Raw genomic sequence first — 57,671 nt, forward strand, 5'->3', positions numbered from 1 at the left:
GATCAGGATCTCTACAAGATCCTCCTCAGATCGTGCAGAATGAACCCACTCAGACGCTGAGCTGGAATAGACCCTTCGGAGAAGTGGAAGCCGGGGCTAGAACGGCGCCGGGGCGGTGAAGCTGACCGGGCGGTTGGTTTCCGGATGGCGCAGGGTCAGCGTTTCGGCGTGCAGCTGCAGCCGGTCGGCGGCGGCCAGCGCCGGGCCGCTGGCATAGAAGCGGTCGCCGGCGATCGGCAGGCCGAGGCTGAGCAGGTGCACCCGGATCTGGTGCGAGCGCCCGGTCTGCGGCGTGACCCGGAGCCGGGTCAGCGGCCCCTCGCGGGCGATCACCTGCCAGTCGGTGACCGAGGGCTTGCCGGTCTGCCGGCAGACCATCTGCAGCGGGCGGCGCGGCCAGTCGCAGGTCAGCGGCAGGTCGATGCGGCCGGCATCTTCCGACGGCGCGCCCCAGACACGGGCGATGTAGGTCTTGCCGACGCGGCGCTGCTCGAACTGGCGGGCAATCAGGCGCTGCGCCGGGCGGTTGCGGGCGAAGATCATCAGCCCCGAGGTGTCCATGTCGAGCCGGTGCAGCAGCAGCGCGTCGCGGAACCGGGCGCGGACCCGCGTCTCCAGGCAGTCGGCCAGGCCCGGGTCCTTGCCCGGCACCGACAGCAGCCCGGACGGCTTGGCGACCACGACCAGGTGCGAATCGGCGAACACCACGCGCAGCGGCGCGCGCGGCGGCGCATAGGGCGGGCCCGAGGGCAGCAGGCCGGGCGCCGCCGTCATCCCTCGGCCAGGAACACCTGGTAGGGCGGCAGCGTCACCGTCCGGCCCTGGCGCTGCGGGAAGAATCCCAGCCCCTCGAGCCAGGCCCATTCGCCGCGGGGCAGCGTCACCTGGTGGCTGCCGCCGGTGAAGTTGAAGGCGCAGAACATCGGCGCGTGGCCGTCGAGGCGGCGCACGAAGCTGATCACCGCGTCGGTGGCCTCGATCACCTCGATCGTGCCCTTCTGCAGCACTGGGCGCATCCGGCGCAGGGCGATGATGTCGCGGTACCAGTTCAGCAGGCTTTCGCTGTCCTCGTCCTGCCGCGCCACCGCCTTGGGCAGATGCTCCATCGCCATCGGCAGCCAGGGCTTGTGGTCCGAAAAGCCGCCCTGCGGCCCGTCGGCGACCCAGGGCATCGGCGTGCGGGAACCGTCGCGGCCCTTGAACTTGGGCCAGAACGCCTTGCCGTAGGGATCCTGCAGATCCTCGTAGGGCACATAGGCCTCGGTCAGGCCCAGCTCCTCGCCCTGGTAGAGGCAGACCGAGCCCTTCAGGCAGAACAGGAACGCGACATGCGCGCGGATGCCCTTGTCCTCGAGGTTCCAGCGGCTGGGCATGCGCACGGTGTCGTGGTTCGACAGCGCGTAGCACTGCCAGCCGTCGGGGGCGACGGCGTCGAAATCGCGCAGCACCCGCGCCGCGCGGGTGCCGTTCACCCGGTCGGGGCCGAGGAAGTCGAAGGCGTAGCACATGTGCACGCGGTCGTCGCCGCGGGTGTAGTCGGCGACGATCTGCAGCCCGATCTGCGCCTCGCCGACCTCGCCCACCACGGCGATGTCGGTGAAGCTGTCCATCAGCGCGCGGAAGCGTTCCAGGAACACCAGGTTCTCGGGCTGGTTCTTGTCGTAGAGATGGTTCTGGTAGTTGTAGGGGTTCACGTCCGGCGCGATCGAGGCGTTGCGGCTGCCTTCCTCGAGCGCGGGGTTGTCGCGCAGCTCGTCGTCGTGGACGTAGAAGTTGATCGTGTCCAGGCGGAAGCCGTCGACGCCGCGGTCCAGCCAGAAGCGGGCCACGTCCAGCACCTCGTCCTGCACCTGCGGCTCGTGGAAGTTCAGGTCCGGCTGCTGCACCAGGAAGTTGTGCAGGTAGTACTGCCGCCGCTCGCCGTCCCACTGCCAGGCCGAGCCGCCGAAGATCGACAGCCAGTTGTTCGGCGGCGTGCCGTCGGGCCTGGGATCGGCCCAGACGTACCAGTTGGCCTTGGGGTTGTCCCGCGACGAGCGGCTTTCCTGGAACCAGACGTGGTCCATCGAGGTGTGGCTGAGCACCAGGTCGATCATCACCCGCAGGCCGAGCTCGTGCGCGCGCTCGACCAGCGCGTCGAAGTCGCCCAGCGTGCCGAACATCGGGTCGACATTGCGGTAATCGGACACGTCATAGCCGAAATCCAGCATCGGCGAGGTGAAGAACGGCGAGATCCAGATCGCGTCCACCCCGAGGCTGGCGACATAGGGCAGCCGGTGGATGATGCCCGACAGGTCGCCGATGCCGTCGCCGTTCGAATCCTGGAACGAGCGCGGATAGATCTGGTAGATGACCGCGCCGCGCCACCAGTCGGCGTCGGGCTTCAGTCTGGCATGTTCTTCGACAGGCATCGAGATGTTCATCGGCTGCGTCCCTGCATCGACGGCGGCTTCGGCCTTGCTGCTTTGCGGCCGCTAGGTGACTCCTGCTTCGGGCCGGGTCAAGCGGCGACCGCTTGACCGGGCAATTTACAGCCGCCCGGCGCGCCATACGACCGCCTAGCAGGCAAACATGCCGATTGTGTGCGCGATTTGCGTCACTTTTGGCGTCGACTTGTTACGCGCGGCATGCATTCTTCGGGCTTCGAGCGCAACCGGGCCGGAAGGGAATCGCCGCATGCACCCGAATTCCGCGTTCCGCCGACAGGACGCCGCGCACAACCTGGCCTTCGCCCGGGCGCGGGGGTTCGGCGTGTTGACGGTGGCGGGGCCGGACGGCCCGCTGGCGGCGCATGTGCCCTTCGTGCTGAGCGCGGACGGCCAGCGCTGGGAGGCGCACCTGGTGCGCTCGAACCCGGTGCTGCGGGCGCTGCCGGCGCAGGCGCTGGTGGTGGTCTCGGGGCCGGACGGCTATGTCTCGCCCGACTGGTACGGGCTGCCGGACCAGGTGCCGACCTGGAACTACGTCGCGGTGCACCTGCGCGGCCGGCTGGCGGCGCTGCCGCCCGCGGACCTGCCGCCGCACGCCGCGCGGCTGGCAGCCGAGTTCGAGGCCCGGCTGGCGCCGAAGCCGCCGTGGACCGAGGCCAAGATGGACCCCGAGGCGCTGACCCGGCTGCGGCGGATGATCGTGCCGGTGGCGATGCGGGTCACCGCCGTCGAGGGCACCTGGAAGCTGAACCAGAACAAGCCAGATAACGCCCGGCAGGGCGCGGCCGCGCGGATCTGCGACGGCACCGGCGCCGAACTGGCGGCGCTGGCCGCGCTGATGCGGCGGCCGCCACCGACCGCTTGATTTGCCCGCGCGCGCCAAGGGCAGTACAGTCCGGCGCGACATCAGGACAGGGATCTTGTCATGGCCGTTCCGCTTGCTCCGATCGCCTTCACCGCGCTGCGCTTCGGCGCGGTGGCCGCGGCAGCCTGGTACATCAACCGCCGCGCCCGCCCCGCGCCCAAGCATGTCTGGCGCGAGCGGGCGCTGGACGACCTGCCCGAGGGGGTCGACGTGACCATGGACCGCTCGGACAGCGAATCGAACGCCCACGCCGGCGCGCGGCTGTCGCGCACCGTGCGGCTGGGGCAGGGGGCTGCCTTTGAAATCGACATCGCCGGTATGGGCCGACTGCGTGTCCGCCGCGCCGACTGAAGGGACCGAGATGCTGACGCTCTACTACAACCCCGCCTCTCCGTACGCGCGCAAGGCGCGCGTGGTCGCGATGGAATGCGGCCTCGGAGAGGAGGTCGCGCTGGAACAGGTCGCCGGCCACCCGACCGAGCCCGGCACGATGCCGGTGCAGCGCAACCCGCTGGGCAAGATCCCGGTGCTGGAGCGTCCCGACGGCCCGGCGCTGCACGACAGCCGGGTGATCTGCCGCTATCTCGACCATCTGGGCGGCGGCCGGCTGTACCCCGACCCGCCCCGGCTGTGGGAGACGCTGACCCTGGAATCGCTGGCCGACGGCATCAACGACGCCGCCGTGCTGATGGTCTACGAGACCCGTTCGCGCGCGTTCGAGAAACAGGACCCGGACTGGGTCGAGGCGCAGTGGGCGAAGATCGCGCGCGCGCTGGACGCGCTCGAGACGCTGTGGATGCCGTCGCTGCGCGGCCCGCTGGACGCCGGCGCGCTGGCGCTCGGCTGCGCGCTGGGCTACCTGGACCTGCGCCACGAGGGGCGCGGCTGGCGCGACGGCCACCCGGCGCTGGCCGAATGGTACGCCGAGTTCGCGCGCCGCGACAGCATGGTCTACACCGAGCCCAGCGCCTACTGACCCGCGCGCCAGGCTGACAGCCGTCACAGTCCCGTGCCCCGCCCCGCGTTATGATGCGGCGGCGGGAACCGGAGGGAGGCGGCCATGCCTGTCAGCAACATGCGCGATCTGAGCTTCGCGAGCGTCAACCTGCTGAACCTGCAGGTGCCGGGCGGGCTGACCTATTCCACCACGCCGCCGTTTCCCGATACCGCCGAGGGCCGCGCCGCATACCAGCGCAAGATCGCCTGGACCGCCGGGCAGCTGCGCCGGCTGGACGCCGAGGCGATCGGCTTTCAGGAACTGTGGTCGGCGCGCGCGCTGGGCGACGTGTTCCGGGCCGCGGGGCTGGACGGCGACTACGACCTGGTGGCCCGCGACGCGCCGGGCAGGGGCCGCCCGCAGGTGGCGCTGGCGGTGCGCCGCGACCGCCACGGCGCGCCGCAACTGCTGCCCGGCGCCGACTGGATCGCGGACTTCCCCGCCGACTTCCGCTTCGACCGGCTGCGCGAGACCGACGGCGCCGAGGAAGTGATCACCATCACGATCAACGAATTCTCGCGGCCGATCCTGCATGCCCGGATCCAGTCCGAGGGCACCTCGCCGAAGCCGCCGGCGGTCTCGGTCTACGTCGCGCACCTGAAATCCAAGGGGCCGGCGCGGCTGTCGTTCGCGCACCCGCGCCCGCTGGCGCTGCAGACCTACCCCGAGATCACCAAGTCCGCCGTCGCCCACATCCGCCGGGTGATGGAGGCCGGGGCGCTGCGCGCGCTGCTGGACGCGGTGATGCGGTCCGAGGACGAGAACGCGATCTCGCCCACGGTGATCCTGGGCGATCTGAACGACGACACGCTGTCGGTGACGAACGAGCTGATCTCGGACCAGCCCAGCTACCGTGTGATCCAGAAAAGCCGCGCCGGGCTGAGTTCGGACAAGGGGCTCTACTCGGTCGAGCGGCTGCAGCAGTACCGCTCGATGCGGCACGTCTATTACACCCACATCTACAAGCACAAGCGCGAGAGCCTGGACCACATCCTGGTGTCCGAGGAGTTCTACGACCATTCGCGCAAGCGGCACTGGTCGTTCCGCGAGATGGAGGTGGTGAACGACCACCTGAACCGCGCCGCGTTCGAGGCCGAGGGCGCCTCGGACCACGGGCTGGTGCGGGCGTATTTCGACTGGAACCCGATGCCGGCGGAAATCGACGTGACCTGAACGGGCGCGCGTTTCCGATCCGCGACGCAAACCTGCCTGCGTCGGTCGGTTCCCGCATTTAACTCTGGCCGCCGACATGGTGTATTCTGCGCCATGACAGCCCGGAGCGCGCCATGACCGAGATCACCTTCACCCTGGACGGCCGCGACGTGACCGCCGCGCCGGGCGAGACGATCTGGCAGGTGGCCAGGCGCGCGGGCACCACGATCCCGCATCTGTGCCACAAGGACGCGCCCGGCTATCGACCCGACGGCAACTGCCGCGCCTGCATGGTCGAGATCGACGGCGAACGGGTGCTGGCGGCAAGCTGCATCCGGCAGCCGACCGAGGGAATGGAGGTGCGCAGCGCAAGCGCCCGCGCCCGCAAGGCCCGGGCGCTGGTGGTCGAGATGCTGATGGCCGACCAGCCGGCGCGGGACCAGGCGCGCGACGCCAGTTCGCATTTCTGGGACATGGCCGACGCGACACAGGTGACCGCCAGCCGCTTCCCGGCGGTCGAGCCCGAGCGGGTGCCGCTGCTGGACGACAGCCACGTCGCGATGCGGGTGAACCTGGATGCCTGCATCCACTGCAACCTCTGCGTCCGCGCCTGCCGCGAGGTGCAGGTCAACGACGTGATCGGCATGGCCGGGCGCGGGCGCGACGCGCGGATCGTGTTCGACATGGCCGACCCGATGGGCAGCAGCAGTTGCGTCGCCTGCGGCGAATGCGTGCAGGCCTGCCCCACCGGCGCGCTGATGCCCGCAACGCAGATCGACGCGGCGCGGCACGGCGACAGCGGCGATTTCGACCGCGAGGTGGCGTCGGTCTGCCCCTATTGCGGCGTCGGCTGCCAGGTCTCGTTCAAGATCAAGGACGAGCGCATCGTGCGGGTGGACGGCGCGAACGGTCCCGCGAATGAAAACCGGCTGTGCGTGAAGGGCCGCTTCGGCTTCGACTACGTCGCGCACCCGCACCGGCTGACCGTGCCGCTGATCCGTCGCGACGATGCACCCGCCAAGGGGCTGAACGTCGATCCGGCGAACCCCTGGACACATTTCCGCCAGGCCACCTGGGACGAGGCGCTGGATGCCGCCGCCGGCGGTCTGGCCGGGCTGCGGCAGGCGCACGGCGGCGCCTCGGTCGCGGGTTTCGGCAGCGCCAAGTGCTCGAACGAGGAAGCCTACCTGTTCCAGAAATTGATCCGCCAGGGCTTCGGGCACAACAACGTCGATCACTGCACCCGGCTGTGCCACGCGAGCTCCGTCGCCGCGCTGATGGAGAACGTCGGCTCGGGTGCCGTCACCGCCACCTTCAACGAGATCGAGAACGCCGACATCGCCATCGTCATCGGCGCCAACCCGGTCGAGAACCACCCGGTCGCCGCGACCTATTTCAAGCAGTTCGCCAAGCGCGGCGGCGAACTGGTCGTCATGGACCCGCGCGGCCAGGGGCTGAAGCGGCACGCGACGCACATGCTGCAATTCCGGCCCGGCACCGACGTGGCGCTGCTGAACGCGATCATGCATGTGATCGTCGAGGAAGGGCTGCACGACCGGCAATACGTCGACGGCTTCACCGAGGGGTTCGACGCCTTCGCCGCCCATATCCGCGACTTCGCGCCCGAGAAGATGGCCGAGCTGTGCGGCATCGACGCCGACACCATCCGCACCGTCGCCCGCAAGTTCGCGGGCGCGCGGGCGGGGATGATCTTCTGGGGCATGGGCATCAGCCAGCACATCCACGGCACCGACAACTCGCGCTGCCTGATCAGCCTTGCGCTGCTCTGCGGGCATGTCGGGCGGCCGGGCACGGGGCTGCACCCGCTGCGGGGGCAGAACAACGTGCAGGGCGCCTCTGACGCCGGGCTGATCCCGATGTTCCTGCCGGACTACCAGTCGGTCTCGAACGTGCAGGTCCGCGACATGTTCGCCGGGATCTGGGGCGGCCCGCAGGTCGATCCCCGGCCGGGCCTGACCGTGGTCGAGATCATCGACGCGATCGACCGCGGCGAGATCCGCGGCATGTACATCCTGGGCGAGAACCCGGCGATGTCCGACCCGGACGTGGATCACGCCCGCGCCGCGCTGGCCAGGCTGGACCACATGGTGGTGCAGGACATCTTCCTGACCGAGACCGCGAACTACGCCGACGTGATCCTGCCCGCCTCGGCCTGGCCGGAAAAGACCGGCACCGTCACCAACACCAACCGGCAGGTGCAGATGGGCCGACCCGCGCTGACCGCGCCCGGACAGGCGCGCGAGGACTGGGCGATCACCGTGGCGCTGGCGCGGCGGCTGGGGCTGGACTGGACCTACGACCACCCGCGCGAGGTCTTCGCCGAGATGAAGGCTTCGATGAAGTCGCTCGACAACATCACCTGGGAGCGGCTGGAGGCCGAGGATGCCGTGACCTATCCCTGCCCAGCCCCCGACCGGCCCGGCGCGGCGGTGGTCTTCGGCGACGGCTTCCCGCGCGAGGGCGGCCGCGCGAAGCTGACGCCGGCGCAGGTCACGCCCCCGGCCGAGGTGCCGGACGCGGACTACCCGATGATCCTGATCACCGGCCGGGTGCTGGAGCACTGGCACACCGGCTCGATGACCCGCCGCTCGGGCGTGCTGGACGCGGTGGAGCCGCAGGCGTTCTGCACGCTGCACCCGCGCACGCTGCGCGCCAAGGGTCTGCAGCCGGGCGACCTGGTGCGCCTGACCACCCGCCGCGGCAGCGTCGAGGTCGCGGTGCGCGCCGACCGCGCGGTCAGCGAGGACACCGTGTTCCTGCCCTTCGCCTTCGTCGAAAGTGCCGCCAACGTGCTGACCAACCCGCAGCTGGACCCGTTCGGCAAGATCCCCGAGTTCAAGTTCGCGGCGGCGAGGGTGGAGCCGGTGGCAGGAAGCCTGGCGGCGGAATAGGCCCGCTCAGAACGCCGCCCGCACCAGCGGCAGCGCGGTCGCCGCCACCAGGCCGACGATGGCGCCGATGCCCAGCCGCACCACCAGGCCGCCCATCCGGGGGGCGTAAGCGCCGAGCGCGCCGCACACCGCGGCATAGTAGACAAGCGTCAGCGGATCCATCGCGGCAGGCTAGCACAGGGCCCGGCGGCGCGACACTGTGGCCGCCAGAACAGCAACCTACCGATCGGTAACCAACGCGCGATGGACTTTCCGCCGCGTAAACGGGATATTTCGCGCCGAATCCCCCACCCGCTTCCGGGCAAGGGGCAATCATGGTCACACCGGAAGGAGCTCGCGCCGCATGAAGATCGGAGCCCCGAGAGAACGCTTGGAGGGAGAGGCCCGTGTCGCGCTGACACCGCAAAGCGCGGCGCAGCTGAAGAAGCTGGGCTATGACGTCGTCATGGAGGCCGGTGCCGGCGAAAGGGCGCGCTTCGGCGACGACACCTACCGCGAGGCCGGGGTCGAGGTGCTGGACGGCGCCGAGGCGCTGTACGCCGCCGCCGACATCGTGCTGAAGGTCCGCGCCCCCGAGGGCGACGAGCTGGAGCTGCTGCGCGAGGGCCAGACTCTGATCAGCTTCATCTGGCCGGCGCAGAACGAGGCGCTGCTGGAGACGCTGAAGGGCAAGGGCGTCAACGCCATCGCCATGGACATGGTGCCGCGCATCTCTCGTGCGCAGAAGATGGACGCGCTGTCCTCGATGGCGAACATCGCCGGCTATCGCGCGGTGATCGAGGCGGGCAACAACTTCGGGCGGTTCTTCACCGGCCAGATCACCGCCGCGGGCAAGGTGCCCCCGGCCAAGGTGCTGGTCGTCGGCGCGGGCGTCGCCGGCCTTGCGGCCACCGGCACCTCGGTGTCGCTGGGCGCGATCACCTACGCCTTCGACGTGCGCCCCGAAGTGGCCGAGCAGATCGAATCGATGGGCGCCGAGTTCGTCTATCTCGATTTCGAGGAAAGCAGCCAGGACAGCGCCGCGACGGGCGGCTATGCCGCTCCCTCGTCCCCCGAGTTCCGCGAGAAGCAGCTTGAGAAGTTCCGCGAATTGGCCCCGGACATCGACATCGTCATCACCACCGCGCTGATCCCCGGCCGGCCCGCGCCGAAGCTGTGGACCGAGGACATGGTGAAGATGATGAAGCCGGGCTCGGTCGTGGTCGACCTGGCCGCCGAGCGCGGCGGCAACTGCGACCTGACCGTTCCGGACGAGAAGATCGTCACCGACAACGACGTGACGATCATCGGCTACACCGACTTCCCCAGCCGGATGGCGACGCAGAGCTCGACCCTGTATTCGACCAACCTGCGGCACATGCTCGATGACCTGACGCCGGAAAAAGACGGCACCCCGGTCATGAACATGGAAGACGACGTGATCCGCGGCGCCACGGTGGTGAACGCCGGCGAGATCACCTTCCCGCCGCCGCCGCCGAAGACGCAGGCGATCGCCAAGGCGCCGCCGAAGAAGAAGGAACTGACGGTCGAGGAGAAGGCCGCCGCCGAAGTCGCCGCATTCAAGCGGCAGACCCGCAACCAGGTGACGCTGATCGCGGTCGGCGCGGCGCTGCTGCTGGGCGTCGGGCTGGTCGCGCCGGCCAGCTTCATGCAGCACTTCATCGTCTTCGTGCTGGCGGTCTTCGTCGGCTTCCAGGTGATCTGGAACGTCAGCCACTCGCTGCACACGCCGCTGATGGCGGTCACCAACGCGATCTCGTCGATCATCATCCTCGGCGCGCTGATGCAGATCGGCTCGGGCTCGTTCCTGGTGATCCTGCTGGCGTCGCTGTCGGTGTTCATGACCGGGATCAACATCTTCGGCGGCTTCATGGTGACGCGGCGCATGCTCGCCATGTTCCAGAAGTCGTAAGGGGGAACGCACTCATGGAATTCGGATTCACCACGGCGGCCTATGTGGTCGCGGCGGTCCTCTTCATCCTCAGCCTGGGCGGGTTGTCGGGCCAGGAAAGCGCCAAGCGCGCGGTCTGGTACGGCATCGCCGGCATGGCGCTGGCGGTGTTCGCGACGCTGATCGGCCCCGGCGCGGGGCTGTGGCTGCTGTCGCTGGTGCTGCTGGCGGCGGGCGGCGCGATCGGCGTCTACGTCGCGCAGAAGGTCGAGATGACCGGGATGCCGCAACTGGTCGCGGCGATGCACTCGCTGGTCGGTCTGGCGGCGGTGTTCGTCGGCTTCAACGCGCATTTCGAGCTGGGCCGCGTGCTGGCAATGGACCCGGCGGCGCGCGCCGGGCTGCACGGCTTTGCCGAGCTGCTGGCGGACAAAACCACGGTCGAGGTCAACATCCTGCGGGTCGAGCTGTTCCTCGGCGTGTTCATCGGCGCGGTGACCTTCACCGGCTCGGTGGTCGCCTACGGCAAGCTGGCCGGCAAGCTGACCAGCGCCGCGACCAAGCTGCCCGGCGGGCACATGCTGAACCTGGGCGCGGCCATCGTCTCGCTGCTGTGCCTGATCTGGTACTTCAACTCGGGCGGCTTCTTCCCGCTGTTCCTGATGACGCTGGCGGCGCTGTTCATCGGCTATCACCTGATCATGGGCATCGGCGGCGCCGACATGCCGGTGGTGGTGTCGATGCTGAACAGCTATTCCGGCTGGGCGGCGGCGGCGATCGGCTTCAGCCTCGGCAACGACCTGCTGATCGTGGTCGGCGCGCTGGTCGGCTCGTCCGGTGCGATCCTGTCGTACATCATGTGCAAGGCGATGAACCGGCACTTCGTCAGCGTGATCCTGGGCGGCTTCGGCGGCGCCTCGGGCCCCGCCGCCGCGATCGAGGGCGAGCAGATCGCCATCGACGCCGACGGCGTGGCCGAGGCGCTGGACGAGGCCGACAGCGTGATCATCATCCCCGGCTACGGCATGGCGGTGGCGCAGGCGCAGCACGGCGTCAGCGAGCTGACCCGGAAGCTGCGCGCCGCCGGCAAGGAGGTGCGCTTCGCCATCCATCCCGTCGCCGGGCGTCTGCCGGGGCACATGAACGTGCTGCTGGCCGAGGCCAAGGTGCCCTACGACATCGTGCTGGAGATGGACGAGATCAACGCGGATTTCCCCTCGACCGACGTCGCCATCGTCATCGGCTCGAACGATATCGTGAACCCGGCGGCGCAGGAGGATCCGAATTCCCCCATCGCCGGGATGCCGGTGCTCGAGGTGTGGAAGGCGAAGAAGGTGTTCGTGTCCAAGCGCGGCCAGGGCACCGGCTATTCCGGCATCGAGAACCCGCTGTTCTACAAGGAGAACACGCGCATGTTCTACGGCGACGCCAAGGCCAGCGTCGACGCCCTGCTGCAGAAGCTGGGCTGACGCCGCCGAACTCCGGACCCGAGGGGCGCCCGCCGCGGCGCCCCTTTTCCGTTGCTGCGCTGGACAAGCACCCCGGCAGCGGAAACACTGGCGCGACCGGAGGTTGCGCCCATGCAGGAGATCTACGACTGGCTGAGGCCGTGGATCGTCGAGCTGACCACGTTCGTCCAGTCGTTCCAGAATCCCTGGCGCTTCTATCAGGTGCTGATCGTGCTGGCGCTGATCGCCGCCGGACAGCTGCTGTCCTTCGTCGTCAGGCCGCGCGCCGAGGCGTGGGCGCGCGCGCGCGAGGGGCTGCGGACCTGGCAGCTGCGCATCATCGTGGTGGTGCTGCGCCGGACCCGGCTGATCCTGGTGACGGTGCTGCTGTGGACCGCCTACTGGATCATACGCGAGGTCACCTGGCCGAGCCGGTCGTATCTGATCGGCATCGTCGCGACGCTGGCGCTGGCCTGGCTGCTGATCGGCATCGCCACCCGGCTGATCCGCAACCCGGCGCTGCGCGCGGTGGTGCGCTGGGGCGCCTGGGCCTGGGTGACGCTGGAGGTGCTGGGCCTGCGCGCGGACGCCGAGGCGGCGCTGGACGGCGCCGCGATCACCCTGGGCGAGACCCGGGTGTCGCTGCTGCTGGTGCTGAAGGCGGCGGTGACCATGGGGCTGCTGATCGCAGGCGCCGGCATGCTCAGCCGCATGGCCGAGCGCCGCATGGCCCGCAGCGAGGACCTGTCGCCGTCGCTGCGGGTGCTGGCCGGCAAGCTGCTGACGATCGCGCTGTTCGTGCTGGCGGTGATCATGGCGCTGAACATCATCGGCTTCGATCTGACCTCGCTGACGGTGCTGTCGGGCGCGATCGGCCTGGGACTTGGTTTCGGCCTGCAGAAGGTGGTGTCGAACCTGGTGTCGGGGGTGATCGTGCTGCTGGACCGGTCGATCAAGCCCGGCGACGTGATCAGCCTGGGCGACACCTTCGGCTGGGTGACCGAGCTGAACGCGCGTTTCGTCGCCGTCATCACCCGCGACGGGCGCGAATACCTGATCCCGAACGAGGACCTGATCACCACGCAGGTGGTGAACTGGACCCACTCCAGCAACCTGGTGCGGCTGGACATCCATTTCGGCGTTTCCTACGACAGCGATCCGCACGCGGTGCGCGCGCTGGCGCGCGAGGCGGCGGCGACGGTGCGCCGGGTGGTGGCAAGCCCGGCGCCGGTGTGCCACATCGTCGGCTTCGGCGACAGCTCGGTCGATTTCATCCTGCGGTTCTGGATCGAGGACCCGGCCGCCGGGCTGACCAACGTGCGCGGCGACGTGTTCCTGGCGCTGTGGGACGCGCTGAAACGCGACGGGATCGAGATCCCGTTCCCGCGCCGGGACGTGGAGATCCGCAATCCGCAGGCGCTGCCGGGCGCCGAATCGCCCGCCACCGGCTGACGCCTCTCTTGCGACAGGAGCCATTCGCCGCTATCGGGAACACGGGCCGCAGCCAGCGCGAAAGGCAAGGAAGTTCATGAGTCATCGCGACAAGTACCTGTTCACCTCGGAATCGGTTTCGGAAGGGCATCCGGACAAGGTCTGCGACCAGATTTCGGACGCGGTGATCGACATGATCCTGGCGCGCGAGCCCGAGGCGCGGGTCGCCGTCGAGGCCGCCGCCACCACCAACAAGGTGGTGCTGCTGGGCGAGGTGAAGATCTCGGAAGACAACGCCGTCACCCCCGAGGAGATCAGCGCCAAGGCGCGCGACGTGATCCAGCGCATCGGCTACCGGCAGAAGGGCTTCCACTTCCGCACCTGCTCGATCGACTGCTATGTGCACGAGCAGAGCCGGGACATCGCCATGGGCGTCGACGCCTCGGACAACAAGGACGAGGGCGCGGGCGATCAGGGCATCATGTTCGGCTTCGCCACCGACGAGACGCCCGAGCTGATGCCGGCGCCGATCCTCTACGCCCACAAGATCCTCAAGCGCCTGTCCGACGTGCGCCATTCCGGCGAGGCGGCGCAGCTTGGCCCCGACGCCAAGTCGCAGCTGACCGTGGAATACCGCGACGGCAAGCCGGCGCGCGTGCACACGCTGGTGCTGTCGACGCAGCACGTCGACCCGAACATGACCTCGGACGACGTGCGCGCGCTGACCGAGCCCTACATCCGCGAGGTGCTGCCCGAGGCCTGGCTGGACGCCAAGACGATCTGGCACATCAACCCGACAGGGCGGTTCGTGATCGGCGGCCCCGACGGCGACGCCGGGCTGACCGGGCGCAAGATCATCGTCGACACCTATGGCGGCGCCGCGCCGCACGGCGGCGGCGCGTTCTCGGGCAAGGATCCGACCAAGGTCGACCGTTCGGCCGCCTACGCGGCGCGCTACCTGGCGAAGAACGTCGTCGCCGCCGGTCTGGCCGGCAAGTGCACGATCCAGCTGAGCTATGCCATAGGCGTGCCCGAGCCGCTGTCGATCTATGTCGACGGCCACGGCACCGAGCAGGTCGACCCGGCCCGGATCGAGACCGCGATCCGCGAATCGATGTCGCTGACCCCGCGCGGCATCCGCACCCACCTGGGCCTGAACCGGCCGATCTACCAGCGCACCGCCGCCTATGGCCACTTCGGCCGCGAACCGGACGCCGACGGCGGCTTCAGCTGGGAGAAGACCGACCTGGTCGACGCGCTGAGGGCGGCGGTCGGCGCCTGATCCGGCCCCCGGTGTCCCCGCTGCTGAAGGCATCGGCCGCGCTGAGCGCGGCGCTGATGCTGGGGCGGCTGCTGGGCTTTGCCCGCGAGATGCTGCTGGCCGCGCGCCTCGGCACCAGCGCCGAGGCCGAGGTCGCCATCGTCGCGCTGACCCTGCCCGACTACCTGGTCGGGGTGCTGTTCTCGGGCGGGCTGAGCGCCGCGCTGGTGCCGGCGCTGCGCCGGGCCCGGGGCGATCGCCGCCCGGCGCTGTTCCGCATCGCCGCGACAATGGTGGTGGCGGCCGCCTGCGTTGTGGGCGCCGCGGTGGCGCTGTTTCCGGGCGCGGTGTTCGCGGTGCTGGCCCCGGCGCTGCCGGCGGCGGTGGCGGCGGAGTGGGCCTGGGTGGTGGCGCTGGCCGGGCTGGCGGTGCCGGTGGCGGCGCTGTCCGGGGTGACGGGCAGCTGGCTGAACGTCTCGGGGCGGTTCTTCGCGGTCGGGCTGGGCGTCGCCGTGCACAACGCGGTGCTGTGCCTGGCGCTGCTGCCCGGCGGCGCGCCGGGCCGGGTGGTGACGCTGCTGGCGTTCGGCCTGCTGGCCGCCGCCCTGGCCCGCGCAGCGCTGGTGCTGGCGATCGGCCGTCCGCCGCTGCGCCCAGCGCTGAAACCGCCGCCGGGGACCGAGCCCGAGCTGCCGCGGCTGTTCGCGGCCGGCGTTCTGACCATCGGCCTGGTGTTCGTCGCCAACCTGCTGTTCCGCACCCTGGCCGCCGCCAGCGGCCCCGGCGAGCTGGCGGCTTTTTCCTATGCGCTACGGTTGTTCGAGCTGCCGGTGGGCCTGCTGCTGTCGCCGCTGGTCACGGTGCTGCTGCCGCGCCTGGCCGACAGCGCCGCACAGGAGCCGCGGCTGATGCGCCGGACGCTGGCCGCGCTGCTGGCGCTGGCGGTCTCGGTCCTCATCGCAGGGCAGATCCTGGGCGAGCCGATCGCGCGCGCGATCTATGACCGCGGGGCGATGAGCGAGGACGGCATGCGGCGGGTGATCGAGGTCGCGCGCTGGATGTTCTGGGCGCTGCCGTTCGCGGCGCTGGGGCTGTACGGAGCGGCGGTGCTGAACGCGCGCCGCCGCACCGGCGCGGTGATGCTGAACACCGCCGCCGGGCTGGTGCTGGGCGGTACGGTGGCGGCGCTGGGCGCGGTCCTGCCCGGCTTCGTGCTGTTCCACGCGGTCACCGGTGTGCTGAATTTCCTGCGCTCCGAGCCCGCGACGCTCTGGCGGCGTTGATCGGCGCCCGCGCCCGGTGCTAACTGCGCAGGAAGCAGCGCGGACCCGCATGACCCGACCATCCCTCAGGACCCCCCGCTAATGTGCGGGATCTTCGGCATCGCCGCCTTCGGCGCGCGCCCCGACGCCACCGCGCTGGAGGCGATGCGCGGCGCGCTGCGGCACCGCGGCCCCGACGCCGACGGCGTCGCCGTGGCCGGCGGCGTCGGCATCGGCAACGTGCGGCTGTCGATCCTCGATCTCAGCCACGCCAGCGACCAGCCGATGCTGGGCGCCGACGGCGACGGCGACGGCGACGGCGACGTGGCGCTGGTGCAGAACGGCGAGATCTACAACTATGTGGAACTGCGCGAGGAGCTGATCCGCGCCGGTGCCGGCTTCCGCACCACCGGCGACACCGAGGTGCTGCTGCAGGCCTATCTGCACTGGGGCCCGGAGTTCGTCACCCGGCTGAACGGCATGTTCGCGATCGCCGTACACGACCGCCGCGACGGCACGCTGTGGCTGTACCGCGACCGGCTGGGGGTGAAGCCGCTGTTCCTTGCGGACACCCCGCAGGGCGTGCTGTTCGCCTCGGAGATCAAGGCGCTGCTGGCGGCGGGCGTGGCGGCGCGGCCGTCGATGCCGGCGCTGGCGGCGTTCATGGCGCAGGGCTTCGTGCCGCCGCCGGCGACGGCGTTCGAGGGCATCGTCCACCTGCCGCCGGGCAGCCGCGCGCGGATCGACGCCGACGGCATCGCGGTGGAGCGGTACTGGCGGCTGGAAGACGTCGCCCCCGACCGGGCGCTGGACGCGCCCGCCGCCCGCGCGCAGGTGATGGAGCTGCTGGACGACGCCACGCGGCTGCGGCTGCGCTCGGACGCGGCGTTCGGCGCGTTCCTGTCGGGCGGGCTGGACAGCGGCACCGTGGTCGGGCTGATGGCACGGCACATGGACCGGCCGGTGCGCTCGTTCTCGATCGGGTTCGAGGACCCGCGCTTCGACGAGACGCCGCACGCGAGGGCCGCCGCCGCCCGGTTCGGGGCGATCCACCACACCGAGACGGCGCATCCCGACATCGCCGCGCTGTGGCCGCGATTCATCTATCACTGCGACCAGCCGCACCAGGACGTGTCGTTCATGCCCACCGACCTGGTGTCGCGGCTGGCGCGGCGCGAGGTGAAGATGGTGCTGACCGGCGACGGCGGCGACGAGCTGTTCGCCGGCTATGCCAAGTACCTGGACCTGTTTCCGCAGGGCGCGGCCGCCGACCTGCCCAAGGGCTGGGAGGACAGCTATCCCCGCGCCATCGGCCTGCTGACCGGCGATCAGCCCGCGCGCCTGCTGCGCGGCGCGCTGGCGCAGGCCTGGGCCGACGCCGACCCGTTCGCGCCGTCGGCGGACGCGCTGCGCCTGGCCCCGGCGCAGGACCCGGTGAACCGGGTGCTGCTGGCTGACACCGCGCTGCTGCTGCCCGGCAACAACCTGGTCAAGCCGGACCGGATGGCGATGGCGAACTCGCTGGAGGTGCGCTCGCCGTTCCTCGACTACCGGCTGGCCGAGCTGGCGTTCCGCATTCCCGGCGAACTGAAGCTGCGCGGCGGCACCACCAAGGCGCTGCTGAAGGACGCGGTGCGCCCGCTGCTAGGCCCCGAGCTGACCGACCGGCGCAAGCAGATGTTCACCGTGCCGATCGGCGAGTGGTTCCAGGGCGCGCTGGCGCCCTATTGCCGGGCGATGCTGCTGGACGGGCGGCTGGCGGCGCGCGGCTGGCTTGATGCCGACGCGACCGCCGCGCTGGTCGAGGCGCATCTGGCCGGGCGCGAGAACCACACCCGGCAGGTGCGGGCGCTGATCTCGCTGGAGATCTGGGCGCGGCTGTTCCTGGACCGCGACCCGGAAATGCTGGCGCAGGCGACGGCATGACGCTGCACACGATGATGATCACCGCCGATCCGGGCATCGCCCGGCATGTGACCGATGCCGGCAACGACGTGCTGTTCGTCGATCTGGAAAGCATCGGCAAGGCCGACCGGCAGGGCCATGTCGACAGCTGGAAATCGCCGCATGTGCCTGCCGACGTCTCGCGCCTGCGCGCGGCGGCGCCGGACGCGGTGCTGATGGTGCGGCTGAACCCGTTTCACGACGGCACCGGCGCCGAGATTGCCGACGCGCTGGCGCGCGGCGCCGACGCGCTGATGCTGCCGATGTTCCGCGACTGGCAGACGGTGGCGCGATTCGCCGACCTGGTCGCGGGCCGCGCGCAGGTGGTGCCGCTGGCCGAGACCGCCGGCGCGCTGGCGGCGATCCCCGACCTGCTGGCGCGCGCGCGCCCGGACCGGCTGCACATCGGGTTGAACGACCTGCACCTGGACCTGGGGCACCGGTTCATGTTCCAGCCGCTGGCCGAGGGCCTGCTGGACGCGCCCGCCGCCGCACTGCGCGCCGCCGGAGTGCCGTTCGGCATCGGCGGGCTGGCGCGGTTGGACGCCGGTGCGATCCCGGCGCGGATGGTGCTGGGCGAACACGCCCGGCTGGGATCAAGCTGGGCGATCCTGTCGCGCAGCTTCCACGACCGCGCGACGACGCTGGCCGAACTGACCGCCCGCGTCGACTTTGCCGCCGAGCTTGCCGCGCTGCGCGCCTGCCTGGCCGGATGGCAGGCGGCCGGGCCGCTGGCGCTGGCGGCGAACCGCGCCGCGTTCCGCGACGCGGTGGCCGCCGCCGGCGGCTGAGAATCCCCACCTGCGGTGCGCTGCATCAAACTTGTGTTGACACCTGACCCCACCGGCGTAGTTTCCGGCTCGCAGGCTCGGGCATGGCCCTGACCGGGTCGCGCACCGGCGCTGCCGGTCTGGACACCGTTGTCGCAGCTTGCTGCGGCCATGCGAAGAAGGGGCCTTCTGTCATGGTAGCCCGCACCATCCCGGTCGATCCGTTCGACCTTGTCATCTTTGGCGCCACCGGCGATCTGGCCCGGCGCAAGATCCTGCCCAGCCTCTACCGCCGCCGCCAGGCGGGGCAGATGCCCGAGGGCGCGCGGGTGATCGGCGCGGCCCGCTCGAAGATGACCCGCACCGCCTATCAGAAGTCGATCCGCGAGGCGCTGGAGGAATTCGTCCCCGAGGCCGAGCGCACCGCCGCCACGGTGAAGGCCTTCGTCGACTGCATCGATTACGTCGCGGTGGACGTCACCGGCGACGGCGGCTGGCAGGAGCTGTGCGGCAAGCTGCGCCCCGACGTGGTGCGCGCGTTCTACCTGTCGGTGGCCCCGTCGCTGTTCGGCACCATCGCCGAGAAGCTGGCCGAAAGCGGCCTCGCCACCCCCGACAGCCGGATCGTGGTGGAAAAGCCGCTGGGCCACGACCTGGCCTCGGCGCAGGAGCTGAACGCCAAGCTGACGCGGCATTTCGACGAGCAGCAGATCTACCGGATCGACCATTATCTGGGCAAGGAGACGGTGCAGAACCTGATGGCGCTGCGCTTCGCCAACGCCCTGTTCGAGCCGCTGTGGAACGCCCAGCACATCGACCATGTGCAGATCACCGTCGCCGAATCGATCGGCGTCGAGGGGCGCGGCGGCTATTACGACAAGTCCGGCGCGATGCGGGACATGGTGCAGAACCACATCATGCAGCTGCTGTGCCTGACCGCGATGGAGCCCCCGGCACGATTCGAGCCCGATTCGGTGCGCGACGAGAAGCTGAAGGTGATCCGCGCGCTGGACCCGATCCACGTCGACGACACCGTGCGCGGCCAGTACCGCGGCAACGGCTCGGCCGGGTATCTGGAGCATGTCGAGAACCCCGACAGCAAGACCGAGAGCTATGTCGCGCTGAAGGTGCAGATCTCGAACTGGCGCTGGGCGGGCACGCCGTTCTACCTGCGCACCGGCAAGAAGCTGCGCAGCCGCCTGTCCGAGATCGCGGTGATCTTCAAGGAGGTGCCGCACTCGATCTTCCCCGAGGTCTCGAACCGCAAGGGCAACGCGCTCATCATCCGGCTGCAGCCGGACGAGGGCATCACCCTGCGGATGACGATCAAGGATCCCGGCCCCGGCGGCATGCGCCTGCGCGAGGTGCCGCTGGACATGACCTTCGCCGACGCGCTGGGCGACGAGTTCGACATCCCCGACGCCTACGAGCGGCTGGTGATGGACGTGATTCGGGGCAACCAGACCCTGTTCATGCGCGGCGACGAGGTCGAGGCCGCCTGGGCCTGGACCGACGCGCTGCTGGCGGAATGGCAGGACTCCCCGGACCGGCCGCAATCCTACGATCCCGGCGGCTCGGGCCCCGACGACGCACTTGCGCTGCTGCACCGCGATGGCCGACGGTGGAGAGACATCCCCGGCTGACGCCCCGACCAGACGACCTCAAGGCCCTGACACCCGAACCTAGAGGACGACATGACCCTGAATGACACGGTGGCCAGCGTCACGGCCCAGATCAAGGACCGCTCGCGCGCCAGCCGCTCGGCCTACATGGACCGCATGGCCCGCGCCCGCGACGAGGGACCGCGGCGCGCCCACCTGAGCTGCGGCAACCAGGCGCACGCCTATGCCGCGATGGGCGAGGACAAGGACCGGCTGGCCCTGGGCCATGCCGGCAATCTTGGCATCGTCACCGCCTACAACGACATGCTGTCGGCGCACCAGCCCTACGAGGACTACCCGAAGCTGCTGAAGCAGGCCGCGCGCGAGGTCGGCGGCACCGCCCAGGTCGCCGGCGGCGTGCCGGCGATGTGCGACGGCGTCACCCAGGGCCAGACCGGCATGGAGCTGAGCCTGTTCTCGCGCGACGTGATCGCGATGGCCGCCGGCGTGGCGATGAGCCACAACACCTTCGACGCCGCCGTCTACCTGGGGATCTGCGACAAGATCGTGCCCGGGCTGGTGATCGCCGCCGGCTGCTTCGGCCATGTGCCCAGCATCTTCGTGCCCGCCGGGCCGATGCCCTCGGGGCTGCCGAACGACAAGAAGGCCAAGATCCGCCAGCAGTTCGCCAGCGGCGAGGTCGGCCGCGACGCGCTGATGAAGGCCGAGATGGACAGCTATCACGGCCCCGGCACCTGCAATTTCTACGGCACCGCGAACACCAACCAGATGCTGATGGAGTTCATGGGCCTGCACCTGCCCGGCGCCAGCTTCGTCAATCCGAACACGCCGCTGCGCGAGGCGCTGACCGTGGCCGCCGCCAAGCGCGCGCTGGCGATCAGCGATCTCGGCAACGACTACACCCCGGTGTGCGACGTGCTGGACGAGCGCGCCTGGGTGAACGGCATCGTCGGGCTGATGGCCACCGGCGGCTCGACCAACCTGCTGATCCACCTGCTGGCGATGGCCCGCGCCACCGGCGTGATTCTCGACTGGGAGGATTTCGCCCGGATCTCGGACGCGACGCCGCTGATGGCGCGGGTCTATCCCAACGGGCTGGCCGACGTGAACCACTTCCACGCCGCCGGCGGGCTGGGCTACATGATCGGCGAACTGCTCGACGCCGGGCTGCTGCACCCGGACACCAAGACCGTGATCGGCGAGGGGCTGGAGCGTTACACCCAGGAACCCAAGCTGCTGGACGGAGAGCTGGTCTGGACCGACGGCACCGACGAAAGCCTGAACCCCAAGGTGCTGCGCCCGGCCTCGGACCCGTTCCAGGCCACCGGCGGCATGAAGCGGCTGGCGGGGAACATCGGCACCGGGGTGATGAAGGTGTCCGCCGTCGCCCCCGAGCGCCATGTGATCGAGGCCCCGGCGCGGGTGTTCCACGACCAGGAGGCGGTGAAGACCGCGTTCCGTGCCGGCGAGCTGACCGGCGACATGGTGGTGGTCGTGCGCTACCAGGGCCCCCGGGCCAACGGCATGCCCGAGCTGCACTCGCTGACGCCGATCCTGGCGGTGCTGCAGGACCGCGGCCAGCGGGTGGCGCTGGTCACCGACGGGCGCATGTCCGGGGCCAGCGGCAAGGTGCCCTCGGCGATTCACGTCAGCCCCGAGGCGCTGGACGGCGGCCCGATCGGCCGCATCGCCGACGGCGACATCGTGCGGGTCGACGCGGTCAAGGGCACGCTGGACCTGCTGGACCCGGCGGCGCTGGAGCGCGCGGCCGAGGTGCCGGACCTGACCGGCAACCGCCACGGCATGGGCCGCGAGATGTTCCAGGCGTTCCGCGACCAGTGCAGCCCGGCCGAAATGGGGGCCTGCGCGCTGCTGTGACCGGCTGGATCGAGGATACGGCGGCGCTCGAGGCGCTTTACGGCACGCCGCGTGCGGCGGCGACGGTCAAGGTCGCCGACCGGATCACCCCGGCGTACCGCGCCTGGATCGAGGCGTCGCCGTTCTGCATCCTGTCGACCGTCGGGCCGGAGGGGCTCGACGGCTCGCCGCGCGGCGATGACGGGCCGGTGGTCGCGGTGCTGGACGAGGCGACGCTGGCGCTGCCCGACCGGCGCGGCAACGACCGCATCGATTCGCTGCGCAACATCGTGCGCGACCCGCGCGTCGCGCTGATGTTCCTGATCCCCGGCGCGGGCACGGTGATCCGGGTCAACGGCAGCGCCCGGATCAGCGCCGCCGCCGACCTGCTCGACCGCTTCGCCAGCCACGGCAAGCCGCCGCGCAGCGTGGTGGTGGTGTCGGTGCAGGAGGTCTATTTCCAGTGCGCCCGCGCGGTGATGCGGGCAAGATTGTGGGACGGAGGCATCGCCGATCCCGCGGCCCTGCCGACGCCGGGCCGGATGCTCGAGACGATGAGCGGCGCCGCGATCGACGGCGACGCCTACGACAGGGACTGGCCCGGCCGCGCTGCCGGGTCGCTATGGTAACGGACGCAAGGGAACCGCCGCGATGACGAGGATCACCGGAAAAGACGCAAGCGTGAAGAACCGGGAACTGGCGGCGCTGGCGCCGATCATCCCGGTGCTGGTCGTCAACGACGTCGCCCACGCCCGCCCGCTGGCCGAGGCGCTGGTCGCCGGCGGCCTGCCGGCGCTCGAGGTCACGCTGCGCACCCCCGCCGCGCTGGACGCGATCCGCGCCATGGCCGAGGTGCCCGGCGGCGTCGTCGGCGCGGGCACGCTGGTCACCCCGCAGGACGTCGCCGACGCCGTCGCGGCGGGCGCGAAGTTCGGCGTCTCTCCGGGCGCCACGGCGTCGCTGATCGCCGCCTGCGAGGAGCATGGCCTGCCGCTGCTGGCCGGCGCCTCGACCGCGACCGAGGCGATGGCGATGCTGGAACGCGGCTATGACATGCTCAAGTTCTTCCCCGCCGAAACCTCGGGCGGCGCCCCGGCGCTGAAGGCGATCGGCGCGCCGCTGCCGCAGATCGGCTTCTGCCCGACCGGCGGCGTCAGCCCGAAGAACGCGAACGACTACCTGTCGCTGCCCAACGTGCTGTGCGCCGGCGGCAGCTGGGTCGCCCCCGCCGACAAGGTGGAATCCGGCGACTGGACAGGCATCGAGTCCCTGGCCCGCGAGGCCGCCAAACTGGAGCGTTGATCATGTTCGACAAGCTGCGCGCCCACCGCGAGTCCACCAAGGATCGCCGGATCGGGGACCTGTTCGACGGCGCCCGGTTCGACGCCTTCTCGGCCCGGCTGGACGACATGCTGCTGGACTTCTCCAAGACCGGCATCGACGCGACCGCGCTCGGGCTGCTGCTGGACCTCGCCCGCAGCCGCGGCGTCGAGGCCCGGCGCGACGCCATGTTCGCGGGCGGGAAGATCAACGCGACCGAGGACCGCGCCGTGCTGCACACGGCGCTGCGCAACCGCTCGGACGACCCGGTGATGGTCGGGGGCCAGGATGTGATGCCCGGCGTGCGCGAGACGCTGGGCCGGATGTCGGCCTTTGCCGACGGCATCCGCATGGGCCGCATCGCCGCGCCCTCGGGCAAGCCGTTCACCGACGTGGTGAACATCGGCATCGGCGGCTCGGACCTCGGCCCGGTGATGGCGGTGCTGGCGCTGGCGCCCTGGCATGACGGGCCGCGCACGCATTTCGTCTCGAACGTGGACGGCGCGCATATCCACGACGTGCTGAAGGGGCTGGACCCCGAAACCACGCTGGTAATCGTCGCCTCGAAGACCTTCACCACCATCGAGACGATGACCAACGCCGAGACCGCCCGCCGCTGGATTGAAAGCGCCGTGGGCGACAAGGCGGGCGGCCACTTCGCCGCGCTCTCCTCTGCCGTGGACAGGACGCAGGCGTTCGGCATCGACCCGACCCGCGTCTTCGGCTTCGAGGACTGGGTCGGCGGGCGCTATTCGGTCTGGGGGCCCATCGGCCTCAGCCTGATGATCGCCGTCGGCGCGGACAATTTCGCCGCGTTCCTCGCGGGTGGTCATGCCATGGACCGGCACTTCCGCACCGCGCCGCTGGAGCGGAACCTGCCGGTGCTGCTGGGCCTTGTCGGCATCTGGCACAACAACGTCTGCGGCTATCCGACCCGCGCCGTGCTGCCCTACGACCAGCGCCTGCTGCGGCTGCCCGCCTACCTGCAGCAGCTGGACATGGAATCGAACGGCAAGCGGGTGGCGCTGGACGGCTCCACCCTGACCGAGGCCTCCGGCCCCGTGGTCTGGGGCGAGCCCGGCACCAACGGCCAGCACGCCTTCTACCAGCTGATCCACCAGGGCACCCGCGTGATCCCCTGCGAGTTCCTGGTCGCCGCCAACGGCAACGAGCCGGACCTGAAGCACCAGCACGACCTGCTGGTCGCCAACTGCTTCGCCCAGGCCGAGGCGCTGATGATCGGCCGGCCCGAGGCCGACAACCCGCACCGCGTGTTCCCCGGCAACCGGCCCTCGACCATGCTGCTCTACGACCGGCTGACGCCCGAGACCTTCGGCAGGATCGTCGCGCTCTACGAGCACCGCGTGTTCGTCGAGGGTGCGATCTGGGGCATCAACAGCTTCGACCAGTGGGGCGTCGAGCTGGGCAAGGAGCTGGCCAGCGAGATGCTGCCGCTTGTGGAAGGCGGCGACGCGTCGGCCAAGGACGGCTCCACCGCCGGGCTGCTGAAGGCGCTGCGGGACCTGCGCGCATGACCGACCGACTGGCGCCGCGCATGGCGCGGTTCTCGGCCTCGCCCACCGTCGCGGCGACGGCCCGGGCGAACGCGGCCAGGGCGGCGGGCCGCCCGGTGATCTCGCTGACCACCGGCGAGCCGGATTTCGACACGCCCGAGCCCATCGTCGAGGCCGCCATCCAGGCAATGCGCGACGGCCAGACCCGATACACCGCCGTTGACGGCACGCCGCGCCTGAAACAGGCGGTGATCGACAAGTTCGCGCGCGAGAACGGGCTGAGCTACGGCATGGACCAGGTGATGGTCTCGACCGGGGCCAAGCAGGTGATCTTCAACGCGATCCTGGCGCTGATCGGCGCGGGGGACGAGGTGATCTGCCCGACGCCGTGCTGGGTCAGCTACCCGGACATGGTGAAACTGGCCGGCGGCACGCCGGTCGAGATCACCTGTGGCCCGGAAACCGGCTTCAAGCCGACGGCGCAGGCCCTCGCCGCCGCACTGACGCCGAAGACCCGCGCGATCATGCTGAACTCGCCGTCGAACCCGACCGGTGCGGTGCTGTCGGCGGACGAGCTGCGCGCGCTCGGCGGCGTGCTGAAGGACCGCCCGGACGTGATCGTGATCTGCGACGACATCTACGAGCACCTGACCTACCCGGGCACCGCGTTCGCAACCCTCGCCGCCGTCTGTCCCGAACTGAAGGACCAGGTGCTGACGGTCAACGGCGTCTCCAAGGCCTACGCGATGACCGGCTGGCGCATCGGCTATGGCGGCGGGCCCGCCTGGCTGATCAGGGCGATGCGGGTGCTGCAGTCGCAGTCCACCACCAACGCCTGCTCGGTCGCGCAGGCGGCGGCCGTGGCGGCGCTGGACGGCGGACTGGGCACGGTACACGCGCGCCGCGACGCCTTCCTCGCCCGCCGCGACCGGCTGGTCGCGTGCCTGGCCGCGATGCCGGGGCTGCAGGTCCGGGCCCCCGAGGGCGCGTTCTACCTCTGGGTCGGGATCGGCGACCGGATCGGCACGAGACTGCCGGACGGCACGCGCATCGCCGACGAGGCCGCCTTCGTCGACGCACTGCTCGACCGTCACGACCTGGCCGTCGTCGGCGGCGCCGGCTTCGGCGCCAGCCCCTACATGCGGATGACCTTCGCCGCCTCGGACGCCGAACTGGACGCGGCGATGGACCGGTTGTCGGACTTTCTCGCCAGCCTCACCCGCTGATCCGCCGCTTCCGCCCCCGCTCAGGGGGCGGAAGCTGAACGACCTATCGCGGCCTGCCGCGATTCCGCCGTGTCACGGGCGGCAAGGCGGGGCGCAAGCGCGCCCATCAACGCCGATGCGTTCAGATCCCACCGCCCCTCGGGCCCGGCCGCCTGCCCCGACACCCGCTGCCGCAGGTCCGGATCCCGCAGCAGCCGGCGCAGCAATGCCGTCATCTGGTCGACCACGCCGTGATTCTCGACCAGAAAGCCGGTCTCGCCGTCGCGGATCGCCTCGGCGACGGCGCCGACGTCGGTCGCCACCGGGATCACGCCGACGCGCTGCGCCTCCATGATCGTCAGCGGCAGCCCCTCGTCGCGCGACGGCATCAGCAGCACATCCAGCCGGGCGAAGGCCTCGGCCAGCTCGTCGATGCCGAAGGCGGCGGGGTAACGCGCCACACTGTCCGGAATCGTCAGCCCGCTCTGCGCGGCGATCACCGCGCTGCCGGTCAGCGAGAATTCGATCGGCAGCCCGGCGCAGGCGCGGGCGATCTCCAGGTAGCGGTCGGCCCCCTTCTGCGCATCCAGCCGGCCCAGGAACCCGACCCGCAGCGGCGCGTCTGCCGGCCGTGCCCGGCGCGCCTGCAGCGCGGCGCGGACCGCCGGCGCCGGCATCGGGAAACCGGGGCCGTTCGGGATCGGCAGCAGCTTGGCGCTGGGCACGCCCTGCGCGTGCATCCAGTCCGCCAGCCGGGTCGAGCAGGTCAGGATCAGGTCCAGCCCGCCCTCGTAGGCGACGCCCAGATAGGGCGTGCCGTAGGCGCGGCCATAGCCGCCGGTCTCCAGCAGGTGCTCCCAGCTCAAGTTCAGGATGCCCTTGGACCGCAGCGCGCCCAGCCCGTGGAACAGCGCCGCGCAGCCGGTGGCGATGACCGCGTCCATCCCCGACAGCGGCCCCAGCATGTCGCGCAACAGGGCCGGCGACGGTGTCGCGGCAAGGTTGGTGCCCAGGTACTGCGGCCCGCGCCAGTCGCGCAGCTTCGGGTCCGAGATCTGGTGGACGGTCTCGAACGGCGCGGTCAGCCAGCCGGTGCCGGCCATGGCGACGTTGCCGTACACGAACAGGTGGCAATGCACCCCCTGCCGCTTCAGCGCGTCGGCCAGCGCGACGATGCATTTCTCGACGCCGCCGAACTGGAAGATCGGCGCGACGAAGCCGATGTGCGTGCCCGGCGCCGGGTCGTGCGGCAGCGGCACGCCGCCCATGGAATGGGCCCGCAGCGCCCAGTTCATGTTCGCCGGCCCGGTCACGGCGGGATCCTTGCGCCAGGGGCGCAGCTGCTGCAGGTAGCCGCCGTCGCGCTTGTCGGCGGCGCGCACGCCGCGGATCAGGCCGCGCAGGGCCTGAGGCGGCGCGGCGCCGTCGACGGTTGGCGCGGTCTCCAGCTCGACGGTGACCTCGGCGACGCGGGCGCGTTCGATCCGCTTCAGCACGCTCTGCTCGGCGCGGCTTTCCTTCTTGAAATTCGGGAACGCGAACTCCGCCACCGTCGCGGTGCGGATCATCAGCAGGTCGGCTTCGGTCAGCGCCTCGAACTGGCGGTCGCGGGCGATGCGGTGGGCTTGCTCGGCGACGACGCGCTCGCGCTTGCGCAGCGGCCGGGCGCGCTGCGCCGCCGGCGGCGCGGCGGGCGGGCGCGCGGTGATGCGGCGTTGCCCGTCGGGGTGGCGGCGCAGCCGGATCACGGCGACCTCGGCGTCGGCCAGCGCCGCGTGCAGGTGCCACAGCGCCGCGGGCGCCAGACCCGCCGCGCGCAGCGCCGCCAGCGCCGCCGGCCGCGCCAGCACCCAGGCGACCGGGCGCGGCACCTGGCCGGGCCGCGCCCGCGCCGCCAGAAACTCGCCGATCAGCGTGTCGCGCTCGCCGGGCCGGGGCTGCATCGGGTCGGTGCACAGCGCCACCCGCGACGGCGATCCGGTCTCGATCAGCGCGTAGCGCGGCGCCTCGGCCGCGGCGTGGCGCGCCACACCGTCGCGGTCGAACAGCCAGCGGTGGCGGCGCCGGATCTCGGCGCGCAGCACCACGTCGTTGTCGTGCGAGCCGGCAAGCATGCTCTCGGGCCGCTTGCGGTAGCGGAAGAACGCCTGCGCCACCGGCTGGCCGCGGAACCCGGCGGCGGCGGCCGACAGCCAGAACTCCCAGTCCTCGTAGCCGCCGCGCATCGTCTCGTCGAAGCGCAGCCCGGCGTCGAGCAACCGGCGGCGGATCAGGCTGCCGGCCTCGCAATGGTTCGACTCGGCCATCCGCGCCAGCGAGAACGGCCCGCCGTTGTGGTATCCGTCGTTCAGGCCGAACATGTCGAAGTTCGGATAGAACCAGTCGGCCTGCGGCTGGCCGTCCAGCAGGTGCGCGAACAGGTCCATGGCGTGCGGGTCCAGCCGGTTGTCGGCATCCAGCGGGAACACCGCCTCGAGCTGCGGATACCGCGCCAGCGCGAAGTCGATGCCGGTGTTGCGCGCCCCGGACAGGCCGCGGTTGGCCTGGTGCAGGCGGTGGAAGCGGCCCGGATGCGCCGCCTGCCAGCCGTCGAGCGCGATCCGCGTCTCGGCGTTCGGGCAGCCGTCGTCGACCGCCACCACGGCGACCCGCTCGCCCAGCGCCAGGGCGCTGGCGATGGCCTCGTCCGCCAGCGCGCTGTGGCGGAACACCGGGATCACGACCGCGACGCGGAGCCCGCTCATGCGGCGCCGCCCGCCCTGCTGGTCAGGCGGTAGCCGTGGAACAGCGCGTCGGCGTTGCGGTTGAACGGCATGTTGGGCATGGCGGTGGCCAGCAGCAGGTCGACCGGCCCGGACAGCGCCGCGGGCGGCTCGTACCAGACCTCGCCCCATTCGGCGGGCAGCAGGTGTACCCACGGCCCGAGATGGCCCAGCGCCTGCTCGGCCGAGCCGACAGTGCCCGCCGGCGCCGCGCCGATGGCGAAGGCGACCTCCATCGTGTCGTGGCGGCCGATCTGCACGATGCCGCGCAACTGCACCAGCGCCTCGGCGCTCAGACCCGGCACGCGCGCCACCACCGGGCGGTGCGCCGATGGGTGGACGAAGTGCGCGTCCTCGTCGGTCCAGTGCTCGACGGCGGTGAAATCGGGATAGGCGCGCAGCCCGCGGCGGACCCTGCGCGCCCAGTAGGGCAGCTGTTCGGGCGGGCCCAGGTCCGACGGGCGGATCAGCCGGGTCACGCCGTCGGCGGGCAGCGGCCGGCGGGTGTCGTGCAGCGGCGGCGCCGGCATCCGCGGCAGCGTCCGGTAGACGCGCAGCGCCAGCGGCCGCGCCAGCGCCCGGTCGCCGCTTCGGGCGCAGACGTCGGCGAACGGGCTTTCGGGCGCCAGCGAAAGCTGCAGCGCGCCGTCGCCGGTCGCCGCCAGCGCGACCTCGGCATCCTCGGGCGCGCCGCCCGGCGCGCGCGGCAGCGTCAGCCGCAGCCAGCCGGCGTGGCCTTCCGGCAGGTCGATCTCGGTCGCGGCATCCTCGAAATCGGGGCCGACCGGGCGCACCAGCGTCATTCGCAGCCGCGCACCGGCGGGGGCCGAGGCGGCGAGGTGCACGTCGACCGCCGCGAAACCGCGCGCCGGCACCGGCAGCGGCTGGCGCAGCGGCGCGTCGCCCGCGGCCAGGGTCGCGGTGTCGGCGGTGGCGGGCCACGCCCGCACCAGCTTGTGCTTCGGCGCCAGCGCGTCCCAGACCCAGGATTCCAGCTCGGCGTGATCGGTCTGCATCTGCATGTGCGCGCTGCGCAGCGCGGCCAGCGCGGCGCGGTCGGCGGCGCCCTGGCGCAGCACCGCCCGGTGCCGGTCGAGCAACAGCGCCAGCGCGGCGGCCGCCAGCGCGGCCGCGCCGGCCTGCGGCGGCAGCCGCCGCAGCGGGATCGCGGCGGCGTCGAGCAGCGCCGACAGCGCGGGGTCGCCGGCCACCGCCTCGGCGTCGGCCTCGGCAAGGCACAGGCCCAGCACCGTCATGTCGCCCAGCGCCAGACCCGGCAAGCCGCCGGAGCCGGACCCGGCGCCGCCCAGCGGGATCAGCGTCGCGCGCCACCGGTCCAGCGCCATCAGGGTGACGCCCTCGGGCGGCTGCGCGGCGGCAAGCGGCGCGCTGACGACGAGAACCGGCGCATCCGGGGCAGGAGAAAGCGGAGCGTTCATGCCGTTCGGACCTCGTGCGGAAACGGTGATCGGCATTGTCCTAGCAGGTCGATCCGGCCCCGGCCAGTGACCATGCGTCGGGCCGGCGGCGCCGGCGGCAGGCGGATCACCGGCCGGCAAACGCGCCCGCGGACCGGGCCGAGGATCGGGCCGAGGACGGGCGCGGGTCAGCCGCTGAGGTAGTTGGTCACGATCATGAAGTCCTCCATCGCCGTGCCGATCTGCCCGACCTCCCTGTCGACGACGACGTGGATGTAGCTTCGCGTCTCGGGCGCGTCGGGGTCCGGCCGGCGCTCGGCGCTGTGCACGGTCAGCTCCAGGAAATCGCCGTCGGCCAGCGCCAGCACCGCGGTCGAGCGGACGTGGACCGCGGTCAGCGCGGACAGCTTGCCAGCCTGCGCGGGCGGCAGGTCCACCCGCAGGTTGCGCTCGCCCATCGGCGTGAACCGCGCGTCGCGGCCGGCCGGGAACATCCGCCGCTCGGCGCGCTGGCGCTCGTTCTCGCGGATGTAGGGCTCCATCGAGGCGCCGTCGCCATGGGGCAGCACCACGACGTCGGTCAGGTCCATGGTGGCGATCTCGGCGGTGGGAACCTTGACGAACAGGCTGACGAAGGCGGTCTCGCTGGTGGTGTCCAGCTGGTAGGACGACAGGTCGAAGCGCAGATCGACGATCTGCCAGCTTTCGTTGATCCAGGCCTGCCGCGTCGGCCAGACGTCGTCGAACTCCTCGGTGCCGTGCTCGTAGGTCACCCGCAGGAACACGTTCAGCGGCCCCGGATAGCTGGAGCGGGCCAGCAGCGACAGGTCGATCTCGTTCTCCATCAGCCGGCCGACGTCCATCATCCGCTGCGCCAGGAAACAGTAGCCCTCGGGGTCGGGGCGGGCGTTGTCCAGCCGCAGGTAGGTGGCGGTGCGGCTGCGGGTCAGCGGGAACAGGGCGTTGTCCCGTTCCTGGCTGGCGATCAGCGCGCCGCGGCGCCGCGACGACGGGATCAGCCAGTCGTTGGCGATGTACTGGTAGGGGTCCACGCCCTCGTGCCGGGTGCCCAGCGACCAGAACTCGAACGCGCCGTTGGTGACGGCGTTGCGCTGCCGCCCGACGTTCTGGCCGCGCCGCTCGTGACGCGCCAGCAGCGTGTGCATCTGCCGCAGCAGGGTGTCGTCCGGGGTGATGCCGTTGCGCTCCATGAAGGCCAGCGCCTCGCGCACACGGCCATAGGCGGCCAGCAGCTTGACCACCAGCTCGCAGGCCTCGGGGCTGTTCGGGCGGTAGCGCAGGCTGGACAGCTGGGCCTCGAGGTCGGCGTGCCGCCGGCGCTCGACACTCTGTTCGTTCCAGTAGACGTATTCGCGCTCGACCGCGGTGAAAAAGCCGACCCGCATGATGCCGCGCATCTGCGCCAGGTCGAGCAGCCGGTGGCTGTCGAACAGCGGCGCGACGCCGCGCAGCTGGTTGATGATGTACTTGCCCGAGTTGAGCTCCTTCATCATGCTCTCGTCGTCGGCGCGGTAGTCGAAGACCAGCTCGGGCACCAGCTGCATCCGTGCGCCGGACATGAAGGCGCGGTTGAAGAACTCGTAGTCCTCGCAGCCCTGGGCGTATTCCTCGGTGAAGCCGCCGACGCGCTCGAAGATGCCGCGGCTGACCAGCGCGTTGGCGTCGCCGTAGGTGTTGCCGAACAGCGCCAGCGGCAGCGACGGGCCGACCGGCAGGTACAAATCGTACACCAGGCGGTCGTCGCCGGCGGTGCGGAACAGCCGCGAGACGGTGTTCAGCACGTCGGCGCCGGTCGCCACCGCGACCTTGACGAAGGTCTCGACCTCGTTCGGCAGGGCGAAGTTGTCGTCGTCCATGAACAGGAAGTAGTCGCCGCGCGCGTGGCTGACGCCGAAGTTGCGCGCCGCGCCCAGATAGCGGTTCTCCTGCCGGTGAAGCTGCACCCGGCTGTCGCCGGCTTCGGCGACCAGCGCCTCGGCGGCGCGGAAATCCTGCGACCGGCTGCCGTCGTCGACGACGATGACCTCGAGGTTGCGCCAGGTCTGCGCCAGCACGCTGGCCAGCGCCGCCGCCAGGGTGGTGGGGCGGTTGTGGTGCACCAGGATCACCGACACCAGCGGCTCGGCCGGGGCAGGGGCAGGGGCTTGGGCAGGGGCAGGAGCTTGGGCCGGCGCAGGTACATCCGCCTCGCCGACCGAGCGCCGGGTGAGATCGTCGATCGAGACGGTCTTGCCCCAGGGCTCGACCGGCGCGGCCGGCGCCGACAGGTCCGACAGCAGGCGGTCCCATGCCTCGCCGGCGCGCAGGTGCGTGCCGGCGACGGCGCCGATCACCATGCCCTTGTCCAGCGCCTCGGCGATGCGCCGGGCCAGCTGGTTCGCCCGCGGCTCGACCAGCAGCGCGTCACGCTCGGGCGCGGCGGGCAGCGTCGCCAGCGCGCCGCGGTTCGAGAACAGCGTCGGCACTCCGAAACTGAGGCATTCATAGGCGGTCAGGCCGAACGACTCGTCCATCGACGGCACCACCGTCAGCGGCCGGTTGTTGACCAGATAGCGGATCGCCGCCTCGTGGTCGCAGTTGTTCAGGAACTGGATCTCGCAGTCCCAGTCCTGCGCGTACTCCAGCACCGTGCTGGCCGAGTTCCGGTCCGAGTTGGTGCACAGCGCGCCCAGGAAGGTGATCTTCTTCGGCAGCGTCAGCCGGTTCTTGTGCAGGTACTTGACGGCGTCGAGAAAGGTGAAGAAGCCCTTGCGGATTTCCAGCCGGCCGAAATAGGCGACCTCGTCGATGCCGGTGACCAGATCGCCCTGCCGCAGCCCGGTGTGCAGGTCCAGCCGGTCGGGCAGGATGTTGCTGATCGCGCGGGTGTCGGCGGGCAGCGTCCAGCCCTGCTCGGCGCACCAGTCGAGGATGTGCTGGCTGGGCGCGACGACGAAGTCGGAATACTCGGCCTGCTTGCGCTCCATCTCGTAGAGCGTGATGTCCTCGGCCTCGGTGCCGACCATGTTCAGCGTCCGCGCCCATTCCGACGGCCCGTGCACCACCGTGCCCAGCCGGGTGCCGGCAAAGCCCAGACCAAGCTGCCGGGTCAGCGCGGTGTAGTAGCCCAGCCCAAGGTAGTCGTGGAAGAAGATGACGTCGAAGTCCCCGTCCCGGGCCTGCAGGTATTCCTTTACCGCGAACGCGCGCTTCTGGATGTTGTCGCGCGGGTAGAAGGTGTCGAACTCGGCGCGGACGAAGCGGATGTTTCGCGCGGCGTAGTACTCCTCCCAGCGCGGCGCCTCGTCGGGGTCGAGGTCGGGGTGCACGTACAGGACGGTGACCTCGTGCTCGCGTGCGTGGTGTTCGGCCTGACCGGCAAGCGCGGTCGCGATTCCACCCCCCGTGAACGGCCCCAGGATCTCCAGGGCCACGAAGCAAATCCGCATGAAGCTTTCCCTTTTCGCCCCGGCCGGAGTGACCGGGCCACCTGTCGTCGAAACCGGGCGCCGTGCCGGCCGGTCCCGTATGCGACAGGCAGGGCCGGTTTTCCACCCTTTTGGGGACCGCCCGGCCAACCTGCGTCAACCCGCCCGTGCGCGGCGCGTGGCGGGATCACGTCAGGCGGTGATACAGCTCGTAGTCGCGGGCGAAGGCGCGTTCCAGCCGCATCTGCGCGTCGACCGAGATCACCACGTCGACCCGGGGCGAGACGTTCATCTGCCGGAACTCGAACGGCCGCTGGAACCGTTCGCCGAGGAAGCGGTAGAAGGCGTCGATGTCGTCGTATCGGAACAGGTGATCGACCCGGACCTCGCCGTCCTCGTCGCGCAGGAAATCGTACTGCGTGCCGATGTAGTGGGTGAACACCGGCTTCTCGTCCGCCAGGAAGCCGTCGACGAAGGTTTCGAAGTCGATGTCGCGGGTGGACATCCCGGGCGACTCGCCGTCGCGCTGGCGATAGCGGTACCACGACCGGATCCAGTCCATCGGGTGACGCATGACCGCGCACAGATCCGGCGGCGGCACGTTGATGTGCTGCAGCAACGGACCGAGCAGCGCCCGGTACTCGCGCACGTTCAGATGCTTGGCGTGGGCCGTGCCCTGAAGCACGACGCTGGACACGGGCCGCAGCTGATCCTCGATCGCGGTGGAGCCGGTCTTGGGTCCGGCCAGATAGCACAGCCGGGCAGGAAACGATATCAGCACTCTTGGTCTTTCCGACCCCGCCGCGGCAGGCCATTGCTTTTCTTGTTGACGACCCGGCGATCGGGCCTCCTCCCGCCGGCAAGGTTAACGGTTTTGCGACGACCGACCAAGCGGTTCGTGCGCATGCAAATTGTTACCGGGAAGAAAAGCCGGAAGAGTCCGGATCCAGGGCGCGGGACCAGTCGGCGCCGCTCGGGCGGAAGGCGGACCGCTTTGTCCGGCCGGTGTGGTGACCCCGACAGGATTCGAACCTGTAACCTGCCCCTTAGGAGGGGGCTGCTCTATCCGATTGAGCCACGGGGCCGCCGCCCCCGGCATACCCCGTGGCCACAGGCGTGAAAACCCTGAAAAACCCTCAGCCGCGGCCCTGGAGCACCACCCGGGCGGTGCGCAGAAGGATCCGCAGGTCCAGCCACAGCGACAGCGTGTGCGCGTACTGCATGTCAAAGGCGGCGCGCTGCGACAGGGTCAGTGCGTTGCGGCCGCTGACCTGCCACAGCCCGGTGATGCCCGGCAGCACGTGCAGATAGGCCTGCCGCGCGGCGCCGTAGTCCTGCAGTTCCTCGGCGGTCAGCGGGCGCGGGCCGACCAGCGACATCTCTCCGCGCAGCACGTTCAGCAGTTGGGGCAACTCGTCCAGGCTGGTGCGGCGCAGCAGCCGGCCCAGCCGGGTGATGCGCGGATCGTCGGTCAGCTTGCGGTAGCGGCGCCATTGCTCGGCGGCGTGCGGGTCGGCCTGCAGCCGGCGCACCAGCGCTGCATCGGCGTCGCGGACCATCGTGCGCAGCTTCCAGCAGGTGAAGCGGCGACCGTCGCGGCCCACCCGGACATGGCCGTAGAACGGCGCGCCGGCGATCATCCCCGGCAGCGCCAGCAGCAGAACGACCGGAACGATCAGCGGCGCCAAGGTCGCCAGCAGCAACAGGTCGAACAGTCGTTTCAGGCCACGGCGGTAGCGGTCCGATGTCGACGCCACCCCGGTGGCGGCTGGGTAAAGGGGATAGGTACTCTGGATCGGGGGCATCACTGTACGACTCCGGCGACTTGGGGGAGGGCCGATCTGTTGAACTCGGTACGGTGAAGATTTTGGAAACTGCTTAACAAACTCCAAATTTAACATTAATTAATCACACAATATTTCATTAACTGTTGGTTTACCTTGAGCCCGCACTCTGTGCGCCATGACGCGCCTGTCGCCGATCCCCGTGCCCGTTGCGCCGCCGCCGGCGGACGCCCCCGGTTTCGCCGGGCTGGCGACGCTGTGGCGCGGCCGCTGGACGATCCTCGCGGTCGCCCTGCTGGCGGTGCTGCTGGGCGGGGTCTACGGCTATCGCATGGCGCCGCCGGTCTACCGCACCCATGCCACGCTGATGCTGCTGCCGTACGATCCCGAAGTGATCGACCTGGGCCGGGTGGTGCCGGCCCTGGGCCGGGACGAGCAGGTGCTGAACACCCAGGCGCAGGTGCTGAAGTCGCGGCTGCTGGTCGGCCAGCTGGTCGCCCGGCTGAAGCTGATCGAGGACCCCGAGTTCAACGCCGCGCTGCGCCCCGAACCGGCGTTCTCGCTGCGGCGGACGGTGCGGCGCCGGCTGGAGGAGCTTGCCGTGCTGCCGCCGCCGGCGGCCGCCGCCGACCGGCCGGGCGCGGCGCTGGATGCGACGATCAACGCGGTGATCCGGCGCCTGCGGGTCGACATCGCCCCCGACAGCCTGGTGTTCGCGGTCTCGATCGGCACCCGCGACGCGGCCAAGAGCGCGCGGATCGTGAACACGCTGGCCGAGCTTTACATCCAGGACCAGGTCGCCGGGAAGCTGGCGGCGACCGACCGCGCCACCGCCTGGCTCACCGACCGCGTGCTCGGCCTGAAGCGGCAGCTCGAGGATGCCGAGGCGCTGGCGCGCTCGGCCCGCGCCGCGCGCGGCCTGCACAGCGCCGCCGACCTGGCCGAGATGGAACGGCGCCTGGCGGCGCTGCGCGAGCTGCGCGACGACACCGCGCCGGGCGACCCGCGCCGCGCCGCGCTGGAGGCGGACGCGCGGGCGCTGGAGGCGCAGGTGCAGCAGGCGTCGCGCGACCTGGTCACGGTGCGCCAGCTGGAGCGTGACGCCGAGGCCAAGCGGCTGCTGTACGAAAGCTATCTGACGCGGCTGCAGGAAACCTCGCTGCAGCCCGGCGCGCACGAGCCGGACGCGCGGGTGCTGTCGCCGGCGGTGGTGCCGCTGTTCCCGGCGTCGCCGAAGCCGATGCTGATCCTGGCGCTGGCGCTGATCCTGGGCGCCGGGGCCGGCGGGCTGGCGGTGCTGGCGCAGGAGGAACTGCGGCTGCGGGTCCGGGACGCCGACGAGGCGCGGCACCTGACCGGGCTGCCGGTGCTGGCGGTGATCCCCGAGGCGCCCGCCGGCCGCGATCCGCTGGATGCGCTGACCCGCAACCCCGACAGCCCGTTGTCGGCGGCGGTGCGCGACCTGCGCGCCGGGCTGGTGCTGAGCACGGTCGACACGCCGCAGGTGGTGCTGCTGACCGGCAGCCGCCGCGGCGACGGCACTTCCACGCTGGCGCTGATGCTGGCGCAGACGCTCGCCGCCTGGGACAGGCGCGTGCTGCTGATCGAGGCCGACAGCCGGCACGGCGCACTGGCCGCGCGCGCCGGCGGCGGACCGCGCCGCGGCGTGCTGTCGGTTCTGGCCGAGCTGACGCCGTTCGAGGCGGCCTGCCTGCGCCTGCCCGGCACCGATGTCGACGCGCTGGTGGCCGAACCGGTGACGGCCAACGGCGCGGACCTGTTCGGCTCGGGGCGGTTCGCGCGGCTGATCGACGGGCTGCGCGATCGCTACGACCACATCGTGATCGACGCGCCGCCGGTGCTGGACACCGCCGACGCCCGCGGCCTGGCGCCGGCCTGCGACGCGCTGATCTACGCCGTGCGCGCGCGCGCGACGCGGCGGGCGCATCTGCGGCGAGGGCTGGCGAAGCTGGCGGGGATCGGCCCGCCGGTCACCGGCCTGGTGCTGACCCGGGCACGCAGCCGTGACGCCTGAGTGGCGCCGCGCCGCGCTGTCCGCGGCGATGGGCGCGGCGCAGGGCGTGGCGGCGGCCGCCGGGGCGCTGGCGGCGTTGCTTCTGTCGCGGCAGATGGGCGCGGCCGGGTTCGGGCAGGCGATGCTGCTGGTCTCGGCGGCGACGCTGGGCGCGGTGGTCGCGGGCGCCAACCTCGAGGGGGCGGCGATCCGGGTGCTGAACTCCGGGCCGGCGTGGCACCGCGCCGCCTTCGTCCGTTTCAACAGTCGCGTCATCGCGCTTGGCAGCGGTCTGATCATGCTGGTCTGCGCCGCCGCGTGGCGGCTGGACGCGGTATCGGCGCCGGCGGCGCTGGCGCTGGCCGCCGCGGCCCCGGCGCTTGCGCTGCTGCGGGCCACCGCCCGGCAGGGCGCGGCGCTGGGCGCACCGGGCGGCGCGGTGGCGGTGCGGATCCTGGCACGGCCGCTGGCCTTTCTGGCGTTCGCCGGGCTGTGCCTGGCGCTGTCGCTTCGGCCGCCGGACTGGGCGCTCGCCGCGCTGCTGGCGGCGGCATGCGGTGTCGGTGTCCTGCTGCAGCGGCGGGTGCTGCGGCCGGTGTTTCGCGCGCTGCCGCCGGCGCCCCGGGCGATGCCCGGGAGCGAAACGCGCGGCTGGCTGCGGATCGGGCTGGTACTGGCGCCGTCGCTTCTGGTGCAGGAAATGTTCCGCGACCTGGTGCTGGTCAGCGCCGCCCCGGTGCTGGCCGCGCCGCAGCTGGGCCTGCTGGCGCTGGCGCTGACGCTGGCGGCGCTGCCGGGGCTTGCGGTCGCGGCGGTCGAGATCGCCACCGGCCCGCGCATCGCCCGGCTGGCGGCCGCCGGCGCGGCCGGGCTGCCCGCCGCGCTGGCCGAGGCGGCGCGGCTGCGGCTGCTGGGTCTGGGCCTCGCGCTGCCCGGGCTGGCGCTGGTCCTCGCGCCCGCGCTGCAGCTGGCCGGCGCCACCGGCGGGCACGCGCTGGTCTGGGCGCTGGCGGCGGTGCCGGCGCTGCGGGCGCTGCTGGGCAACCCGGCGCTGCTGCTGACGGCAGCGGGCCACGCGGCGACGGTCGGCGGTCTGTCGGCGGTCGCCGCCGCGCTGACCGGGACCGCGGTCGCCGGCGGCGCGATCGCCTGGGGCACGGGCGGCGCGGTCGCCGGGGCCGTGGCCGGGGCCGGTGCCGCCCAGGCGCTGATGTGGGGCGCCTGCCTGCGCCGGACCGGTCAGGACTGCTCGGCGCGCGCGGCGCTCATGCCGGGGCGCCGCTTGGTCCGGATCTGAGCGCACGGCGCGCGCGCCGCGCCGACGCCGTTCCCGGATGCAGCGCCAGCGCCCGGGCGTGGATGATCCGGTCCGGCTCGATCAGCGTCTCCAGCTTGCGCGCCTGCGCCGCGGTCAGATCCAGCCGCACGCCGCCGCCGCGGTTCAGCCGCGGCAGCGCGGGGCGTGCCCCGAACGCCGCCGCGAAGCCGTCGAGGAACGGCTGCGGCGTCTCGAGAAAGCCGATCAGGGCGAACCGCTCCAGCCGCTCCAGCGCGATGCGCAGCGCCGTCTCGGGCGCGTCGATGCGCGCCGGGTCCGGATGGCCCGAGAGATAGCGCAGCATCTGCCGGCCCATGCGCAGGCCCACCGGCCCGTCCAGCCAGAGGTCCAGATCGTCGGGAATCACCCCGGCGCGCACTGCCATGCGGTAGTTCGACAGCGCCCGCGCCCGCGGATCGCGCATCATCGTCACCAGACCGTGGCCCTGCCGGAGCGCCGCCTGCAGCAGCAGCTCGGACACCAGCACATGGCCGTAGACCAGCGGCGCGCCCGCGGCCAGGTGGGTCAGCGCCAGGCCCTCGCGCAGGGCGAAGCTGTGGGCGCCGTGGTCCAGCTCTTCGTGGCAGAGCCACGGATCGTCGACGCCGAACGCCAGCAGCGCCGCCGCGCGCCGGGTGGCGATGGCGTCGACCGCGCCCAGCTTGCGGGTCAGCGGCACGGTGCCGGCCAGCCCGGCGGTCAGCGAGGTGCCGCCACATTTCGGCAGGTGCACGAACAGGCAGCCGCGGCGCAGCCCGGCGCCGGGCAGCGTGCGCCGGGCGCGGGCGGACAGCAGCGCCAGCCGGCGGCGGGCGCGGCCCGGGTCAGGCAGCACGCGGCACCCCGGCCGGGTCGGCCGCCGCCAGGTCGAGCATCCCGGCCACCGCGCCGGGCGACAGGCAGAACTCGTCGGCCGGCCGCGCCAGCAGACCGCGCCGCAGCCGGGTCAGCGCCGTGCGCCCGGCCTCCAGCGCCGGTATCAGCCGCGCCGCGCTTGCCTCGGGGATCACAAGGCCCAGCGCCCGCTGCTGCACGGCGCGGGCGGTCTCGGTCCCCGCGACGGCGATCGCCGGGCAGCCGAAATAGCCCGCCTCGTACAGCCGGTTCGGCAGCAGCCAGTCCGAATTCGCCCCCGCCTGCCACAGATCCTGGGCCCAGACGCAGTCGAGCCCGCGATATGCCTGCGCCAGCCCGTCGGGATAGGTGTAGGGGCCGTCATAGCGCATGTTCGGCCGCAGCGAGAGCACCCGGTCGAACTCCGGCAGCTGGTGCCGGTGCACGACGCCGCGCAGCACGATCTGCACCCGCGGCCCCATCCGGTCGGCGACATCGGCCAGCAGCGCCAGGGTGCGCGGGCAGCGCAGCGTGCCGACCCAGCCCAGCCGCAGCGGGCCTTCGGCCGCCGCAACGCCGGGCGCCGGGCGCGGCGGCGCGCCGTCGGGCCACCAGATGCCGTTCTCGATCACCTGGGTGCGGCCGCGCCAGCCGTGGACCGGGACGAAATGCGCGGCGAGATAGCGCGGCGAGCTGACCGCCAGGCGGTGCGTGCGGTCCAGCACGAAACGCTCGGCCCGCCGCGCCAGCGCCGCGCGCGGGCCGCGCCGCGCGAACAGGCCGTGGATGTCCAGGCACTGGTAGACCAGCGGCGCGCGGCTGCCGCTGGCCCAGCGCCCCAGCAAAGCCAGCAGCGCCATGTCCAGGTTGCGCGCCAGCAGCACGTCCGCGCCGCGCAGCCGCCGCCGGTGCCACAGCACCCGCAGCGCGCCGCGCGCCAGCGCCAGCAGGCGCCGCGGGCCGACCCCGTTCGGCGCAAGCCCAAGCGCCGTGTCCGGCCAGTCCGGCTGGAACCCGGCGTTCATGTTGCCGCGCCGGAACGAGACGCTGCGCACGCAGGCGCCGCAGGCGCGGATCGCGCGGATGGTGCGGATCTGGCTGGCCTCGGTGACGTCGAAGGCGAAGACGATGACGCGGCGCGGGGTCATGCGCGCACCGGCGTCCAGCGGACCCGCGTGCCGCCGCGCATCGCGCGCAGCACGCCCCAGGTCGTGCCCAGAAATCCCTGGCAGATCCGCCACGCGGTCGCCGGCCCGGGCAGGCCCAGCGCCGCGCCGGCCAGCCCCGCGCCGAGCAGCACCGCCGCCGCCGCGCCGTGGCCGTACAGCCCCGCCAGCGCCAGCGCCGCCGCGCCGCCGGTCAGCAGCCACAGTCCCGAGAACCAGCGCAGCAGCTTGTGCGAGACATACTTGAACCGGTCGCGCGGCGACAGCCGGTGCAGCCGCGCGCGGATCTGCCGGTGCGCGTGCCAGGCGCCGCAGGCAATGCGCGCCGCGCGGGCAAAGCCGTGCCGGTCCGGAACCGCCGCCTCGCGCACCTCGACCTGCGGCACCGAGATCACCCGGCGGCCCGCCAGCAGCGCCTCCATCGAGGGGCGGAAGTCGTCCGCGGCGGCGGCGCCGAACCGGGGATAGAGCTCGGCCCGGATCGCCCACAGCGCGCCGTCGCAACCGATGGTCGAGCCGCTGCGGGTCTCGAGCCGCTTGATCCGCTCTTCCAGCGCCCAGTAGGCGCGGCCCACCCCGGCCGCGGCCCCGCACGGAACCAGCCGCGCGCCGACCGCGCCGACCGAGGGATCGGCGAACGGCGCGACCAGCGTGCGCAGCGCCTCGGGGCGGAAGCGGGTGTTGGCGTCCATCAGCACCAGGATCTCGGCGTCGGTCTCGTCGATCAGGCGGCGCAACCCCTCGGCCTTGCCGACCGGATGCACCGCGTGCCGGGCGCGCACCAGCGACCGCGCGCCGCGCAGCAGGCGGCCGGTGCCGTCGCGGCTGCCGTCGTTCCAGGCCAGGATCTGCAAGTCGGGCCAGTGCATCCGCACCATGCTGAGTATGCGCAGCGTTCGCGGCAGGTCGGCGGCCTCGTCGCGTGCGGCGAACACCAGCGCCACCCGCCGCGGCAGCGGGCCGCGCGCCTGCGGCGGCGCCTCGGCGCGCAGCAGACGCAGCAGCAGCGGGTAGATCGCGAACGGATAGACCAGCAACAGCGCCGAGACGCCCAGAACCGTCCACAGTGCAGAGACCAGCATCGTTACCCACTCCTTTATTTCCTCGGGCGCGCGGTCCCGGTAATCCGCCGTTAACCATGCGCGGCAAAGGTTAAGGAAATCTTTGCCCGCGAAACGGAGCCCGCGATGACCTCCGCGCCCCCCGCGCACGTGCTGCTTGCGATCCCCTCCTTCCGCCGCCCCGAGGGGCTGGCCCGTCTGCTCGACGCCATCGCGCGGCTGCAACCGCCCGGCGGCTGCCGGCTGGCGGTGCAGGTGATCGACAACAGCCCCGAGGGCGGCGCGATGGCGCAGGTCGCGGCCCGCGCCGGCGGGTTTCCGTTCCGCCTGAGTGTCCTGCACGAGCCGCGCCAGGGCCTGTCGCGCGTGCGCAATGCCGCGCTCGACGCGGCGCTGGCCGGCGGCTTCGAGGCGCTGGCCTTCATCGACGACGACGAGGCCCCGCGCCCGGGCTGGCTGCGCGCGCATCTGGACACGCTGGCGGCGACCGGCGCCGACGCCAGCCTGGGCGCGGTGCACGCGGACTGGACCGCCGCGCCGCCGGCCTGGGTGCGCACCGGCGGGTTCCTGGAACAGCGCGGCCGGACGCACCGCGCGCCGGTGCCGGACGCCGCAAGCTCGAACATCCTGCTGCGGCTGGCGCCGGTGCGCCGCGCCGGGCTGCGCTTCGATCCCGGCTACGACCTGACCGGCGGCGAGGATACCGCCTTTTTCGCCGCCTATGCCCGCGCCGGCGGGCGCATCGTGTTCGCCGCCGACGCCATCGTCGACGAGACCGTGCCGCCGCACCGGGCGACGCTGCGCTGGCTGTGGCGGCGCTGGCGCCGCACCGGCGAGACCTCGGCCCGGATCGCGCTGGCGGCCGGCGGCGGGCGCGGCCGGGCGCTGGCGGGCGGGATCGTGCGGCTTGCCGCGGGCGGCGCGCTGGCACTGGGCGCGCTGCCGCTGGCGCGGCTTGGCCGCCCGGCGCTGTGGGCGCGCGGGCTGCGCATCGCCGCGCGCGGCGTGGGGTTCATGGGCGCGGCGCGCGGCCGGCTGACCGCGGAATACGCCGCACCGGAGCGCTGAGCGGTGCGGCACCAGATCTCGCTGGACGAGCTGCGCGGGCTGGCGGTGCTGATCGTCTTCGCCAGCCACGCCGCCAACGACGGGCTGCTGCCCGGCTGGCTGGGCGGCGGCGCGGGCCAGACCGGGGTGCAGCTGTTCTTCCTGCTCAGCGGCCTGCTGATGGCGCGGCTCTACGGCGCGCGGCGGTTCGACCGGGCGCAGGCGGCGGCCTTCGCCGCGGCGCGGGCCGGGCGGATCCTGCCGCTCTACGCGCTGGTGGTGGCGCTGTCGCTGCTGGCCGCCGCACTGGGGTTCGCGCCGCATTACCGGTTCGACGGCGCGGCCGCGGCGCTGGCGGCGCTGGCGCTGGCCGAGGCGCCGCAGGAGCTGTGGTCGATCCCGGTCGAGGCGCAGTTCTACGCGCTGTTCCTGCTGGTCTGGGCGCGGATCGGCGCGCGGCCGTTGCGGCTGGCTCTGCTGATCCCTCCGGCCATTTTGCTGGCGGCAGGATGGCGCGGTCTGGTCAGCGAGGCGGCGGTGCTGATCCCCTATCTGCCGGTGTTCCTGGCCGGCGTCTGGCTGGGCGCGCTGCCGGCCGCGGCGCTGCGCCGGCTGGATCGGCCGTGGCTGCCCTGGCTGGCACTGGCCGCCCTGCTCGCCACGTTGCCGGGGCTGCGCCCGACGCTGCTGCCGGAGGTCTGGGACGGCTTCTATCCGCGGTTCTGGCTCGACCCGGCGCGGCTGGCGGCGGCGCTGCTGCTGGCGGCCTCGGCGGCGGCCTGCGGCGGGCGCTGGCTGGCGGGCGCACCGCTGGCGGTGCTGGGCCGGGTCTCGTTCGCGGTCTACCTGTTCCACCGCCCGGTGCTGCGCTGGGTGGGCGAGGATCTGGGCGCCGCCGGCGCGCTGGCGCTGACGCTGGCGCTGGCGGCGCTGTCGCTGCGCCTTATCGAGCGTCCGGCGGGGCGCTGGCTGCGCGGCGTGCTGTCCCCGCGCCCGCGGCCAGCGCCGCGACCAGAAGCAGGGTGATCTCGTGCGGGCGATAAAGCGACGAGCCGAGCAGCGACAGCAGCACCAGCGTCGCCAGCACCACCAGCGCCCAGGCGCGCACCGGCCCGCGCGGCGCGGCGAGCAGCGCCTGCGCCGCGTGGCCCAGCAGGACCACCATCGCCGCCAGCCCCAGCGGGCCGGTGCCGACCAGGATCTCGAGCACGAAGTTGTGGAACGACGCCACGGTATCGCCGTAGAGCGCCGCCAGCAGCTGCGCCTCGCGCGCATGCTCGGGCGCAGTCCAGAACCCCAGATAGCCGGTGCCCAGCAGCGGGCGCTGGCCGATCTGCGCCGCCGCCGCCTGCCAGACCTCGGTGCGGCCGGTCAGCGTCGCGGTCTTGCCCAGCGCGGCCAGGATCCCGGCCGCCGGATCGAGTTGCAGGATCGCCACCGCCGCCAGCAGCGCCGCCGTGCCGGTGCCGGCGACGATGCCCAGCGGCAGCAGCGCGCGCCCGCCGGCGGCGCGCAGCAGCAGCAGCACCAGCGCCCCGCCGGCGCCCAGGGCCATCACCCAGGAGGTGGCCGAGCGCGACAGCACCAGCAGCGCCAGCGTCGCCGCGGCGGCCAGCCCCCACAGCGCCCGTGCGCCGCCGCGCGTCTGGCTCAGGAACAGGATCAGCGTCAGCAGCAGCAGCGCCGCCCGCTGCCCCAGCGCGTTCTTGTTGGTGTAGACGCCGAGAAAGCCGCCCTCCCACGACCAGGCGGGGGGCAGCAGCCCGCCGAGGTTCGCCGCCGAAGCCGCCATCGTCAGCCCCAGTCCGGTCAGCACCAGCCCGGCCAGCCCCGCCAGCCCGAACGCCGCGCCCAGGTAGACGCCCATCAGCAGGGTGAACAGCAGCTGCACCGCCGCGACGGCGCTGTCCTGCGGCACCGGCGACCAGAACGCCGAGGCCAGGCAGACCAGCGGGTACAGCAGCATCGGCCAGCCGCGCAGCAGCGCCGGCATCCAGACCGCCGTGGTCAGCAGCAGCCGCGCCGCGAACCCGGCATAGACCAGCGCGGTCAGCGCCGCACCGCCGGGCAGGCGCACCGTCGCCTCGGCGGTCCAGACCACCGCCAGCAGGCCCAGCGCCAGGTCCACGGGCAGGCGCCGCGCCCCGCGCCGCTTGGCGGGAAGGTCGGCGGTGGTCATGTGGCACAGCTCATGATTGAATCTGTACCAGCATTCCACCTGAAAGGAAGCATGGATGGCTGAGCGCTACGCCATCGGCCTGGGCGGGCAGAAATGCGCGTCAAGCTGGGTGCATGCGGTGCTGGCCGAGCATCCGGCGGTCAATGCCGCCCCCGGCAAGGAACTGGACTTCTTCAGCTATCACCATGACCGCGGCCATGACTGGTACGCGCGGCGCTGGCGCGGACCGGGGCTGCGGTTCGAGAACTCGCCCTCTTACCTGCACGACCCGCGCGCGCCGGGCCGGCTGCGCGCCTTCGCGCCGGGGGCGCGGCTGATCGCCACCCTGCGCGACCCGGTGGACCGCGCCTTCTCGCATCATCTGCACGAGATCGCCCGCGGCCATATCCGCGCGCAGCCCTTCGCGCCGGCGCTGCGGGCGAACCCGGACTACCTGGAGCAGGGCCACTACGCCCGCCACCTGAGCGTCTGGCGGCAGGCGTTTCCGCCCGACCGGATGCTGATCCTGCTGGCCGAGGAGATCGCCGCGGCGCCCGAGGCGGCGCGGGTGCGGATGCTGCGCTTTCTCGGCCTCGACCCCGGCCCGCCGCCGGCGATGCTGGCCGAGGCGCGCAACGTCAGCGACCGCGCCCGGCTGCCGGCGCTGCGTGCCGGCCTGCGCGCCGGCGGCGCCGCGATGCGGGCGGCCGGGCTGTCGGCCCCGCTGGCTGCGCTGAAGCGCGGCGCGCCGGCGAAGGCGCTGATGCGGTGGAACGACCGTCCGCTACGGGCCGAGGTCCCGGCGCTGTCCGCCACCGAGCGCGCTGCGCTGGCGCAGGGCTTCGCCGCCGACATGGCGGCGCTGGCCGGGATGATGGGCCGCGACAGCCTGCCCTGGCCAAGCTGGCAGGCCGTCGGGCGGCCCGCCAGCGCGGTTGCTCACAGATAGCCCTCGGCGATGAATCGCTCGGCGCCCAGCCGGCCGGCGACGCGGTTGCCCTCGGGCTCGGGATGGGTGCCGTCGTCGGACATGAACCCGCTCGGCCGCGCGACATAGTGCACGCCCGCCGTGGCGGTGGCATGGCCGCTGCCCTGGTCGAGCCGCGCCTGCATCTGCAGGAACCTCGGCTGGTGCACGGACAGATCGTCCGGCATCGGGCCCAGCAGGATCACCGGCAGCGACGGCTCGGCCAGGTCGGTGCGCAACGCCGACAGCATCGCCTGGAAGGCCGGCGGATAGACGGCGTCCATGGTCGACGAGCGGTCGCTCTCGCCCTGGCCCCAGATCAGTCCGCACACCCGGCTGCCGGGCGTGCGCGCCACCGCGGCCTGCGCCATCTGCACCATGCGCTGGTAAAGCGTTCCGCCCGCGCCGACGGTGGCGTTCGGGTTCCATTCCGCGTCGTCGCCGATCAGCCGCGTGCCGCCCTTGGCGCAGGCGACGGTCAGCACCGTGCGGCCCGGCGGCGTCGCCTGTTCGATCCGGCGCGCGAAGCTCAGCGCCGGGCTGACGCCCTGGCTGGCCTGCAGCATCTGCAGCGGCCCGGCACTGGCGGCCACGGCGCCGTCGACGCTGCCGTAGGCGGTGTTGGTATAGCCCGGCACATACAAGCAGCGCGGCACCCAGAAATCCCTGGCCGGATCGACCGGCGTCGACTTGGATTCCGCCGCGATCAGCGACTGGCCGGCGGCGATGTAGATGTCCGACGGCTGCGCCAGCAGATCGGTCATGTCCACCGCCTGCACGTCCTCGACGGTGCCGTCGAAGGTCGCGGTCGCGTTCAGCCGCACGCGGGTATGCCCGACGCTGGAGAACCGCGCGACGTGCTGCGCCTCGGCCTTGCCGACGAACGGCGAGGCCCGGTACGGCCCGCCCAGTTGCGCGCCGATCGTGCCCGCGGTCGCGCCGGTCACCGTGTAGGCCACCCACAGATCGCCGGCCGGCACCGCCGCGTCATAGCCCGCGGTGCCGGCGGCGGCGAAGTCGGTCTTGGCGATCGCGCCCGGCAGCGCCGTGAACCCGCCGTCCAGCATCCAGCCGGCATGGTCATCAAGGCGCGCCTGCGGATCCGGGATCAGGCCGGACGGCACGACGCGCCCGGCGGGTACGCGGCGGCGGCCAAGCGCCGGCGCCGCCGCGATCCCCAGCCCGGGGCCGAACCTCACGAAACCACCACGGCGTGGATGCCGCTGGCGGTGGTGCCGGTGGCATGCACCCGCGCCGCGCCGCAGACGATCCAGCCGTGATCGGGCACGGTGACGGTGCGCACCGGACCCTTCACCGTGGTGAAGGTGACGGCGCCGCCGCCCTCGACGTAAAGCGATGCGGCGACATCGCCCAGATCGGTCAGATCGTCCGGCGTGACCGGGACATAGTCGACGCCGGGACCGGACAGCGAGGACGCGCGGCGGCTGAATGGATTGGACATGGCAGATCTTCCCCTGAACGACCGCCGCCGCCCCCAAGGCGGCATGGGCGCGCGGGCGGCGGCCCGTGTTGCATGTAACTCGAGAGAACGCCCCGGATGCGCGGCTGTCGCGTCGGCCCGGGGCGCATCGGTTATGCAGCATCAGGGGTAAAGACCGCGTTAACCGGCGCCGGCTTCGCCGCGCTCAGAGACCGGATTCGGCCTGCTGGTAGGCCTCGATCTTGGCCACGTCGGGCGCATAGAGCGCGCGGCCGCGGCGCTCGATCAGGTTCAGCCGTTTCATCCGGCCGATCTCGCGCGCCACCGCCTCGCGGTTGGTGAAGACCAGCGCCGCCAGCGCCGCCTGCGTCGGCGGGTTGGTCAGCAGCGCGCTGCCGTCGCGTGCGCGGGCCGCCTGGAACAGGCGCAGCACCTCCAGCCGGATCCGGTCGTCGGCGCGCATCGCGGTGAACTCGCTGACCCGCCGCGTCAGGACGCGCAGCTTCTCGGTCAGCCGGCGCAGCAGCGCCATGCTCAGGTCCGGGTGCCGCTCCAGCAGCGCGCGGAAGGTGGCGCCCGGCACCAGCGCCACCCGGGTCGGGGCGATCGCCATGACGCTGGCCGAGCGCGGCGCGCCGTCGATCGCGCCGAATTCGCCGAAGCAGTCGCCCTCCTCGATGCCGGTGAAAGACACCTCGCGGCCGCGGGACGAGAAGTTGGCGACGCGCACCGCCCCCTGCAGCAGGATCATCACCTCGGCCGCGGTATCCTCGACGTCCAGGATCATCTGCCCGGACTCGTAGGCGCGTTCGGTCCAGCGCGCCTTCAGATCGTCGCGCGCCGCGTCGCCCAGCTGGCCCATCAGGGTCTGGGCGGGATATTGCACCTCAAGGTTGGCATTGTATCTCAGCACCATCAGCTTCCCCAACGCAGACATCCGCTTGTCCGCGGCAATGCATGCGTAATGTTGGAGCCTCGCGCCCGCATTCGCAAGTGCGGTATCGGCTTGCCCCTCGACAGACGGGATCAAACCCGCTCAGATGGCGCGAAATTCGGCAGTACGGGGAGAATTCCGACCATGAAACGCATCTTCACCGCCGCGGCGCTGTCGCTGGCCCTGGCCCTGCCCGCGGCGGCGGCGCCGAAGATCGGCATGATCACCACGCTCTCGGGCGGCGGCGCGCATCTGGGCGTCGACGTGCGCGACGGCTTCCTGCTGGCGATGGAGATGGCCGGATCGGACATCGAGGTGATCGTCCGCGACGACGCGCGCAAGCCGGACGTGGCCAAATCCCTGGCGGACGAGCTGGTGCAGCGCGAGCAGGTCGACATCCTGACCGGCATCATCTGGTCGAACCTGGCGATGGCGGTGGTGCCCGGCGCGGTGCGCGGCGGCACGATCTACATCTCGCCCAACGCCGGACCGTCGCAGCTGGCCGGCAAGCTGTGCCACGAGAACTACTTCAACGTCGCCTGGCAGAACAACAACCTGCACGAGGCGATGGGCGCCCACATGAAGGACGCCGGCCTTGCCGCGCCGGTGATCCTGGCGCCGAACTACCCCGCCGGCACCGACGCGCTGACCGGGTTCAAGTCGCGGTACGGCACGCCGAAGGCCGAGATCTACACCCAGCTGGGCCAGACCGACTACGCCGCCGAGATCGCGCAGATCCGCGCCAGCGGCGCCGACAGCGTGTTCTTCTTCCTGCCCGGCGGCATGGGCATCGCGTTCATGAAGCAGTACGCCGCCTCGGGCGTGGACCTGCCGGTGTTCGGGCCGGCGTTCTCGTTCGACGAGGTGATCCTGGGCGCGGTCGGCGACGCCGCGATCGGCGCGAAGAACACCTCGCAATGGGCGCACGACCTCGAGAACGAGGCCAACGCGACCTTCGTCTCCGCCTTCCGCGAGGCGTACGGCCGCACGCCGACGCTGTACGCCAGCCAGGGCTACGACGCGGCGAACCTGATCCTGTCGGCCGCGGCCAAGGCCGACATCTCGGACCCCGAGGCGTTCCGCGCGGCGCTGCGCGAGGCCGACTTCGCCTCGACGCGGGGCGACTTCCGGTTCGGCAACAACCAGCACCCGATCCAGGACATCTACCTGCGCGAGGTGATCGCCGCCGGCGACAAGCCGACGAACCGCCTGCTCGGGGTCGCGATCGAGGATCTGCAGGACGCCTACGCGGCCGAATGTCCGATGTGACCGGCTAGGCGAACTCCGGCTCGTCCGGCTCGGGCCGGGCGGGCGCGCCGTCGCCGCCATCCAGGCGCGGGTTGCGCTTCAGGATCACGTCGATGCCGTGGGCCTCGATCTCGGCGTTGACCTCGGCGCCCAGCAACACCACGAAGGCGCTGACGTACAGCCACATCAGCAGCGCGATCACCGCGCCCAGCGGCCCGTAGACCTGGCTGTAGTTGGCGAAGGTGCTCAGGTACAGCGAGAACAGCACCGAGGCGAGGATCCACAGCAGCGTCGCCACGATATTGCCCACCGACAGCACGCCGCCGCGCTTGGTGCGCCGCGCCGGGCCGAAGCGGTACAGCACCCCGATCCCCAGTCCGACGGTGAAGATGGTGATGCTCCAGCGCAGGATCTGCGCCGATATCGGGCTGACCACGAACAGCGGGAACAGTGCCAGCGCCGTCGGCACCACCACCAGCGTGGTCAGCGCCGTCAGCCCGACCAGGATCAGCATCAGGGTCAGCGAATAGGCCACCAGCATGTTGTGGAAGAACCCGCGCATCCCGTGCGCGTGCCCGATGAAGCTGAGCCCCATCATCAGCGCGTTCACCCCCGCACGGGTGCTGACCGTCGCCAGGATGATGCTGACGATCGAGGCGAAGCCCAGCGTGCTGCGCCGGGCGCTGATCAGCTGATCCACCTCGCGCTCGATCAGGGTCAGCACGTCGTCGGGGATGACGGTCTGCAGCAGCGTCAGGTTCTCGCGCACCGCGACCGGGTCCGAGACGTAGCCGAACAGCCCGATGAACGCGGTCAGCGCCGGGAACAGCGCCAGCATGCCGAAGAAGGCGACGCCCGCCGACAGCAGCGACAGGCGCTTCTCGCCGATGCCCGCGAACACCTTCTGCCCGACCCGCAGCCAGTCGCGCCATCCGAAGCGCGGCCGCCGGAACACCATCGTGTCGACGATCACCACCGGGTTCAGCATGCCCTGCCCCCCGGCCGCGCCACCGCGCGGCCCGGCCCTGAACTAGCGGAGCACGGCACGATCAATAGTCACGTTCGAAGAAGATCCCGATCGATGTCTCGCCTTCGTCGTCCACGCTGGCGCGGGCGCGGACCGAGCGGGTGATGTCCAGGTTGATCGAGGCGCGCGAGTCGCCGCCGCTGTCGGTCTCCACGTCCAGGTAGATGTTGTCGTCCAGATAGGCCCCGGCACGGACCCCCACGTCGCCCTCGTCGTCGGTGGTGAAGTCCAGGTTCGCCAGCCCCGCGCCTGAGCGGAAGCTGTCCACCAGCCCGCCGCCGCCACCGGCCAGCGTCGCCGCCGCCGACGCCAGCTGGGCGATCTGGAACGGCGACAGCTCGGACAGGTTGCGGTTGAAGATCAGCAGCGCCAGGACCTCGTCCTGCGGCAGGTCCGGGCTGGAGGTGAAGCTGATCTCGGGGTCCGTCGCCCGGCCCGAGATCACGATCCGCACCAGCGTGCCGTCGCTCGCCTCGGTCTCGGCCACCAGCCGGATCCGCGGATCCAGGTTGCCGACCATGGTCACCGCACCCTCGTCGAAGTCGAACCGCTGCCCCAGGATCCCGAGGCGGCCGCGGATCAGGCTGATCTCGCCCACCGGCTGGATGTCGGCCAGCGTGCCGCGCAGCCGGATCTCGCCGCCCATCTCGGCGTCGAGGCCGCGGCCGCGGATGAACAGCTCGTTCGGGCTGCGGATCAGCAGATCGACCCGCAGCGGCAGGCCGCCGTCGTCCGGCTCCACGCCGTTGCCGCCCAGCAGGTCGGCCCGGTCCAGGGTCAGGATCGTCTGCCGCGGCGGGTTGCGGTGCTCGACCTCCAGCAGCACGCCGCCGGCGATGCCGAAGCTGCGCGGAATCGAGATCTCGGTCCGCTCCAGCATGACCTCGCCGCTCAGCAGCCCGTCGCCCAGGATCGGCCCCTGCAGCGCCAGCGAGGCGTTCAGATCGGTGTTCAGGATCCGGCCGTCGGTATAGCGGCCGTCGCGGATCTGCAGCTCCAGATCGGCCGGCAGCGACGGGTCCAGGCCAAGACTGCCCGCCAGGCTGAGCGTACCGCCGCTGGCCAGGCGGCCGGCGGCATCCTCGATCACCACCCGGTCGCCGGCGAAACGAGCGTTCAGGCCGATGTCCACCAGCTGCAGGTTCATCGAGCGCAGGATGAAGGTGCCGCCCGACACGCTGGCGCGGCCGGTCAGATCCGGCGCACCGAGGCGCCCGCCGGCGGAAAGGTCGAGCGTCACCGTCCCGTCCAGCTGCGCCCCCGACCGCGCCAGCGCGATGTTGGCCACGTTCAGCGGGATCTGGCCCTCGACCGACAGGTCCAGCGGCCCGCCGTCCAGCGGCACGGTGCCGGCGGCCTGGGCGCGGATGCCGCGCGGGCTGGTCACCGCGGCGGTGTCCAGCGTCACCTTCATGTCGGCATAGGTGCCCGCAAGCTGCAACGCCAGCGGCCCCAGCGCGTTCTCGCGCAGCGCCGTCGCCGACAGCCCGGCGCCGGTCAGATCGAACCGCATCTGCGGGTCGTTCGGCGCGCCGGTCGCGGTGATGCTGCCGGTGACGTCCCCGCTCAGGCCGCGGCCGGGAAGCGCGCCCTCGGCCAGCGCCAGCGACAGCCGCTCGACCGTCGCCCGCAGGTCCATGCCGGTGGCGGCCGGGTCGGTCGGCACCGTGCCCTGCAGCGCGATGGCGGCCAGATCCCCGGCCTCGAGCCGGCCCGAAAGGCTCACCTGCCCGTCGGCCTCGGTGCCCTGCAGCGCAAGATCCAGCGGCGGCAGGCCGAAGTCCGCGGCCGGCGCGGCGGTCAGACCGGCGCCGGTCAGGGCGAACTCGGGCCGCGGCCGGGCCAGCGCGCCGGTGACCGCGACACGGCCCTGAACCTCGCCGCGCAGGGCGAGGTCCGGCACCACCGCGTCGGCAAGATCCAGCGACAGGCGGCGCAGGTCCAGCACCGCGTCGAGGCCGTCGGCCCCGGGGTCGAGCGGGATCGTCCCGGCCAGGTCCAGGTCCAGCTTGTCGCCGGCCCGGGCGCTGGCGTCGATCTGCGCCACCCGGTCGGCGACGCTTCCCTCGGCGCGCAGGCCCAGCGGCGGCACGCCGACGGCGGCCAGCGGCGCGGCGCCGACGTCGCGCGCGGTCAGCGAGAAGGTCGCGCCGGGGTTGCCCGGCGTGCCGGTGATCCGGGCCCGACCGGTGACGGTCCCGGTGGCGTCCAGATCCGGCTGCACCGCATTGGCGACGTCCAGCGGCAGCGCGTCCAGCACCACGTCGAGGTTCAGCACCTCGCCAACGCTGCCGGCGATCTCCAGCCGGCCCTCGCCCACCGCCAGCACCAGCGGCGTCAGCTGCACGGTCTCGCCGCGCAAGGTGACCGTCGCCGGGTCGATCAGCGCGGCGCGCAGCGCGCCGCGTTCCAGCCGCAGGCGGTCCAGCTCCAGCGCGATGCCGGGGCGCAGGTTCTCGAGGCTGCCGGCCAGCGCCGCCTCGGTGCCGTCCTGGAACGCGGCATCGGCGGTCACCGACATGCGGGCGTCCTCGACCACCGAGCTCAGCGCCAGATCGTTGAGTACGAAGCCCGCCACCTCGGCATCGCCGGCGGCCAGCGTGCCTTCGGCCAGCGGCACGCCGAACAGGTCGGTCACGGTCATGTCGACCCCGGCGCGGCCGATGCGGATGCCGGCGACCTCGATCCCGCGCACGTCGCCCGACATCGCCAGCCGCTGCGTGCCGCGGTGCCGAGACAGCACCACGGTCGCGTCCACCGCGCCCCGCGCCTCGACCAGCGCCAGCGTCGCGGCCTGCGAGATGTCGAGCGACCGCACCGCGGCGGTGCCGGCGATCAGCCCGTCCGCGCCCCGCGCCGCGGTCAGCCGGACGCTGGTGGCGCCGGCGTCGATACGAAAGTCGCGCACCGCCTGCACGCCGTCGCGCAGCCGGAAGCTGCCCTCGATCGCGACCGGCATGTCGCCGACCCGGGCGCCGCCGCGCAACGTGCCCTCCAGCCGCTCGGCGTTGGCGCCGTTGGCGATCAGGTCCAGCACCGCGTCCTCGACCGCGCGCCCCTGCAGCGTGCCCTGCGGCATCGTCACGTCCGCGGTCAGCGTCAGCCCGTCGACGCCGCCGGTGGCGTTGGCCTGCACCCGGACCGCGCCGCTGGCCTGGTCGGTCGCCAGACCGATGTCGGCCAACTGCGCGTCGAAGGCGAAATCCGAGCCGGTGGCGGCGTAGATCCCGTCCGCGCGCAGCGACAGGTTCGGGTTCTCGATCCGGAAATCGCGCGCGCTGATGCCATCCTCGCCGCGCGCCAGACCGCCCTGCAGCACCGTCTCGCCCGCCAGCAGCGGATCCAGCTGCGCCACGCCCAGCGCCAGGTCGCGGGCCAGCCCGTCGACCTGCAGCTCGAAGGCGCCGGTCAGCGGGTTCACCTGACCCTCGACCACCGCGTTCAGCGCGCCGTCCAGCGCGCGCCCGGTCAGCGCGGCGAAATGCGCCAGGTCGCTGGCGTCGATCCGCAGCCGTCCGTTGAAGCCCTCGGCCCCCGCCTGACCGTTCAGCACCGCCTCGACGGTGCCGACCTCCAGGCTGGTGTCGGTCAGCGTCACCGGCTGGCCCGCGGTCCAGTCGGCGTCGACGCGCAGGTTCACGGCGCCGTCCAGGGTGCGCGCGATCGCCGGATCGTCGCCGTCGATGCCGTCCGCCGTGCCCTCGATCAGCGCCGTCACGCGCCGCGCCTCGGGATCGGCAAGGTTCTGCGCCAGGCCGGACATGCTGACCGTCGCGGCGTCGATCCGAAGCGACCCGGTGTCGAGCCCGCCGACCTGCAGCGCGCCGGTCCAGCGCTCGCCCTCGCCATAGGTCAGCTCCAGCGTGCCGGAGCGGACGGTGGTGGTGCCGCCGGGCAGCAACAACGGATCGCCGCCACCGTCGGGGTTGAGCACCGCCGAAAGCCGCAGCCTCTGCGGAAAGCCGTCCGCCGCGGTCTGCACGCTGCCGGACAGCGTCAGCCCGCCGCTGTCCAGATCCAGCGTCTCGACCGCGAAGCCGCCGCCGGGCAGTTGCCGCCCGGCGGCCGCCAGCGTCGCCTCGCCGGCGACGAACTGGTGCAGGCTGGCCGGCAGCAACGGCCGGAAACGGCCGGCAAGATCGGCGTCGAAGCGGTAAAGTCCGTCCTGCTGCGCGACCAGCACGCGGCCGTCGAACAGGTCTTCGCCATCGGCCTTGAAGTCCAACTCGACGGTCAGGTCCTGCAGCGTGCCGGTGGCGTAGACGGCCGCGTCCAGCGCCGGCCGGCCCTGGATGTCCAGCAGGTTCGCGACCACGCCGTCGGGCGGCTCCGAGGCGGTCAGGTTGACGTCGACCACGCCGCTGTCGCCGTCGACCGTGGCGTCGACCGCGAACCGGCCGCCGGGCCCGTCCAGCCGGTCGATGGTCAGGCTGCTTTCCAGATCGCCGTCCGCCAGCACCAGCCGGCCCTGGATCGACAGCTCGGCGGCGGTCCCGGCCACCTCTTCGCCCAGAACGAAGGTGCCGACTGACAGTTCGTCGATGCGCACTGAAACCGGCAGCTCCGGCACCGTGAAGCCGACCCCGGCGCTGGGGTCGGGCAGCGCATCCGGCTCGGGCAGCGGCTTGCGGCGCAGCTCGATCCGCTCGGCGGCGATGGTATCGACCTGCAGCCGGCCGCGCAGCAGCGCGCTGCGGCTCCAGTCGATGCGCGAGTCCTCGATCTGCAGCCAGACGCCGTCCTGATCGGATATCGTTATCAGATCCACCCGCGCCTCGGAGGACAGCAGCCCGTTGACCCCCGACAGCCGGATCGTGCGGCTTTCGGTGGACAGCTGCCGCTCCAGCAGGTTGATGATGAAGCCGTTGTCGTCCTCGCCTGCGGGCGTGTCCTGGGCGGCCGCCCAGGTTGCCGCAAGCATCAGCACCATCAGCGATATGAGCGTGCGCATCATCAGAAGGCCTGTCCGATCCCGACATAGAAGGTGACCGCGGATTCGCCGTTGTCGCGGTCCAGCGGCGTCGCCACGTCCAGCCGCAGCGGGCCGAGCCCGGTATAGAACCGCCCGCCGATGCCGACGCCGGCCTTCAGGTCGCTGTCGCCGGACGGGATCTCGTCGACGCTGACCAGTCCGGCATCCGCGAATACCACCACGCCATAGCGGTCGCGGATGCGCTGGCGCAGCTCGACCGACGCCTCGACCGCCGAGCGCCCGCCCAGGGTGTCGCCGTCCACCTCGATCCCGTTGGCGCGGAACCCGTAACCGCGCACCGACCCGCCGCCGCCGGTGAAGAACAGCTCGTCCGGCGGCAGCTCGCGCAGATCGCCGCCAAGGATGGTGCCAAACCCGGCGCGGGCCGCCAGCACGGTGCGGCCCTCGGCGAAGCTCCAGTACTTGCGGCCCTCGATCTCGGTCCGCAGCGCCGTGTTCCGGAATTCGAACTCGTACATCGGCTTCACCTCGCCGGCGACGTAGTAGCCGACGGTCGGGTCCAGATCGCTGTTGCGCCGGTCCCATTCCAGCCGCACGGGCAGACCCAGCGTGTACAGCTCGCGGGTGCCCAGATCGTCCTCGACGTTCGAATAGGTGAAATCGACGAAGACCGAGCCGGTCAGCCATTCGTCGAAAGTACGGTTCAGCCCGACCCGGCCGCCGAGCGTGCGCGCGCGGTAATCGTCGAACACGTCCTGGCGCGTCTCCAGCCCGGTGACCAGATCGTTGTTCGGGCTCAGAAAGCCGGGCTTGGTGAAGGTGACGCCCAGCGCATAGTCCAGGTCGTCCACGCGGTCTTCCGAGAACAGCCCGCCGACGCTGGCGTCGAACCGCAGCCGCTCGGCCCGGCCGAAGACGTTGCGGTGCAGCCAGAACCCCTCCAGCCCCAGCCCCTCGGTCGACGACACCACGGCGCCGACGCCGATCCGGCGCGGCGCCCGGGGATAGGCCTCGACGGTGATCGGCAGCGTGCCGTCCGGGCCGACCTCGTCGCCCTCGATCACGCGGATCACGCTGAACACGCCCAGGTTGGTCAGCCGGTCGGTCGCCCGCTCGACATCCTCGGGATCATAGGCGTCGCCCGGCCGGATGTCGGTCATGTAGCGGATGAAGCCGGCCTTGACCTTGCCCTCGTTGCGCACCGCGACCCGGCCGAACCGCGCCCTCGGGCCGGGGTCCAGCCGGATCGTCACGTCCAGCCGGCGGCGCGGGTGATCGGCCAGCACGTCGCGGCCGGAGACCTCGGCCTTCGGATGGCCGGCGGCGCGCCAGTCCGCTACCGCCTCGTCGCCGGCCTGGTTCACGACGTCGGCATAGGCGACCTCGCCGGGGGCGAACTGCTCGCGCGCACGCGCCTCGCTGCCGGTGATGGTCAGCTCGCGGCGCTTCGGCGGCGGGTTGACGTAGTCGGTCTTGCCGAAACGGTAGAGCGGCCCCGGATCGACCGAGATCTGCACCTCGATCGGGTCGCTCAGCCGCGAGCCCAGCGACAGGTTCGCCGCCTCCTGGCCGTTGATGCGGATGCCGATGGCGCCGGAGTAGTACCCCTCGGCGTACAGCGCGGCGAGGATCGCGCGGTAGTCTTCCTGCGCGGCGGTGATCAGCCCCGCCGCGCCCGAGGCGGGGTCGTTGCGGTTGGTCCACACCGCCGAGGACTGCTTCAGCCGGTCGGCGATGCCGTTGCGCACCGGCCCGACGTCGAAGCGCGCGGTGTAGTCGCGCGGATCGAGGATCCCCAGATCGCCCGCGTCCTCCTCCTCCTCGCCCCACAGCTTGATGCCGAACAGCTCCAGCGCAGCGGCGCTGTGCGGGACGGTCGCGACGATCACAATGGAAGTCAGAAGGACGGCTGCCCGAATGCCCGGCCGAAAGTTCATGTCTGACGCTTACCCCCCCGCACGGCGCTTGGCCACCCTTTCGGAGGACTGTAGGGCATCTGCGGAAAAGTGAAACCGGCGAAGGCGGCCCGCGGCGGCACGGGCGGGATAATCCGGCCCGCCGGACGGGCGGGCCGGAAACCGTGCGCGGTCAGCCGGCGATCAGGCCCAGGCTTTCCAGCTTCAGCAGCACCTGGTGGGCGCAGTTGTCCACCTCGATGTTGGTGGTGTCGAGCACCAGCTCGGCATTCTTCGGCTCCTCGTAGGGGTCCGAGATGCCGGTGAACTCCTTGATCTTGCCGGCGCGGGCCATG

General features: G+C 71.9%; 43 protein-coding genes and 1 tRNA gene (1 of these 44 running past the window's edge). 24 read left to right on the forward strand and 20 right to left on the reverse strand.

What is annotated here, in order from left to right; genetic code table 11:
- Positions 1-96: 96 nt before the first annotated feature.
- Both GE300_RS13540 and GE300_RS13545 read right to left on the reverse strand, forming a co-directional pair.
- On the reverse strand, positions 97-774 hold the full coding sequence (locus GE300_RS13540; protein WP_154447107.1) for a pseudouridine synthase: 678 nt from the start codon (positions 772-774) through the stop codon (positions 97-99).
- Positions 771-2,423, reverse strand: a complete 1,653-nt coding sequence (locus GE300_RS13545; RefSeq protein WP_233417013.1) for an alpha-glucosidase — start codon at positions 2,421-2,423, stop codon at positions 771-773. Before GE300_RS13545 ends, GE300_RS13540 begins: the two co-directional genes overlap by 4 nt.
- A gap of 253 nt (positions 2,424-2,676) precedes the next feature.
- Between GE300_RS13545 and GE300_RS13550 the strand changes: the two genes are divergently transcribed.
- The 5 genes from GE300_RS13550 (at position 2,677) to fdhF (ending at position 8,355) form a co-directional block, all read left to right on the forward strand.
- Positions 2,677-3,294, forward strand: coding sequence for an FMN-binding negative transcriptional regulator (locus GE300_RS13550; protein ID WP_154447108.1), 618 nt, complete (start codon positions 2,677-2,679; stop codon positions 3,292-3,294).
- A gap of 60 nt (positions 3,295-3,354) precedes the next feature.
- Entirely contained in the window at positions 3,355-3,645 is a 291-nt protein-coding gene (locus tag GE300_RS13555; RefSeq protein ID WP_154447109.1) for a hypothetical protein, read from the forward strand.
- Positions 3,646-3,658: 13 nt separating this feature from the next.
- Complete coding sequence (locus GE300_RS13560) at positions 3,659-4,270, forward strand: glutathione S-transferase (RefSeq protein ID WP_154447201.1); 612 nt, start codon at positions 3,659-3,661, stop codon at positions 4,268-4,270.
- 84 nt (positions 4,271-4,354) lie between these two features.
- The gene (locus tag GE300_RS13565) at positions 4,355-5,464 is read left to right on the forward strand and encodes an endonuclease/exonuclease/phosphatase family protein (protein WP_154447110.1); all 1,110 of its coding nucleotides are present in this window, start codon (positions 4,355-4,357) and stop codon (positions 5,462-5,464) included.
- Between the two features lie 113 nt (positions 5,465-5,577).
- Positions 5,578-8,355: a formate dehydrogenase subunit alpha gene (gene fdhF / locus GE300_RS13570; RefSeq protein WP_154447111.1), complete on the forward strand. Its 2,778-nt coding sequence runs from the start codon at positions 5,578-5,580 to the stop codon at positions 8,353-8,355.
- Between the two features lie 6 nt (positions 8,356-8,361).
- Here fdhF and GE300_RS23045 read toward each other — a convergent pair whose 3' ends face one another.
- Complete coding sequence (locus tag GE300_RS23045) at positions 8,362-8,517, reverse strand: hypothetical protein (protein ID WP_233417014.1); 156 nt, start codon at positions 8,515-8,517, stop codon at positions 8,362-8,364.
- Between the two features lie 181 nt (positions 8,518-8,698).
- Between GE300_RS23045 and GE300_RS13575 the strand changes: the two genes are divergently transcribed.
- The 13 genes from GE300_RS13575 (at position 8,699) to GE300_RS13635 (ending at position 25,901) form a co-directional block, all read left to right on the forward strand.
- A complete protein-coding gene (locus GE300_RS13575; RefSeq protein ID WP_154447112.1) occupies positions 8,699-10,267 on the forward strand; it encodes a Re/Si-specific NAD(P)(+) transhydrogenase subunit alpha in 1,569 nt (522 codons plus the stop codon).
- Positions 10,268-10,281: 14 nt separating this feature from the next.
- Positions 10,282-11,715 (forward strand): NAD(P)(+) transhydrogenase (Re/Si-specific) subunit beta, encoded by a 1,434-nt coding sequence (locus GE300_RS13580; protein WP_154447113.1) that lies wholly within the window; start codon positions 10,282-10,284, stop codon positions 11,713-11,715.
- A 111-nt stretch (positions 11,716-11,826) separates the two neighbouring features.
- Positions 11,827-13,146, forward strand: coding sequence for a mechanosensitive ion channel family protein (locus GE300_RS13585; protein WP_154447114.1), 1,320 nt, complete (start codon positions 11,827-11,829; stop codon positions 13,144-13,146).
- A 76-nt stretch (positions 13,147-13,222) separates the two neighbouring features.
- Positions 13,223-14,407, forward strand: coding sequence for a methionine adenosyltransferase (metK, locus tag GE300_RS13590; RefSeq protein WP_154447115.1), 1,185 nt, complete (start codon positions 13,223-13,225; stop codon positions 14,405-14,407).
- Between the two features lie 11 nt (positions 14,408-14,418).
- Positions 14,419-15,669 (forward strand): lipid II flippase MurJ, encoded by a 1,251-nt coding sequence (locus GE300_RS13595; RefSeq protein WP_154447116.1) that lies wholly within the window; start codon positions 14,419-14,421, stop codon positions 15,667-15,669.
- Between the two features lie 81 nt (positions 15,670-15,750).
- Positions 15,751-17,574: an asparagine synthase (glutamine-hydrolyzing) gene (gene asnB / locus GE300_RS13600; protein WP_154447117.1), complete on the forward strand. Its 1,824-nt coding sequence runs from the start codon at positions 15,751-15,753 to the stop codon at positions 17,572-17,574.
- Positions 17,571-18,383 carry an aldolase/citrate lyase family protein gene (locus tag GE300_RS13605; RefSeq protein ID WP_154447118.1) on the forward strand — a complete coding sequence of 271 codons (813 nt, stop codon included), beginning with the start codon at positions 17,571-17,573 and terminating at the stop codon, positions 18,381-18,383. The genes asnB and GE300_RS13605 overlap by 4 nt, the downstream gene beginning before the upstream one ends.
- A gap of 173 nt (positions 18,384-18,556) precedes the next feature.
- On the forward strand, positions 18,557-20,005 hold the full coding sequence (gene zwf / locus GE300_RS13610) for a glucose-6-phosphate dehydrogenase (protein ID WP_154447119.1): 1,449 nt from the start codon (positions 18,557-18,559) through the stop codon (positions 20,003-20,005).
- A 51-nt stretch (positions 20,006-20,056) separates the two neighbouring features.
- Positions 20,057-21,862, forward strand: a complete 1,806-nt coding sequence (gene edd, locus GE300_RS13615) for a phosphogluconate dehydratase (protein ID WP_154447120.1) — start codon at positions 20,057-20,059, stop codon at positions 21,860-21,862.
- Complete coding sequence (locus tag GE300_RS13620) at positions 21,859-22,470, forward strand: pyridoxamine 5'-phosphate oxidase family protein (protein ID WP_325063233.1); 612 nt, start codon at positions 21,859-21,861, stop codon at positions 22,468-22,470. Before edd ends, GE300_RS13620 begins: the two co-directional genes overlap by 4 nt.
- 22 nt (positions 22,471-22,492) lie before the next feature.
- Positions 22,493-23,143, forward strand: coding sequence for a bifunctional 4-hydroxy-2-oxoglutarate aldolase/2-dehydro-3-deoxy-phosphogluconate aldolase (gene eda, locus GE300_RS13625; protein WP_154447121.1), 651 nt, complete (start codon positions 22,493-22,495; stop codon positions 23,141-23,143).
- A gap of 2 nt (positions 23,144-23,145) precedes the next feature.
- On the forward strand, positions 23,146-24,696 hold the full coding sequence (gene pgi / locus GE300_RS13630; protein ID WP_154447122.1) for a glucose-6-phosphate isomerase: 1,551 nt from the start codon (positions 23,146-23,148) through the stop codon (positions 24,694-24,696).
- Entirely contained in the window at positions 24,693-25,901 is a 1,209-nt protein-coding gene (locus GE300_RS13635; RefSeq protein ID WP_154447123.1) for a pyridoxal phosphate-dependent aminotransferase, read from the forward strand. Before pgi ends, GE300_RS13635 begins: the two co-directional genes overlap by 4 nt.
- A 20-nt stretch (positions 25,902-25,921) precedes the next feature.
- On the opposite strand, the gene GE300_RS13640 is transcribed toward GE300_RS13635, so the two are convergent.
- From GE300_RS13640 to GE300_RS13660, 6 genes are all read right to left on the reverse strand, one after another.
- Positions 25,922-28,624 (reverse strand): glycosyltransferase, encoded by a 2,703-nt coding sequence (locus GE300_RS13640; RefSeq protein ID WP_233417015.1) that lies wholly within the window; start codon positions 28,622-28,624, stop codon positions 25,922-25,924.
- Complete coding sequence (locus GE300_RS23050) at positions 28,621-30,081, reverse strand: DUF6212 domain-containing protein (RefSeq protein ID WP_233417016.1); 1,461 nt, start codon at positions 30,079-30,081, stop codon at positions 28,621-28,623. The genes GE300_RS13640 and GE300_RS23050 overlap by 4 nt, the downstream gene beginning before the upstream one ends.
- 167 nt (positions 30,082-30,248) lie before the next feature.
- Positions 30,249-33,509, reverse strand: coding sequence for a glycosyltransferase (locus GE300_RS13645; RefSeq protein ID WP_154447125.1), 3,261 nt, complete (start codon positions 33,507-33,509; stop codon positions 30,249-30,251).
- A gap of 166 nt (positions 33,510-33,675) precedes the next feature.
- Positions 33,676-34,269, reverse strand: coding sequence for a hypothetical protein (locus GE300_RS13650; RefSeq protein WP_154447126.1), 594 nt, complete (start codon positions 34,267-34,269; stop codon positions 33,676-33,678).
- A 227-nt stretch (positions 34,270-34,496) separates the two neighbouring features.
- A tRNA-Arg gene (locus GE300_RS13655) sits at positions 34,497-34,573 on the reverse strand.
- 51 nt (positions 34,574-34,624) lie between these two features.
- The gene (locus GE300_RS13660) at positions 34,625-35,293 is read right to left on the reverse strand and encodes a sugar transferase (protein ID WP_233417017.1); all 669 of its coding nucleotides are present in this window, start codon (positions 35,291-35,293) and stop codon (positions 34,625-34,627) included.
- Positions 35,294-35,450: 157 nt separating this feature from the next.
- Between GE300_RS13660 and GE300_RS13665 the strand changes: the two genes are divergently transcribed.
- Positions 35,451-37,307, forward strand: a complete 1,857-nt coding sequence (locus GE300_RS13665) for a tyrosine-protein kinase domain-containing protein (RefSeq protein WP_154447128.1) — start codon at positions 35,451-35,453, stop codon at positions 37,305-37,307.
- On the forward strand, positions 37,297-38,583 hold the full coding sequence (locus GE300_RS13670) for a hypothetical protein (RefSeq protein WP_154447129.1): 1,287 nt from the start codon (positions 37,297-37,299) through the stop codon (positions 38,581-38,583). The genes GE300_RS13665 and GE300_RS13670 overlap by 11 nt, the downstream gene beginning before the upstream one ends.
- Here the strand turns inward: GE300_RS13670 and GE300_RS13675 are convergent.
- The 3 genes from GE300_RS13675 to GE300_RS13685 are packed head-to-tail and all read right to left on the reverse strand — an operon-like array spanning position 38,552 to position 41,686.
- A complete protein-coding gene (locus GE300_RS13675) occupies positions 38,552-39,439 on the reverse strand; it encodes a hypothetical protein (RefSeq protein WP_154447130.1) in 888 nt (295 codons plus the stop codon). The genes GE300_RS13670 and GE300_RS13675 overlap by 32 nt on opposite strands.
- Entirely contained in the window at positions 39,429-40,586 is a 1,158-nt protein-coding gene (locus GE300_RS13680; RefSeq protein ID WP_154447131.1) for a glycosyltransferase family protein, read from the reverse strand. The genes GE300_RS13675 and GE300_RS13680 overlap by 11 nt, the downstream gene beginning before the upstream one ends.
- On the reverse strand, positions 40,583-41,686 hold the full coding sequence (locus tag GE300_RS13685) for a glycosyltransferase (protein WP_154447132.1): 1,104 nt from the start codon (positions 41,684-41,686) through the stop codon (positions 40,583-40,585). Before GE300_RS13685 ends, GE300_RS13680 begins: the two co-directional genes overlap by 4 nt.
- Before the next feature lie 105 nt (positions 41,687-41,791).
- On the opposite strand from GE300_RS13685, the gene GE300_RS13690 reads away from it, so the two are divergent.
- Together GE300_RS13690 and GE300_RS13695 are read left to right on the forward strand one after the other, a co-directional pair.
- Positions 41,792-42,733: a glycosyltransferase family 2 protein gene (locus GE300_RS13690; protein ID WP_154447133.1), complete on the forward strand. Its 942-nt coding sequence runs from the start codon at positions 41,792-41,794 to the stop codon at positions 42,731-42,733.
- Positions 42,734-42,736: 3 nt separating this feature from the next.
- On the forward strand, positions 42,737-43,738 hold the full coding sequence (locus tag GE300_RS13695; protein WP_154447134.1) for an acyltransferase family protein: 1,002 nt from the start codon (positions 42,737-42,739) through the stop codon (positions 43,736-43,738).
- On the opposite strand, the gene GE300_RS13700 is transcribed toward GE300_RS13695, so the two are convergent.
- Positions 43,656-44,891, reverse strand: coding sequence for an O-antigen ligase family protein (locus GE300_RS13700; RefSeq protein ID WP_154447135.1), 1,236 nt, complete (start codon positions 44,889-44,891; stop codon positions 43,656-43,658). The two genes, GE300_RS13695 and GE300_RS13700, sit on opposite strands and share 83 nt — an antisense overlap.
- 55 nt (positions 44,892-44,946) lie before the next feature.
- On the opposite strand from GE300_RS13700, the gene GE300_RS13705 reads away from it, so the two are divergent.
- Positions 44,947-45,819, forward strand: a complete 873-nt coding sequence (locus tag GE300_RS13705; RefSeq protein ID WP_154447136.1) for a sulfotransferase — start codon at positions 44,947-44,949, stop codon at positions 45,817-45,819.
- On the opposite strand, the gene GE300_RS23700 is transcribed toward GE300_RS13705, so the two are convergent.
- From GE300_RS23700 to GE300_RS13720, 3 genes are all read right to left on the reverse strand, one after another.
- Complete coding sequence (locus GE300_RS23700; protein ID WP_154447137.1) at positions 45,810-47,036, reverse strand: sialate O-acetylesterase; 1,227 nt, start codon at positions 47,034-47,036, stop codon at positions 45,810-45,812. The two genes, GE300_RS13705 and GE300_RS23700, sit on opposite strands and share 10 nt — an antisense overlap.
- Positions 47,033-47,299 (reverse strand): spike base protein, RCAP_Rcc01079 family, encoded by a 267-nt coding sequence (locus GE300_RS13715; RefSeq protein ID WP_154447138.1) that lies wholly within the window; start codon positions 47,297-47,299, stop codon positions 47,033-47,035. The genes GE300_RS23700 and GE300_RS13715 overlap by 4 nt, the downstream gene beginning before the upstream one ends.
- A gap of 184 nt (positions 47,300-47,483) precedes the next feature.
- Positions 47,484-48,215 (reverse strand): Crp/Fnr family transcriptional regulator, encoded by a 732-nt coding sequence (locus tag GE300_RS13720; protein ID WP_154447139.1) that lies wholly within the window; start codon positions 48,213-48,215, stop codon positions 47,484-47,486.
- A gap of 132 nt (positions 48,216-48,347) precedes the next feature.
- On the opposite strand from GE300_RS13720, the gene GE300_RS13725 reads away from it, so the two are divergent.
- Positions 48,348-49,481: an ABC transporter substrate-binding protein gene (locus GE300_RS13725; protein WP_407647725.1), complete on the forward strand. Its 1,134-nt coding sequence runs from the start codon at positions 48,348-48,350 to the stop codon at positions 49,479-49,481.
- 4 nt (positions 49,482-49,485) lie between these two features.
- Here the strand turns inward: GE300_RS13725 and GE300_RS13730 are convergent, their stop codons facing one another.
- The 4 genes from GE300_RS13730 to GE300_RS13745 form a co-directional block, all read right to left on the reverse strand.
- The gene (locus GE300_RS13730) at positions 49,486-50,448 is read right to left on the reverse strand and encodes a YihY/virulence factor BrkB family protein (RefSeq protein WP_154447141.1); all 963 of its coding nucleotides are present in this window, start codon (positions 50,446-50,448) and stop codon (positions 49,486-49,488) included.
- A gap of 61 nt (positions 50,449-50,509) precedes the next feature.
- A complete protein-coding gene (locus GE300_RS13735; RefSeq protein ID WP_154447142.1) occupies positions 50,510-55,441 on the reverse strand; it encodes a translocation/assembly module TamB domain-containing protein in 4,932 nt (1,643 codons plus the stop codon).
- Complete coding sequence (locus GE300_RS23705; RefSeq protein ID WP_154447143.1) at positions 55,441-57,309, reverse strand: autotransporter assembly complex protein TamA; 1,869 nt, start codon at positions 57,307-57,309, stop codon at positions 55,441-55,443. The genes GE300_RS13735 and GE300_RS23705 overlap by 1 nt, the downstream gene beginning before the upstream one ends.
- A gap of 199 nt (positions 57,310-57,508) precedes the next feature.
- Positions 57,509-57,671: the final stretch of a bifunctional sulfate adenylyltransferase/adenylylsulfate kinase gene (locus GE300_RS13745; protein WP_154447144.1), read on the reverse strand. 1,544 nt of this gene lie beyond the right edge of the window; only the last 163 of its 1,707 coding nucleotides appear in the window; its start codon lies beyond the right edge, outside the window; its stop codon occupies positions 57,509-57,511.

This window comes from Halovulum marinum (genome assembly GCF_009697225.1).
In the GTDB taxonomy this organism is placed as follows: domain Bacteria; phylum Pseudomonadota; class Alphaproteobacteria; order Rhodobacterales; family Rhodobacteraceae; genus Halovulum; species Halovulum marinum.

What these genes read in the sequence shown, in the direction of transcription:
- GE300_RS13635 (WP_154447123.1), top strand. Translation starts at nt 24,693, where the DNA reads ATGACCGACCGACTGGCGCCGCGCATGGCGCGGTTCTCGGCCTCGCCC.
- zwf (WP_154447119.1), top strand. Translation starts at nt 18,557, where the DNA reads ATGGTAGCCCGCACCATCCCGGTCGATCCGTTCGACCTTGTCATCTTT.
- GE300_RS13545 (WP_233417013.1), bottom strand. Translation starts at nt 2,423, where the DNA reads ATGAACATCTCGATGCCTGTCGAAGAACATGCCAGACTGAAGCCCGAC.
- GE300_RS13685 (WP_154447132.1), bottom strand. Translation starts at nt 41,686, where the DNA reads ATGCTGGTCTCTGCACTGTGGACGGTTCTGGGCGTCTCGGCGCTGTTG.
- GE300_RS13645 (WP_154447125.1), bottom strand. Translation starts at nt 33,509, where the DNA reads ATGCGGATTTGCTTCGTGGCCCTGGAGATCCTGGGGCCGTTCACGGGG.
- GE300_RS13605 (WP_154447118.1), top strand. Translation starts at nt 17,571, where the DNA reads ATGACGCTGCACACGATGATGATCACCGCCGATCCGGGCATCGCCCGG.
- GE300_RS13580 (WP_154447113.1), top strand. Translation starts at nt 10,282, where the DNA reads ATGGAATTCGGATTCACCACGGCGGCCTATGTGGTCGCGGCGGTCCTC.
- GE300_RS13660 (WP_233417017.1), bottom strand. Translation starts at nt 35,293, where the DNA reads ATGCCCCCGATCCAGAGTACCTATCCCCTTTACCCAGCCGCCACCGGG.
- fdhF (WP_154447111.1), top strand. Translation starts at nt 5,578, where the DNA reads ATGACCGAGATCACCTTCACCCTGGACGGCCGCGACGTGACCGCCGCG.
- GE300_RS13540 (WP_154447107.1), bottom strand. Translation starts at nt 774, where the DNA reads ATGACGGCGGCGCCCGGCCTGCTGCCCTCGGGCCCGCCCTATGCGCCG.
- GE300_RS13735 (WP_154447142.1), bottom strand. Translation starts at nt 55,441, where the DNA reads ATGATGCGCACGCTCATATCGCTGATGGTGCTGATGCTTGCGGCAACC.
- metK (WP_154447115.1), top strand. Translation starts at nt 13,223, where the DNA reads ATGAGTCATCGCGACAAGTACCTGTTCACCTCGGAATCGGTTTCGGAA.
- GE300_RS13585 (WP_154447114.1), top strand. Translation starts at nt 11,827, where the DNA reads ATGCAGGAGATCTACGACTGGCTGAGGCCGTGGATCGTCGAGCTGACC.
- asnB (WP_154447117.1), top strand. Translation starts at nt 15,751, where the DNA reads ATGTGCGGGATCTTCGGCATCGCCGCCTTCGGCGCGCGCCCCGACGCC.
- GE300_RS13555 (WP_154447109.1), top strand. Translation starts at nt 3,355, where the DNA reads ATGGCCGTTCCGCTTGCTCCGATCGCCTTCACCGCGCTGCGCTTCGGC.
- GE300_RS13690 (WP_154447133.1), top strand. Translation starts at nt 41,792, where the DNA reads ATGACCTCCGCGCCCCCCGCGCACGTGCTGCTTGCGATCCCCTCCTTC.
- GE300_RS13640 (WP_233417015.1), bottom strand. Translation starts at nt 28,624, where the DNA reads ATGAGCGGGCTCCGCGTCGCGGTCGTGATCCCGGTGTTCCGCCACAGC.
- GE300_RS23045 (WP_233417014.1), bottom strand. Translation starts at nt 8,517, where the DNA reads ATGGATCCGCTGACGCTTGTCTACTATGCCGCGGTGTGCGGCGCGCTC.
- GE300_RS13575 (WP_154447112.1), top strand. Translation starts at nt 8,699, where the DNA reads ATGAAGATCGGAGCCCCGAGAGAACGCTTGGAGGGAGAGGCCCGTGTC.
- GE300_RS13665 (WP_154447128.1), top strand. Translation starts at nt 35,451, where the DNA reads ATGACGCGCCTGTCGCCGATCCCCGTGCCCGTTGCGCCGCCGCCGGCG.
- edd (WP_154447120.1), top strand. Translation starts at nt 20,057, where the DNA reads ATGACCCTGAATGACACGGTGGCCAGCGTCACGGCCCAGATCAAGGAC.
- GE300_RS13565 (WP_154447110.1), top strand. Translation starts at nt 4,355, where the DNA reads ATGCCTGTCAGCAACATGCGCGATCTGAGCTTCGCGAGCGTCAACCTG.
- eda (WP_154447121.1), top strand. Translation starts at nt 22,493, where the DNA reads ATGACGAGGATCACCGGAAAAGACGCAAGCGTGAAGAACCGGGAACTG.
- GE300_RS13715 (WP_154447138.1), bottom strand. Translation starts at nt 47,299, where the DNA reads ATGTCCAATCCATTCAGCCGCCGCGCGTCCTCGCTGTCCGGTCCCGGC.
- GE300_RS13550 (WP_154447108.1), top strand. Translation starts at nt 2,677, where the DNA reads ATGCACCCGAATTCCGCGTTCCGCCGACAGGACGCCGCGCACAACCTG.
- GE300_RS13705 (WP_154447136.1), top strand. Translation starts at nt 44,947, where the DNA reads ATGGCTGAGCGCTACGCCATCGGCCTGGGCGGGCAGAAATGCGCGTCA.
- pgi (WP_154447122.1), top strand. Translation starts at nt 23,146, where the DNA reads ATGTTCGACAAGCTGCGCGCCCACCGCGAGTCCACCAAGGATCGCCGG.
- GE300_RS13730 (WP_154447141.1), bottom strand. Translation starts at nt 50,448, where the DNA reads ATGCTGAACCCGGTGGTGATCGTCGACACGATGGTGTTCCGGCGGCCG.
- GE300_RS13720 (WP_154447139.1), bottom strand. Translation starts at nt 48,215, where the DNA reads ATGTCTGCGTTGGGGAAGCTGATGGTGCTGAGATACAATGCCAACCTT.
- GE300_RS13700 (WP_154447135.1), bottom strand. Translation starts at nt 44,891, where the DNA reads ATGACCACCGCCGACCTTCCCGCCAAGCGGCGCGGGGCGCGGCGCCTG.
- GE300_RS23050 (WP_233417016.1), bottom strand. Translation starts at nt 30,081, where the DNA reads ATGAACGCTCCGCTTTCTCCTGCCCCGGATGCGCCGGTTCTCGTCGTC.
- GE300_RS13680 (WP_154447131.1), bottom strand. Translation starts at nt 40,586, where the DNA reads ATGACCCCGCGCCGCGTCATCGTCTTCGCCTTCGACGTCACCGAGGCC.